At 64.5% G+C, this 56189-nt stretch carries 52 protein-coding genes (1 of these 52 running past the window's edge); 18 read left to right on the top strand and 34 right to left on the bottom strand.

Annotated features, from left to right (window positions below; all coding sequences use genetic code 11):
- The 3 genes in view from ACCD03_RS18980 to ACCD03_RS18970 are tightly spaced (at most 36 nt apart) and all read right to left on the bottom strand, a layout consistent with a single transcriptional unit that may run on beyond the window.
- Window positions 1–1789, bottom strand: partial view of a phosphocholine-specific phospholipase C gene (locus tag ACCD03_RS18980; RefSeq protein ID WP_325649170.1) — the 5' portion only. Its footprint begins 371 nt before the window's first position; the window shows 1789 of its 2160 coding nt (coding positions 1–1789); its start codon is at window positions 1787–1789; the stop codon falls past the left edge of the window.
- A gap of 36 nt (window positions 1790–1825) precedes the next feature.
- The gene (locus tag ACCD03_RS18975; protein ID WP_316671643.1) at window positions 1826–2020 is read right to left on the bottom strand and encodes a hypothetical protein; all 195 of its coding nucleotides are present in this window, start codon (window positions 2018–2020) and stop codon (window positions 1826–1828) included.
- 30 nt (window positions 2021–2050) lie between these two features.
- Window positions 2051–4081, bottom strand: coding sequence for an alkaline phosphatase family protein (locus ACCD03_RS18970; protein ID WP_325649174.1), 2031 nt, complete (start codon window positions 4079–4081; stop codon window positions 2051–2053).
- Between the two features lie 650 nt (window positions 4082–4731).
- On the opposite strand from ACCD03_RS18970, the gene ACCD03_RS18965 reads away from it, so the two are divergent.
- The 3 genes from ACCD03_RS18965 (at window position 4732) to ACCD03_RS18955 (ending at window position 10271) form a co-directional block, all read left to right on the top strand.
- Entirely contained in the window at window positions 4732–7704 is a 2973-nt protein-coding gene (locus tag ACCD03_RS18965; protein ID WP_325649176.1) for a ribonucleoside-diphosphate reductase subunit alpha, read from the top strand.
- A 116-nt stretch (window positions 7705–7820) separates the two neighbouring features.
- Window positions 7821–9032, top strand: coding sequence for a ribonucleotide-diphosphate reductase subunit beta (locus ACCD03_RS18960; protein ID WP_045204795.1), 1212 nt, complete (start codon window positions 7821–7823; stop codon window positions 9030–9032).
- A gap of 156 nt (window positions 9033–9188) precedes the next feature.
- Window positions 9189–10271 carry a M14 family metallopeptidase gene (locus ACCD03_RS18955; RefSeq protein WP_413412542.1) on the top strand — a complete coding sequence of 361 codons (1083 nt, stop codon included), beginning with the start codon at window positions 9189–9191 and terminating at the stop codon, window positions 10269–10271.
- 4 nt (window positions 10272–10275) lie between these two features.
- Here the strand turns inward: ACCD03_RS18955 and ACCD03_RS18950 are convergent, their stop codons facing one another.
- From ACCD03_RS18950 to ACCD03_RS18920, 7 genes are all read right to left on the bottom strand, one after another.
- The gene (locus ACCD03_RS18950; protein WP_413412541.1) at window positions 10276–11187 is read right to left on the bottom strand and encodes an EamA family transporter; all 912 of its coding nucleotides are present in this window, start codon (window positions 11185–11187) and stop codon (window positions 10276–10278) included.
- Window positions 11188–11307: 120 nt separating this feature from the next.
- On the bottom strand, window positions 11308–12651 hold the full coding sequence (locus ACCD03_RS18945; RefSeq protein WP_045204798.1) for a hypothetical protein: 1344 nt from the start codon (window positions 12649–12651) through the stop codon (window positions 11308–11310).
- Between the two features lie 118 nt (window positions 12652–12769).
- Window positions 12770–14317 carry a methyl-accepting chemotaxis protein gene (locus tag ACCD03_RS18940; protein ID WP_045204799.1) on the bottom strand — a complete coding sequence of 516 codons (1548 nt, stop codon included), beginning with the start codon at window positions 14315–14317 and terminating at the stop codon, window positions 12770–12772.
- A 216-nt stretch (window positions 14318–14533) separates the two neighbouring features.
- On the bottom strand, window positions 14534–14989 hold the full coding sequence (locus tag ACCD03_RS18935) for a DUF2147 domain-containing protein (protein WP_413412540.1): 456 nt from the start codon (window positions 14987–14989) through the stop codon (window positions 14534–14536).
- A 66-nt stretch (window positions 14990–15055) separates the two neighbouring features.
- Window positions 15056–16168, bottom strand: coding sequence for a collagen-like triple helix repeat-containing protein (locus ACCD03_RS18930; RefSeq protein WP_413412539.1), 1113 nt, complete (start codon window positions 16166–16168; stop codon window positions 15056–15058).
- A 132-nt stretch (window positions 16169–16300) separates the two neighbouring features.
- Window positions 16301–17080: a collagen-like triple helix repeat-containing protein gene (locus tag ACCD03_RS18925; protein ID WP_413412538.1), complete on the bottom strand. Its 780-nt coding sequence runs from the start codon at window positions 17078–17080 to the stop codon at window positions 16301–16303.
- A gap of 495 nt (window positions 17081–17575) precedes the next feature.
- The gene (locus ACCD03_RS18920) at window positions 17576–17827 is read right to left on the bottom strand and encodes a hypothetical protein (RefSeq protein WP_253543033.1); all 252 of its coding nucleotides are present in this window, start codon (window positions 17825–17827) and stop codon (window positions 17576–17578) included.
- Between the two features lie 992 nt (window positions 17828–18819).
- Here ACCD03_RS18920 and ACCD03_RS18915 point away from each other — a divergent pair.
- Entirely contained in the window at window positions 18820–19395 is a 576-nt protein-coding gene (locus ACCD03_RS18915; RefSeq protein WP_045204803.1) for a histone H1-like DNA-binding protein, read from the top strand.
- Between the two features lie 251 nt (window positions 19396–19646).
- Here ACCD03_RS18915 and ACCD03_RS18910 read toward each other — a convergent pair whose 3' ends face one another.
- The 10 genes from ACCD03_RS18910 to ACCD03_RS18865 all read right to left on the bottom strand — a co-directional run bounded on the left by ACCD03_RS18910 (window position 19647) and on the right by ACCD03_RS18865 (window position 28234).
- Complete coding sequence (locus ACCD03_RS18910; protein WP_004632964.1) at window positions 19647–20114, bottom strand: hypothetical protein; 468 nt, start codon at window positions 20112–20114, stop codon at window positions 19647–19649.
- Between the two features lie 9 nt (window positions 20115–20123).
- Complete coding sequence (locus ACCD03_RS18905) at window positions 20124–21059, bottom strand: carbohydrate kinase family protein (RefSeq protein WP_413412537.1); 936 nt, start codon at window positions 21057–21059, stop codon at window positions 20124–20126.
- A gap of 92 nt (window positions 21060–21151) precedes the next feature.
- The gene (tpx, locus tag ACCD03_RS18900) at window positions 21152–21652 is read right to left on the bottom strand and encodes a thiol peroxidase (protein WP_024979133.1); all 501 of its coding nucleotides are present in this window, start codon (window positions 21650–21652) and stop codon (window positions 21152–21154) included.
- 121 nt (window positions 21653–21773) lie between these two features.
- Window positions 21774–23216 (bottom strand): DUF3426 domain-containing protein, encoded by a 1443-nt coding sequence (locus ACCD03_RS18895; protein WP_413412536.1) that lies wholly within the window; start codon window positions 23214–23216, stop codon window positions 21774–21776.
- A 96-nt stretch (window positions 23217–23312) separates the two neighbouring features.
- Entirely contained in the window at window positions 23313–24209 is an 897-nt protein-coding gene (prmA, locus tag ACCD03_RS18890) for a 50S ribosomal protein L11 methyltransferase (protein WP_413412535.1), read from the bottom strand.
- Window positions 24206–25573 (bottom strand): acetyl-CoA carboxylase biotin carboxylase subunit, encoded by a 1368-nt coding sequence (accC, locus tag ACCD03_RS18885; RefSeq protein ID WP_325651442.1) that lies wholly within the window; start codon window positions 25571–25573, stop codon window positions 24206–24208. The genes prmA and accC overlap by 4 nt, the downstream gene beginning before the upstream one ends.
- Window positions 25574–25703: 130 nt before the next feature.
- The gene (gene accB, locus ACCD03_RS18880; RefSeq protein WP_413412534.1) at window positions 25704–26177 is read right to left on the bottom strand and encodes an acetyl-CoA carboxylase biotin carboxyl carrier protein; all 474 of its coding nucleotides are present in this window, start codon (window positions 26175–26177) and stop codon (window positions 25704–25706) included.
- Between the two features lie 142 nt (window positions 26178–26319).
- Window positions 26320–26787, bottom strand: coding sequence for a type II 3-dehydroquinate dehydratase (gene aroQ, locus ACCD03_RS18875; protein WP_024979128.1), 468 nt, complete (start codon window positions 26785–26787; stop codon window positions 26320–26322).
- A 183-nt stretch (window positions 26788–26970) separates the two neighbouring features.
- A complete protein-coding gene (locus ACCD03_RS18870) occupies window positions 26971–27495 on the bottom strand; it encodes a TlpA family protein disulfide reductase (protein WP_413412533.1) in 525 nt (174 codons plus the stop codon).
- Between the two features lie 64 nt (window positions 27496–27559).
- On the bottom strand, window positions 27560–28234 hold the full coding sequence (locus ACCD03_RS18865; RefSeq protein WP_325651438.1) for a UDP-N-acetylmuramate--alanine ligase: 675 nt from the start codon (window positions 28232–28234) through the stop codon (window positions 27560–27562).
- A 79-nt stretch (window positions 28235–28313) separates the two neighbouring features.
- On the opposite strand from ACCD03_RS18865, the gene mpl reads away from it, so the two are divergent.
- The 7 genes from mpl to mtgA all read left to right on the top strand — a co-directional run bounded on the left by mpl (window position 28314) and on the right by mtgA (window position 35775).
- A complete protein-coding gene (mpl, locus tag ACCD03_RS18860) occupies window positions 28314–29699 on the top strand; it encodes a UDP-N-acetylmuramate:L-alanyl-gamma-D-glutamyl-meso-diaminopimelate ligase (RefSeq protein ID WP_325651436.1) in 1386 nt (461 codons plus the stop codon).
- 7 nt (window positions 29700–29706) lie between these two features.
- Window positions 29707–30330 carry a YqiA/YcfP family alpha/beta fold hydrolase gene (locus ACCD03_RS18855; RefSeq protein WP_325651434.1) on the top strand — a complete coding sequence of 208 codons (624 nt, stop codon included), beginning with the start codon at window positions 29707–29709 and terminating at the stop codon, window positions 30328–30330.
- Window positions 30327–30905 (top strand): chorismate--pyruvate lyase family protein, encoded by a 579-nt coding sequence (locus ACCD03_RS18850; RefSeq protein WP_325651432.1) that lies wholly within the window; start codon window positions 30327–30329, stop codon window positions 30903–30905. The genes ACCD03_RS18855 and ACCD03_RS18850 overlap by 4 nt, the downstream gene beginning before the upstream one ends.
- Before the next feature lie 153 nt (window positions 30906–31058).
- Entirely contained in the window at window positions 31059–33155 is a 2097-nt protein-coding gene (locus ACCD03_RS18845; protein WP_325651430.1) for a ribonuclease catalytic domain-containing protein, read from the top strand.
- A gap of 52 nt (window positions 33156–33207) precedes the next feature.
- Window positions 33208–34122: an energy transducer TonB gene (locus ACCD03_RS18840; RefSeq protein WP_045204815.1), complete on the top strand. Its 915-nt coding sequence runs from the start codon at window positions 33208–33210 to the stop codon at window positions 34120–34122.
- 11 nt (window positions 34123–34133) lie between these two features.
- The gene (gene aroE / locus ACCD03_RS18835) at window positions 34134–35051 is read left to right on the top strand and encodes a shikimate dehydrogenase (RefSeq protein WP_045204816.1); all 918 of its coding nucleotides are present in this window, start codon (window positions 34134–34136) and stop codon (window positions 35049–35051) included.
- Between the two features lie 19 nt (window positions 35052–35070).
- Entirely contained in the window at window positions 35071–35775 is a 705-nt protein-coding gene (gene mtgA, locus ACCD03_RS18830; RefSeq protein ID WP_012436427.1) for a monofunctional biosynthetic peptidoglycan transglycosylase, read from the top strand.
- Between the two features lie 12 nt (window positions 35776–35787).
- On the opposite strand, the gene corA is transcribed toward mtgA, so the two are convergent.
- A complete protein-coding gene (gene corA, locus ACCD03_RS18825; RefSeq protein WP_045204817.1) occupies window positions 35788–36750 on the bottom strand; it encodes a magnesium/cobalt transporter CorA in 963 nt (320 codons plus the stop codon).
- Window positions 36751–36960: 210 nt separating this feature from the next.
- On the opposite strand from corA, the gene pyrF reads away from it, so the two are divergent.
- Together pyrF and ACCD03_RS18815 are read left to right on the top strand one after the other, a co-directional pair.
- Complete coding sequence (gene pyrF, locus ACCD03_RS18820) at window positions 36961–37776, top strand: orotidine-5'-phosphate decarboxylase (protein WP_253543066.1); 816 nt, start codon at window positions 36961–36963, stop codon at window positions 37774–37776.
- A gap of 40 nt (window positions 37777–37816) precedes the next feature.
- A complete protein-coding gene (locus ACCD03_RS18815) occupies window positions 37817–38035 on the top strand; it encodes a metal transporter (RefSeq protein ID WP_082076083.1) in 219 nt (72 codons plus the stop codon).
- A 1-nt stretch (window position 38036) separates the two neighbouring features.
- Here the strand turns inward: ACCD03_RS18815 and ACCD03_RS18810 are convergent, their stop codons facing one another.
- The 3 genes from ACCD03_RS18810 to thiL are packed head-to-tail and all read right to left on the bottom strand — an operon-like array spanning window position 38037 to window position 40230.
- On the bottom strand, window positions 38037–38537 hold the full coding sequence (locus ACCD03_RS18810; RefSeq protein ID WP_045204842.1) for a CinA family protein: 501 nt from the start codon (window positions 38535–38537) through the stop codon (window positions 38037–38039).
- A gap of 32 nt (window positions 38538–38569) precedes the next feature.
- The gene (locus ACCD03_RS18805) at window positions 38570–39148 is read right to left on the bottom strand and encodes a phosphatidylglycerophosphatase A (RefSeq protein WP_253543068.1); all 579 of its coding nucleotides are present in this window, start codon (window positions 39146–39148) and stop codon (window positions 38570–38572) included.
- Entirely contained in the window at window positions 39145–40230 is a 1086-nt protein-coding gene (gene thiL, locus ACCD03_RS18800) for a thiamine-phosphate kinase (protein ID WP_413412532.1), read from the bottom strand. Before thiL ends, ACCD03_RS18805 begins: the two co-directional genes overlap by 4 nt.
- A gap of 161 nt (window positions 40231–40391) precedes the next feature.
- Here thiL and ACCD03_RS18795 point away from each other — a divergent pair, with 161 nt between their 5' ends.
- The 3 genes from ACCD03_RS18795 to ACCD03_RS18785 all read left to right on the top strand — a co-directional run bounded on the left by ACCD03_RS18795 (window position 40392) and on the right by ACCD03_RS18785 (window position 44262).
- The gene (locus ACCD03_RS18795; protein WP_413412531.1) at window positions 40392–42737 is read left to right on the top strand and encodes an NADP-dependent malic enzyme; all 2346 of its coding nucleotides are present in this window, start codon (window positions 40392–40394) and stop codon (window positions 42735–42737) included.
- A 473-nt stretch (window positions 42738–43210) separates the two neighbouring features.
- Window positions 43211–43642 (top strand): ribonuclease domain-containing protein, encoded by a 432-nt coding sequence (locus ACCD03_RS18790; RefSeq protein ID WP_413412530.1) that lies wholly within the window; start codon window positions 43211–43213, stop codon window positions 43640–43642.
- Window positions 43639–44262, top strand: a complete 624-nt coding sequence (locus ACCD03_RS18785; RefSeq protein ID WP_413412529.1) for a barstar family protein — start codon at window positions 43639–43641, stop codon at window positions 44260–44262. Before ACCD03_RS18790 ends, ACCD03_RS18785 begins: the two co-directional genes overlap by 4 nt.
- A gap of 90 nt (window positions 44263–44352) precedes the next feature.
- Here the strand turns inward: ACCD03_RS18785 and araH are convergent, their stop codons facing one another.
- The 6 genes from araH to ACCD03_RS18755 are packed head-to-tail and all read right to left on the bottom strand — an operon-like array spanning window position 44353 to window position 51687.
- The gene (gene araH / locus ACCD03_RS18780) at window positions 44353–45363 is read right to left on the bottom strand and encodes an L-arabinose ABC transporter permease AraH (protein ID WP_413412528.1); all 1011 of its coding nucleotides are present in this window, start codon (window positions 45361–45363) and stop codon (window positions 44353–44355) included.
- A 33-nt stretch (window positions 45364–45396) separates the two neighbouring features.
- Window positions 45397–46926, bottom strand: coding sequence for an L-arabinose ABC transporter ATP-binding protein AraG (gene araG, locus ACCD03_RS18775; protein ID WP_413412527.1), 1530 nt, complete (start codon window positions 46924–46926; stop codon window positions 45397–45399).
- Between the two features lie 57 nt (window positions 46927–46983).
- Window positions 46984–47988 (bottom strand): arabinose ABC transporter substrate-binding protein, encoded by a 1005-nt coding sequence (locus tag ACCD03_RS18770; RefSeq protein ID WP_045204826.1) that lies wholly within the window; start codon window positions 47986–47988, stop codon window positions 46984–46986.
- Between the two features lie 53 nt (window positions 47989–48041).
- A complete protein-coding gene (locus ACCD03_RS18765; protein ID WP_413412526.1) occupies window positions 48042–48980 on the bottom strand; it encodes a Gfo/Idh/MocA family protein in 939 nt (312 codons plus the stop codon).
- A 2-nt stretch (window positions 48981–48982) separates the two neighbouring features.
- Complete coding sequence (locus ACCD03_RS18760; protein ID WP_413412525.1) at window positions 48983–49924, bottom strand: dihydrodipicolinate synthase family protein; 942 nt, start codon at window positions 49922–49924, stop codon at window positions 48983–48985.
- A gap of 26 nt (window positions 49925–49950) precedes the next feature.
- The gene (locus tag ACCD03_RS18755; RefSeq protein ID WP_413412524.1) at window positions 49951–51687 is read right to left on the bottom strand and encodes an IlvD/Edd family dehydratase; all 1737 of its coding nucleotides are present in this window, start codon (window positions 51685–51687) and stop codon (window positions 49951–49953) included.
- Window positions 51688–51889: 202 nt separating this feature from the next.
- Between ACCD03_RS18755 and ACCD03_RS18750 the strand changes: the two genes are divergently transcribed.
- Entirely contained in the window at window positions 51890–52834 is a 945-nt protein-coding gene (locus ACCD03_RS18750) for a LysR family transcriptional regulator (protein ID WP_045204830.1), read from the top strand.
- Window positions 52835–52890: 56 nt separating this feature from the next.
- Here the strand turns inward: ACCD03_RS18750 and ACCD03_RS18745 are convergent, their stop codons facing one another.
- The 4 genes from ACCD03_RS18745 to gcvA all read right to left on the bottom strand — a co-directional run bounded on the left by ACCD03_RS18745 (window position 52891) and on the right by gcvA (window position 55796).
- Window positions 52891–53490, bottom strand: coding sequence for a YidB family protein (locus ACCD03_RS18745; RefSeq protein ID WP_413412523.1), 600 nt, complete (start codon window positions 53488–53490; stop codon window positions 52891–52893).
- Window positions 53491–53572: 82 nt separating this feature from the next.
- Window positions 53573–54322 (bottom strand): 16S rRNA (uracil(1498)-N(3))-methyltransferase, encoded by a 750-nt coding sequence (locus tag ACCD03_RS18740; protein ID WP_413412522.1) that lies wholly within the window; start codon window positions 54320–54322, stop codon window positions 53573–53575.
- A gap of 50 nt (window positions 54323–54372) precedes the next feature.
- Entirely contained in the window at window positions 54373–54792 is a 420-nt protein-coding gene (locus ACCD03_RS18735; RefSeq protein WP_253543094.1) for a VOC family protein, read from the bottom strand.
- A 77-nt stretch (window positions 54793–54869) separates the two neighbouring features.
- Complete coding sequence (gcvA, locus tag ACCD03_RS18730; RefSeq protein ID WP_045204834.1) at window positions 54870–55796, bottom strand: transcriptional regulator GcvA; 927 nt, start codon at window positions 55794–55796, stop codon at window positions 54870–54872.
- A gap of 175 nt (window positions 55797–55971) precedes the next feature.
- Between gcvA and ACCD03_RS18725 the strand changes: the two genes are divergently transcribed.
- A partial coding sequence (locus ACCD03_RS18725; protein WP_413412521.1) for a porin occupies window positions 55972–56189 on the top strand: 218 nt, incomplete at its 3' end.

Raw genomic sequence — 56189 nt, 5'->3', positions numbered from 1 at the left:
ACAGGTCGTACTTGCCCTTGTCTGCCGTGAAGACGTCCCACGCATCGTCGAGCATCTTGCCGGGCTCGACCGCATAGCGGCGCGGCACGCGGTCCAGATGCAGGCGGTCGTACACGTGGAAGACGGCGGCGGCCGTGCCGGTGTTGCTGAAGATGAGACGCAGCGCGCGGTTGGTGGCGTCTTCGCGCGCGCTGACATGCAGCTCGTACGGCAGGGCGCGCGAGGGGCGGGTGCCGGTGGCTTGTGTCGGCATCTGCTGCGCCGTCACCGAGGGCAGCGGCACTTGCGGCTGCAACCCTTGCGCGGTGCGGATGGAGTCGGCGGTTGCCTTGTCGCGGCTGGGCAGCGTCGGCAGCGTTTCGTTGTTCGGGTTGACGAAGTTGAAGGCGCTGGTCAGGTCGCCCAGCACGGCGCGACGGTATGCGCTGATGTTCGTCTCCTTGACGTTGAAGCGCAGTTCCAGGAAACGCAGCACCGAGGTGTGATCGAACGCCTGCGAGTTGACCCAGCCGCCGCGGCTCCACGGCGAGACGATGTACATCGGCACGCGCGGTCCGGGGCCATACGGGTGTTGGTCCGTGTGGTATTCGCCGGCCGTGCTGACCGTCGATTTGCCGGCCAGCACGCCGTTGTCATAGGCGGGGGCTGCGGGCGGCGGTACGTGGTCGAAGAAGCCGTCGTTTTCATCGAAGTTGATGAACAGCACGGTCTTGCTCCACACGGCCGGGTTGGCGGTGAGCGCGTTGAGCACTTCCTGCGTGTACCACGCGCCCTGCACGGGGCTCGACGGACCGGGGTGCTCGGAATACGTGGCCGGTGCCACGATCCACGACACCTGCGGCAGAAGGCCTGCGGCGATGTCGTCCTTCAAGGCCTGCAGGAAGCCGCCGTCGGGCATGGTGTTGCCGACGCCCTTGATGAGCGGGCTGACGGTTTCGTCGGCCGGCGTGTACGGTGGGAACGGGCTGCCGTCGGCCAGGTTGCCACGCGCGGTGTTGGCATCGCGGTAGGCCTTGAAGCCCGCGAGCGGGTTGTCGGTGAAGTTGTCCGGCATGTTCTGGTAGACCTTCCACGACACACCGGCAGCCTGCAGGCGTTCCGGGTAGGTCTTCCAGTTGTACGTGACGCCGGCGTCGAGGTGGTCGCCGCTGTTGTCGATGACCGGGCCGCCTGCAGCGCCCGTCGGGTCGTTCGTGCCCGTCCAGTGGAACAGGCGGTTGGTGTTGGTGCCGCCGTGGAACGAGCAGTGGTACGCATCGCACAGCGTGAAGGCGTTGGCCAGCGCGAACTGGAAGTCCAGCTCGGCCTGCTTGTAATAGCCCATCGACTGCGTCTGCTTGTAGGTCGGCCACTTGCTCATGCGGCCGAGGTCCCATGCGTTTTGGGCATCGGGGTAGCTGTGCGGCGTGCCCGAGACGCGCTGCGCGTTGCCGGCGCTGCTGTCGAGGTAATACGGCAACACTGTGCGGCTCGGCCCGCTGCTTGGCACGTAGGTCTGCTGCCAGACGTTCAGCCCGCCGGCCAGCGGGATGGGGAAGCGGTCGCCGAAGCCGCGCACACCTTGCAGCGTGCCGAAGTAGTTGTCGAACGAGCGGTTCTCCTGCATCAGGATCACCACGTGTTCAATGTCGCGCATCGTGCCGGTGGCGTTGTTGGCGGGAATCGCCAGCGCACGGCGGATCGACGGCGGGAAGGCGGCGAGCGCGGCGGCGGAAATCGCGCCCGTGCTGGCCATCTTGAGGAAGTTGCGGCGGCTGCCGTTGTTGGCGTGGTTCGTGTCGGAAGTCATGTCGGTCTCAAACGCAAGTCGATGGGAAGCCGCGCGTTACGGAGCGCAGTGCAGGGTCGGCTTGTTGGCCGGCGGCTGGCCGGGTTGATCCGGCTGGGCGGCGCCAGGGCCCGTGCTCGGCGCGCCGTCGTTCGAATCGCCGCCGCAGGCTGTCAACGACAAGGTGGCGGCGCACAGCAGCACGGCGGCCAGCCAGTGCGGCCGCGCGAGAGGGTTGATGAAGGGCTTCATGAGCGATCTCGTTCGGGTTGGGGGAGGGGATCAGGGGTTCAGCGACGACAGCGGCTGGTGCGAGCCGTTGATCGTCTTGAGTTCGTCCAGCGTCAGCCGGCGCGTCCACATGGCGAGGTCGTCGTAGGCCATCACGCCCTTGAGCGAGCCCGGGTTGTTGGGCACGTAGTTGTGCGTGGCGTCGTCGTTCAGGCCCCAGACCTTGGTGGCCAGGCCATTGAGCTTGGTGACGTCGGTATTGGCGATGGCCTTGTCTTCCACCTTCTGCACGCCGAGTACCGGGTCAAGGATGTAAGCGCTGAAAAGCTTGGCCTGCGCGTCGACCGACAGGGCGAGATAGGCCCACTGGTTGGCGCTGAACTTCATGCCCTGGATGTCGTCGCGCTTGCCGCCGCTGCCCAGGTTGAAGCGCACTTCGCAGCCGCCCCACAATCCGATGGCGATGCCCGCATTGGAGCCGGAGTAGTAGTCCTTGTTGGCGAGGATCGGCTCGCCGGTGCCGTTGCCCTGCGTGCAATCCGACTTGAACCAGAAGCCAATCGTGAACTGCGGGCTCAGCGCGATGTCGGCGCCGTTCTGCGTGAGCTTGTAGGCGTCGATGCGCGAGTCGACCGAAAGCGCCGTGCCGCCAAACGGGTCGGTTACCGCAGAACCGCCGTCGGCGCCTGCCACCCACGGGCCGATCGTCGAACTGGCTTTACGGTCAGTTGGCGGCAGCGGATCGAAGCTGTAATACGTGGCCAGGCCGTTGGTGAGCGACGTCGCCAGCGGCGTCGGCGCAACGTAGGCGATCTGCGCAAGCATCGACACCGGCACGTTGTTGCGCACCAGCGTGTAGTTGATGCGGTAGATGCCACTTGCGGTGGCGATGTTGCTGTCGGTGTACTGCGTGGCCGTGGCGGGCAGCGTGGCAACCGGCTTGCCGTCGCGCAGCACGGTGATGGGGCCGCTCGCTGCTGTCGGGTTCTGCCAGTTCAGCACCAGCGATGCGCTGTACGCGCCCACAGTGCTCTGGAGGTTGCGCACGCCGATCGCGTTGGCGGTGAGCGCCGCGCCATCCAGCTTGTGGGCGGTAGCCGGCACGGCGGCGTTCAATTGCGCCAGCACGGTCGGCACGATGTCAGCCTCGCTCGGCAGGGCCGCCAGCGTGGCTTCCGACGTGGGCGCGGCCATGCCGTTCTTGCCGAGCACCGGATTGACGCTCTTGTTCAGTGCAATGAACGCGGTGCGGTTTTCCAGCGTCGGCGCCGACGTGGTGGCACCCGTGGTGTCCAGGCCGTGGCTCGTGGTGACGACAACGAGCCAGTCTTCGTTCGGGTTGGCGGTGCGGCGCTGGGCGATGGCGGCTTGCAACGTGCCCAGCGCCTGATCGACGTTGGCCAGCGCAGCCGCGTACGCATCGCTTTGCAGGCCCGAGGCCAGCGCAGCGGCGGCCGGCGCGGTGAATTGCGCGAAGACGACGTCGTAGCCGGACTGCACCAGCTTCACGCTGTTCTGCGTCACGCAGGTGTCCACCTGGGCGCAGTCGACGAGCGTGTCGAGATTGCCGGCTTGCTGATCCGCCTTGAGCAGCGCGGGCAGTACGGCCGAACTGACGGCGGCGCCCAGGCGTTGCGTGGTGCCGGCCGCCTTGGCGGCGCTGCGCGCATAGCTGAAGACGCTCGGGGCGGCCAGGGTGGTGACGGTGTCGTCCGTCACGCTGTGGCGGTTCTGCCAGGTGCCGGTCAGCACGGTGGCCCAGCTGGGTGTGTCCAGCGGCGGCTGGGCGGTGGTGGTGCCCAGCGTGCCACCCGTCGAAGCCGGCACCACCGACAGGGCGCCCAGATTCGGCAAGCTGCGCTGCAGGAGCGCGCTCTGCACCTGCGCATAGGTGGCACCGTCCACCCCGACCACCAGCACTTTCTTGCTGGCGCCGGTGGTCGGCGCATCCGTGTTGCCCTGGTTGGCGATGGGGCTGCCGTCGCCGCCGCCGCATGCGGTCAAGGTGGTCGCCAGCGTAGCGGCCACCGTCGTGCCCAGCGCAGCCGTCAGCAGGCGGCGGGCGGGTTGATTCCAAGCCATGTCGATTTCCTCGGTCGTTGTGTGCGGCGCTCCGTGTCCCGCCGCTGTGATTGCGCTCCCTGCAATGCGACCGAAGCGTAGGGTTGGGGCCTGTCGCTCAAGTGACAGCCGCGGCAAGAATGCTGATGCGGCTATTCGGATTTCTTGAGCGGGGGAATGTCGAGGAATGCCCCGGGGCGCGGCACGCGTGCACCGGTGCAGTGCGCGGCACACGTGCCCCTACCGTAGATGAGGTGACGTCTATTGAGCTTGCGACGTCGATAGAAAGAATTATTCTGAAGAGGCGGTCATTGCGACGCCGCACGCCAGCCCCGCCGACCCGTTGTGCTGCCTGGGGTGGCGGGTTTGCGGCACTGCATATGCGGGTGAAAAATAGTCCTCTGCCCCCACCTGTCAAGTCTAGGCAAATTCGATTGGGCCACTATACTTAGCGTCAATCCCGGAGTTGGACACTAGATGTAGTGGTCGCTTTCCGGGATTCTTATTTCAGCGCCACGCGGGGGCGAGCGTACGGCAGGTCGAGCCGGCGCTTGGGGGCTGAGGAAAGGCAGGGGTCTTTTCCGTCTCATTTCTCCGCGTAGCGCAAGGATTCGCCCAGGGTGCTTCACCCCCGGCGCGCCAATAAAACGAACGGTTCAACAGGAGTCCACATGCAGACGGCCCAACCAGAAATCCACTCCGGCACCGCCCACCCCTCCCAATTTGCGCAAAGCGCTGGCGGCACGGCCGCTGCCCCCAGCACTGGCTACGCGGACTACAAGATCATCCGCCGCAACGGCGCCGTGGTCAGCTTCGAGCCTTCGAAGATTGCCGTGGCCATGACCAAGGCCTTCCTCGCCGTGAATGGCGGGCAAGGTGCTGCTTCCGCGCGTGTGCGCGAGCTGGTCGACCAACAAACGCAGAACGTGGTGCGCGCACTGCTGCGCAGCCGCCCGAACGGCGGCACGTTCCATATCGAAGACGTGCAGGACCAGGTGGAACTGGCCCTGATGCGCTCGGGCGAGCACGACGTGGCCCGCGCCTACGTGCTGTACCGCGAGCGTCGCGCCCAGGAGCGCGCGCAAGCCGGCGAAACCCAGCAGCAACCGGCCTTCATCGGCCTGAACGTGACCGACGGCGGCATCACCCGCCCGCTGGACATGGCAGCGCTGCGCAACGTGATCGTCTCGGCCTGCGAAGGTCTGGGCGAAGCGGTGGACCCGGAGCCGATCCTCAAGGAAACGGTCAAGAACCTGTATGAAGGCGTGCCGATGACGCAGGTGTACGACTCGGCCATCCTGGCCTCGCGTACCCTGATCGAAAAGGACCCGGCATATAGCCAGGTCACGGCGCGCATCCTGATGCACACGATCCGCCGCGAGATCCTCGGCGAAGAAGTCACGCAAGCCGAAATGGGCGCGCGTTACATCGACTACTTCCCGCAGTTCATCAAGCGCGGCATCAACGCCGAGCTGCTCGACGACAAGCTGGCGCAGTTCGACCTGGCTCGCCTGGGTGCGGCGCTGGACGCCTCGCGCGACTTCCAGTTCAACTACCTCGGCCTGCAGACGCTGTACGACCGCTACTTCCTGCACATCAACGAAACCCGCATCGAGATGCCGCAGGCGTTCTTCATGCGCGTGGCGATGGGCCTGGCGCTGAACGAAATCGACCGCGAAGCCCGCGCCATCGAGTTCTACCAGCTGCTGTCGTCGTTCGACTTCATGTCGAGCACGCCGACGCTGTTCAACTCGGGCACGCGCCGCTCGCAGCTCTCGTCGTGCTACCTGACCACCGTGTCGGATGATCTGGACGGCATTTACGAGGCGCTGAAGGAAAACGCGCTGCTCTCCAAGTTTGCTGGCGGCCTGGGCAACGACTGGACCAACGTGCGCGCACTCGGCTCGCACATCAAGGGCACCAACGGCAAGAGCCAAGGCGTTGTGCCGTTCCTGAAGGTGGTCAACGACACGGCTGTGGCCGTGAACCAGGGCGGCAAGCGCAAGGGCGCTGTCTGCGCGTACCTGGAAACGTGGCACCTGGACATCGAAGAATTCCTGGAACTGCGCAAGAACACCGGCGACGACCGCCGCCGCACGCACGACATGAACACGGCGAACTGGATTCCCGACCTGTTCATGAAGCGCGTGATGGAAGGTGGCGAGTGGACGCTGTTCTCGCCGTCCACCTGCCCGGACCTGCACGACAAGGTTGGCAAGGCATTCGAGCAGGCCTACCTGGCTTATGAAGACAAGGTCGCGCGCGGCGAGATCAAGCTCTTCAAGAAGATGCCGGCGCTGCAACTGTGGCGCAAGATGCTGGGCATGCTGTTCGAAACCGGCCACCCGTGGATCACGTTCAAGGATCCGTGCAACATCCGCAGCCCGCAGCAGCACGTGGGCGTGGTGCACAGCTCCAACCTGTGCACGGAAATCACGCTGAACACCAACGACAGCGAAATCGCCGTGTGCAACCTGGGTTCGGTCAACCTGGTCGCTCACCTGATCAAGCAGGCGGACGGCAGCGTGGTGCTCGATCACGAGAAACTGAAGAAGACCGTGCGCACGGCTATGCGCATGCTCGACAACGTGATCGACATCAACTACTACGCGGTCAAGAAGGCACGTGACTCCAACCTGCGCCACCGTCCGGTCGGCATGGGCATCATGGGCTTCCAGGACGCGCTGCACGTGCTGCGTGTGCCGTACGCCAGCGATGCTGCGGTGCAGTTTGCCGACACTTCGATGGAAGCCGTGTGCTACTACGCCTACCTGGCGTCGACCGAGCTGGCTGAAGAGCGTGGCCGCTACAGCAGCTACAAGGGCTCGCTGTGGGATCGCGGCATCCTGCCGCAAGACTCGCTCAAGCTGCTGGCCGAAGAGCGCGGCGGCTATCTGGAAACGGATATGTCGTCGACGATGGACTGGGACAGCCTGCGCGGCCGCATCAAGCAGTTCGGCATGCGCAACTCGAACTGCGTGGCGATTGCCCCGACGGCGACGATCTCCAACATCATCGGCGTGTCGGCCTGTATCGAGCCGACGTACCAGAACCTGTACGTTAAGTCGAACCTGTCGGGCGAGTTCACGGTGGTCAACGACTACCTGGTGCGCGACCTGAAGGCACGCGGCCTGTGGGACGAAGTGATGGTCGCCGACCTGAAGTACTTCGACGGCTCGCTGGCCCGCATCGACCGCATCCCGCAAGACCTGCGCGACCTGTACGCAACGGCTTTCGAAGTGGAGCCGCAATGGCTGGTGGAAGCTGCCTCGCGTCGCCAGAAGTGGATCGACCAGGCGCAGTCGCTGAACATCTACATGGCCGGCGCGTCGGGCAAGAAGCTGGACGACACGTACAAGCTGGCGTGGCTGCGTGGCCTGAAGACCACGTATTACCTGCGCACGATCGGCGCCACGCACGTCGAGAAGTCGACCGTGTCGCGCGGCACGCTGAATGCGGTGTCGTCGGGTAGCGATACGGGCGGTGTGTCGGCTGCAGGTGTATCCGGCGTGACTTCGGCCGCACCGACCAGCGCGCTGGATGCCGCTGCCGCCACCGCGCAGGCCATGCCGGAAGCTGAAGGCGCCGTGTGCACGATGCGCCCGGGCGACCCCGGTTTCGAGGAATGCGAAGCCTGCCAATAAGTCAAAACAGTGTCTGAGGTTGCTCCCGCGCAAGCGGGGGCGCCGTGACCTGAACGACACTGGACTCGCGCTCCAAAAGAGCGGGAGCGACGAGCAAAGAATTAGGAGAAACACATATGCTGAGCTGGGACGACGACGTCAAGCCTGCCGCACAACCTTCGGCTGCACCGCAGCCGGTGTATCAACCGCAGCCGCAACTGCAAACGGCCACCGCTGACCAGGGCGGCGTGCTGCCTCCGTCGGCCACGGCCGCCGCCGTCGGCACTGGCATTCTCGGCAATAACCCGAACGCCGCGGCCGCACAGAGCAACCGCCGCGTGAACGCCGCCGACAAGCGCGTCATCAACGGTGCCACCGACGTCAACCAGCTGGTGCCGTTCAAGTACAAGTGGGCCTGGGAAAAGTACCTCGCCGGTTGTGCGAACCACTGGATGCCGCAGGAAATCAACATGTCGCGCGACATCGCGACGTGGAAAGACCCGAACGGCCTGACCGAAGACGAGCGCCGCATCATCAAGCGCAACCTGGGCTTCTTCGTGACGGCCGATTCGCTGGCTGCCAACAACATCGTGCTGGGCACGTACCGCCAGATCACCGCGCCGGAATGCCGCCAATACCTGCTGCGCCAGGCGTTTGAAGAGGCGATCCACACGCACGCGTATCAGTACATCGTTGAGTCGCTGGGCCTGAACGAGGCCGAGATCTTCAACGCGTACCACGAAGTGCAGTCGATCCGCGACAAGGACGAGTTCCTGATCCCGTTCATCGACACGCTGACCGATCCGTCGTTCAAGACCGGCACGCCCGAGAACGATCAGAAGCTGCTGAAGTCGCTCATCGTCTTCGCCTGCATCATGGAAGGCCTGTTCTTCTACGTCGGCTTCACGCAGATCCTGGCGATGGGCCGTCAGAACAAGATGACCGGTGCCGCCGAGCAGTACCAGTACATCCTGCGCGACGAGTCGCTGCACTGCAATTTCGGTATCGACCTGATCAACCAGATCAAGCTGGAGAACCCGCACCTGTGGACGGCCGAGTTCAAGGCTGAGATCACGGAGCTGTTCAAGAAGGCTGTCGACCTGGAATACCGCTACGCAGAAGACACCATGCCGCGCGGCGTGCTGGGCCTGAACGCGCCGATGTTCAAGGGCTACCTGCGTTTCATCTGCAACCGTCGCTGCCAGCAGATCGGCCTGGACGCGCTGTTCCCGAACGAAGAAAACCCGTTCCCGTGGATGAGCGAGATGATCGACCTGAAGAAGGAGCGCAACTTCTTCGAGACGCGCGTGATCGAGTACCAGACCGGCGGCGCGCTGTCCTGGGAGTGATCTGAGCCACCCGCTCGACCCGCATCAACGCAAACAGCAGGCGACGCACAAGCGTCGCCTGTTTGCATTTTGGGGTGGCCGATTCACGTTTGTGCGGTTGCGCCGCGCCTGTCGGGCATGGCACGCTGCGGCTACCACTGCCCTTGGATTCCCGCCATGACGGTCGAAGCTTTCTTCTCGCAGACCTACGATGAAGCGCGCGGCAAGTTCCTCGCCGCCGCTCAGACCCGCGGGCTCCGCATCGAGCGTCATCTGCATCCAGATGTGGTCGGGCCGTCCGACGAGCAGCTTTCCATCGACACCGCGCTGCTTGCGCCGGCGCAGGCCCAGACGCTGCTGATCGTCACCTCCGGCGTCCATGGTGTGGAGGGGTTCTGCGGCTCCGGTTGCCAGACCGGCCTGCTGCGAGACGACGAACTGTTCGCGCGGCTGGCGGCTGCCAACGTAGCGCTGCTGCTGGTGCACGCGGTCAATCCGTATGGGTTTGCGCACCTGCGGCGCGTGAATGAAGACAACGTTGACCTGAACCGCAACAGCGTCGACTTTGCCGAGGCCGCTTCCGCCAACCCGGCCTATCTTGAAGTCGATCCGCTTTTGCTGCCGCGCGTGTGGCCGCCCAGCCAAGCGGATCAGGCAGCGTTGCAGCACTACATGGTCACCCGCGGCGAGAAAGCCCTGCAGGACGCCGCCACGAGCGGCCAATACCGCGTGCCGGACGGCATGTTCTACGGCGGCAGCGCGCCGTGCTGGAGCACGCTGCAGATGCGCGGGATCGTGTCGCGGCATGCGGCCGGCATGTCGCGCCTCGTGTGGATCGACCTGCATACCGGGCTCGGCCACTACGGCCACGGTGAGAAGATCTTCAACAGCCCCGATCCAGCCGAACTGGAGCGCGCCGTGCGCACCTGGGGCGCCGATGTTCGGCCGATTGCGGCGGCAGGTTCGGTCTCGTCGGTCGTCAAGGGCGATCTGGTCGGCATCGCGTACGAACTGCTGCCAGGCATCGAGAAGACCTGCGTGACGCTGGAGTTCGGCACGCTCGCGCCGCTGGCGGTGCTGCAGGCGCTGCGCGCCGACCATTGGCTGCATCGCCATCCGGAGCAGGGCGCCGCGCAACGCGCCGGCATTCGCCAGGCGCTACGCGATGCGTTTTATTGCGACGTGCCGGAATGGAAGGGGATGGTCTACGCGCAGACGCGCATGGCTGTTCTGCAAGCGCTGGCGCGGTTTTCCGGCTAGGGCGTCAGGCGACGCCGGCAGGATCAGGTGAAGGCTTGGGCGCCCGCACCGTCAGCGCACAACCCGCCGACGCGGCGATGATGGCCAGAATTGCCACCCATTGGCGCCCGGTTAGCTGCTCGTGCAGCACGATGGCCCCGGCTAGCGCGCCGATGGCCGGTTCCAGGCTCAGCAGCACGGAAAACGTCTTGCCCGGCAGGTGCTTGAGCGCCACCATCTCCAGCGAATACGGGATCGCGCTGGACAGCAGCCCGATGCCCAGTCCAGCCAGAATGAGCGAGGGCGCAAGCAGTGCCGACCCCGCCTGCGCCACCCCAAACGGAATCGCAAACAGCGCACCGACCAGCATGCCGATCGACGTAGCCTGGCCCGCATGCAGGCCGCCGAGGTTCTTGCCGGTCAGGATGTAGAGCGCCCAGCACACGCCGGCGGCCAGCGCATACATCGCGCCCAGGTGGTCAACCTGACCGACCGACTTGTCGGCCACCGTCAGCATGAGCAAGCCGACCACCGCCAGCCCGATCCACACGAAATCCAGCGCGCGGCGCGACAGCAGCACGGCCAGCACCAGCGGCCCCGTGAATTCGATGGCGATCGCAATGCCGATCGGCAACCGCTGCAGCGACAGGTAGAACAGCAGGTTCATGCTCGCCAGCGTGACGCCATACAGGGCGATGCGGCCGGCATCTGCGCGGCTCAGGTGCAGGCGCCACGGCCGCCAGAACGCCAGCAGGATCACCGCGCCAATCGTCACGCGATACGTGACCGTGCCCGCTGCGCCCAGCACCGGAAACAGCGTCTTGGCAAACGAGTTACCAAGGCACACAGAGGCCATCGAACCCATCAGCGCGAGGATGGGCATCCAGGGGGAGGTTGTTGTTGTGGAAGCGGCGGAGGCGGGAGCAGCGGAAGACATGGGCGACAGCGGGGGGCGGCAGGAAGCGCAGCAGGGCAACGCCACAGCATAGCCGCGCACCGCTGAGAAATCGTTGCGTTCTCGGCGGCGCGGGCGTCGCTTTTTATCGAATTGGCGTGCTTACAGGGCAGCCGCGCTGGGGCGGATCACGTCGATCAGCAACACGCGCAGGCCTTCGCGCTCGCCATCGGGGCGCGGAGTTACGCCGCGCTGCGGGCGGGGGGCAGCGAGCGGTGCCGGGTCTTCGGCGCTCATGCCAAAGACGGCGAGTCTGGACGCCGCGATGCGCTGCAGCGTGCCGCGCACACCGGGCACGTCGAGGTCTTCAGGGTCGAAGCCGGTGGTGGCCGTCCAGTCGTCGCGGGCGATGTCCTGCAGGCCGTTGGCCATCTCGAACTGCAACGACGCCCCAAAACCCTTCTGCAACGAGTGCGAGCCCAGCAGGTATTCCGCCGTCAGGAAGCCGCGCAGCCGCGTCCAGAACGCCAGCGAGCTGATATTGCCGCTCTTGAGCGCGTGGCTCGGGGCGACTTCCCAGCTGTGGTCGAGCAGTCTGTTGATGAGGCGGCCCCAGGTCGGCACATCGGTGCCGGCGGAGCAATCTTCGCCGGGGCCTTCCGGGCGTGCGAGCTGGCGAAGCAGGCCGGTGAACGAACCGGAACTGGGTCGTGTGCCGCCGGCTTGCGCGCCCGACGGCCAGCGCCATTGCAGCGGCGAAGCCGGCCGTGCGCCAGGCCATTGCGCGTACTGCTGCAGGCCCGTGCAGGGCGTCAGGTAGCGCCATTGACGCTGGTCGCGGCCAACGCGGCGCAGCGGGTCCAGCTCGGCCGACAGGTCGAACTTGCCCAGGAAGGTTGCGTTGCGCGACTTGATCGGCGAACGCGCATAGACGTTGAAGTCGGGCCAGCCTTCGTACAGGTTGATCTGCGGTAGCGCGTGGTGCTTGTCGAGCGCATCGTCGGGCTGATCGATGCGGCGGCTGGTAAGAAACAGCGCGCGGCAATCGAGCGTCGGCACCGCGCCGCGCAGGCGCAGCAGCACGAGCAGATCGCCGAATTCCGCTGGGCGGGCTTCCGCGCGCGCCGGATAGGCGTGCGGCTGTTCTTCGGGCCAGAAGGTGGTCAGGCGCAGGGCCGAACCCGGGAACGCACTGCGCAATCCCTGCCGGAGCAGCCGTAGGCCATCAGCGTGGCGCAGGATGCGCAGGACGGAAAGATCGTCGCGCAAGGCGGCATCGGGGTGGGGCGCGCGGCCGCCGTGCTCTGCGGCCAGCGCAAAGCGCCACAGCGCGGTGTCGCTGGCCAGATCCTGTGCAGCGACATCGCGCACCGCACTGGAGCGGCCGCCGGACATCGGCTCATGGGCGTCGCCGGCGGTGTCTCCTGCTGCGGCGTAGACGCTGGTGGTCGACCCGGCAATCGCGCCAAAAGGGCCCCTGAATGGCGGCCGGTTGCGCTCGGGCATGGCTATTCCAACATTGTTTTATCGATTCTCTGGCGCGCAGCATAGCACCATGCGACACGCCAGAGAACGGCGCGGCGTCCCTCCCCTCGTTGGGGAATAGGACGTGAAATCGCACCGATCAGGCGGTGCGGAACGACGCCACCGCGTCCCGCAGCACCTGTGCCTGTTCTTCCAGCGACAGCGCAGCGGCCGCAGCCTGCTCCACCAGCGCGGCGTTCTGCTGCGTCACCTCGTCCATCTGGTTCACGGCCTGGTTCACCTGCTCGATGCCGGAGCTTTGTTCTTCCGAGGCCGAGCTGATCTCGCCCATGATGTCGGTCACGCGCTTGACGGCGATCACCACCTCGTCGATCACGCTGCCGGCTTCGGCTACCAGCGTGGTGCCGTTTTCTACGCGGCCAACCGAATCGCCGATGAGTTCCTTGATCTCCTTGGCGGCCCCCGCCGAGCGCTGCGCCAGGTTGCGCACCTCGCCGGCCACCACGGCAAAGCCGCGGCCCTGTTCGCCGGCGCGCGCGGCCTCGACCGCGGCATTGAGCGCCAGGATGTTCGTCTGGAACGCGATGCCTTCGATCACGCCGATGATGTCGGCAATCTTCTTGCTGCTTTCGTTGATGCCGGCCATGGTGTCGATCACACGGCCGACCACCTCGCCGCCCTTGGTCGCGATGTCCGACGCGTTGACGGCCAACGTGCTCGCCTGGCGCGCGTTGTCGGCGTTCTGACGCACGATGCTCGTCAGCTCTTCCATGCTCGACGCGGTTTCCTCCAGCGACGAAGCCTGCTCTTCCGTGCGTTGCGACAGATCGGCATTGCCAGCGGCGATCTGCTTGGTGGCACTCGCAATCGAATCCGCCGACGTCTTGATATGGCCGATGGTGCCGGTCAGTTGCTGTTGCATCTGCGCCATGGCGACCAGCATGCTGTCGCGGTCGCCGGCGCGGGTTTGCACGTGCACGGCGAGGTCACCGCCGGCAATGCGGCGTGCCATCTCGGCGGCGTAGCTCGGTTCGCCGCCCAGCCCGCGCTGCACGTTGCGAATGATGAGCGACATCGCCAGCGACACCGCGCCGCCCACCAGCAGAATGACGATCAGATTGGCGATGAGCGAATGGCGGTACGCCGCATCCACTTCCTGCAGAAAGACGGCGCTGGAGATGTTCCAGTCCCACGGCACAAAGTGCTTCACGTAGCCGATCTTCGGCAATGCGGTCTCGCTGCCGGGCAGGCGGCCCTGGTATTCGGCAAAGCCGAACCCCTTGTCTTTGGCGGCGTTGACGATGGTCGGGTAGACCGGTTTGCCGGTCGGGTCCTTGAAGCCCGCGGTGCTCTTGCCGACCATGTCCGCCAGCGTCGGGTGCATCAGCAGGATGAACTGCGAATCGACCACGAATAGATAGCCGGTGGAGCCGAAGCGCATCGAGGCCAGCGTCGACAGCGCGGCTTTCTTGGCGTCGGCTTCGCTCATGGCGCCCGATTGCGCGCGGCCGTGATACAGCTTGGCGATGCCCTCGGCGGCGTCCACCAGGTTTTGCAGGCCGACTTTGCGCTCGTCAAGCATGGTCGCGCGGGTCTCCATCGCGCTCCAGATGCCGACGCCGATCAGCCCCAGCCACATCAGGCCCAACGCAAGACGCAGCTTTGCTTTGAGTGTCCACTGTCGCATGTCGCGTTTTCTCCACTTATTGTTTGACGTCTCCCCAACGGTGTAACGGCGGTGGAGTGGTCTTCTTTAATGGAGACACCGTGCGCGCAGTGTGCGGATTTCCGCAAAAAGAAGGCGCCGGCTTGCACCGGCGCCCGAAGAGACGGCACCCACCCACAAGGAGGGGGCGCCGCCGCGCGTTGGGATATTTCGCTAGGTTTTGCTATCAGCTGGCGATCATTGCTCTCGAACCCACGTTTGCGTGCGGCCCAGCAGGCTGATGCCCAGGAAGCCGCGCACATTCAGTTTCTGACCGTCTTCCGACAGCGACATCTTGGCGCTGTAGACCTTGCCGTTTTCCGGGTCCAGGATCTGACCGCCATCCCAGTTGTTGTTGCCGTCCGCCTTCAGACCCGTGAGGATCGTCAGGCCCTTGATCGGCTGGTCTTTGCGGTCGTCCGTGCACTTGGTGCAGGTCTTGTTCTCGTCGCCGGGTACCAGGATCTTGCTGACCTTGCCCGAGAACGTGCCGCCGTTATCGACGATCGTCACTTCGCCTTTCTGTTTGCCTGTGTTGTCATCGATGGTCTTCCAGATGCCGGCGGGGCTGACTTGCGCGAAAGCGCTGCCGGCGGCCAGTGCGAGTGCCAGTGCGCCAGCCAGGCGCGCGAGAGCGTGGGGGGTATGTTTCATTGTGGAGTCTCCTTGTTGTCAGTCAAAAAAATCGGTGAGGGCTGATCGATGATGTCGGCGCAGGGATCAATGCGCGCTCAACGCACCGGTCAGGGGTGACAGCGGATTGCTGCCAGAGGTGCCGGCGGCGTTCGTGACGCCACCCAGCGCATTCGTGATCGGAGCGAGCGGGTTGCCGCTGCCGGCTGCGCCGCTCAGTGCGCTCGTTACCGGTGCCAGCGGATTGCTTCCGCCGCCGAGGCCACCACCGAGCGCGCCCGTGATCGGCGCCAGCGGATTCGCCGAGCCGCCGCTACCGCCATTGACCAGGCCCCCGGTGCTGGCCACCGTGCCCCCGACGGCGCCGACCACACCGCCAACGTCTGCCGTGAGCGGGTTGCCGCCGGCCGCGCCGACTTGCGCCCCCGCGCTCTGCAGGCCGCCGCCAACCGTGTTGAGTGCACCGGCCAGCGGGCCACCGAGCATGGTCGTGCTGCCGACCGTCTGCGTGCCCTTCACCACTTGCGACGACAGCGGCACGATCGCGTTGCTGGTCTGCTGCGTGATCTGCTGGACGGGGCCGCTCGACGTGCCAATCGTGACGAGCCCGCCAGCACCCTGCATCACCTGACCCAGCGCAGACACACCGCTGCCCACCGGCGACGTCACCGGATTCAACGGCGCCAGCGGGCTACCAGCGGCACCCAGATCCGAGACGGTCTGGCCCGCGTTGCCCACCGTCACCCCGGCGGAGCGGATCACGTCACCCGAGCTCTGCACCGTGGTGCCGACCGGGTCGGGCGTCGAGCCGATCTTGCCGAGCCCGTTGCTGATGCCGCCGCCCAATGTTTGGACCGTATTGCCGGCGGACGTGACCGTCGCACCCAGATCCTTCTGCGCCGCCGTGCCGCCGATGACGGGCACCGACGCCGTGCCAATCGTCGTGCCAAGGTCGCTGACGGTCTTGCCCGTCTGCGTGACGACGTTGCCGCCGCCACCGGCGACGTTGCCGACCGGCACAGCGCCTGGATCGTTGTTGGCCGACGACGAGGGCGTCGTATCACCGTTCGGGTTGCCGCCCGAAGCGCAACCGGCCAGCGTTAGCACGGCTACTGCAGCTGCTGCCAGCAGGGTGCGCGACGCCGAAGCGGCGGACAACGAAGCGGAAGAAGAAGTGTGGAGCGGGTTCTGAATTTTCATGGTGAGTCTCCTTGTAAGCGCGGCCCGTACCGCGTGTCACCGCCGGGTCAGAAGAACGCGCATCTGGCGTCCAGCGGGTAGCATCCGCCTGCGTTTGCTGTCGAATGCAAAGAAAGTTCTACAGAGCAGTGGCTAGTGATGCACGCCGGATGTCACACCCGACAGCACACCGCCAACCAACCCGCCCACCGTTGTACCGACGCTGCCCAATCCGCCGGTACCACCACCGCCGGCTACGCCAACGGAACCAAGCGCACCGACACCAGGCAGCCCCGCCGTCAGCGAACCGACTGCCGTCGTGACCGGCGCCAGCGCACCACCGAGCGCACCGGTCAGCGCGCTACCCGGCGCACTGCCTGCGGTAGACGGCGCCGCCGGCGAGACCATCGTCGACAACCCGGTGGTGAGCGAACCGAGCGCACCGACCGTGTTGCCCAACGTCGACACCAGCGCATCACCCTTGCCGGCCGTCGTGATCGTGCTGCCCGCGCCGCCAAGCGCGCCGCCCAGCGTCGCCAGCACGTTGCTCACCGGCGCACCAAGGCCCGTCGCCGCGCCCAGCGTTTGTGTGGTCGAAGTCAGCGTGCTGGTGAGCGGCACGATGGCGGTGATGGTGGTGGTCGTCACCTGCTCGACGGGGCCGGTCAGCGTCGCGATGGGCGTGCCGCCGGTCGAGCCTGTGCCACCCGTTGCATTGCTGCCGTTGTCGTTCGACCACGTGGGCGAGCTCGATGCCGCGATCGCCGGCTTGGATTGCGAATCGCTGCCGCCGCCAAGCGACGTACCCATGTCGCCGCTGCCCGAATTCGCGCAGCCCGCCAGCATGGCGAGCGATGCCGTCGCCAGCACGCACTGCAGGAACACTCCGCGCTTCGGCGGATTCGATTTCGACAAGAACGCTAGATCGCGCATCTTGTGCCTCCACTACTCAGAACAGAACGCTTGTGTTGGACCCCTTCTGTCTTGCGCTCTTTGCTCGTCGGGTTTGTCGTCGCCAGGCTGTGGGGTTGGCGACGACCTCCCTGTCTTGTCACGGGCCACGCGCAGGTCCGTGCCACACCGCGCGATCGATGCCGTGCTCATGTGGTGAGCGGATCGTGAAGTGAAACCGAATGGCATGACAATCAGCGTCAACCTGACACCCAGATATGCGGTTGCAGCAATTCACGAACTTGATTCCGAATAAAACGACACTGGAAGCCAATCTTTGGGCAGAAAAGCCGCAGCAAAAATGGCCGATGGATCGCCGTAGAACAATCCTTCTATCGTCGTAAAACAGCCTCGTTTCAAACGCGGTTGCGTGAAGTTTTCAGCGGTTGCTGAGCAGGGTTTTCCCGCGATTGGCGATCCGTTTCGCACAGCGCATGTCGCGATCGCACGGTCGTGCTCACCCGCAGTTCGGCATCGTCACGCCCGGGGGGCGGTGTCGCATGCATCGACACCAACATCGCGCGCGTCGATGCGATTCGCGCGCGCATGCATCGATGCGTCGACTCTCTCGCTAACACGTCGCGCATCGGATGCGCGGCACGCGACTTGCGGTACCTGCATGCACGCTGTTGACCATCGCAATCGCATCGACTTCGCGCGGTGCGCATCGACGGTGTTCGAGATGCGTGTCAGCAGCGTCATCGACACGTTCAACATGTCGATGCGCATGTGTCGAGCGCATCGATTGCGTGCGTATCGACGTGTTGAGCGCGAAAAATTCGCGCGCGTTGTCGCATCTACGCATCGTTTTTTTCGACATGCATCGCGCAGCTCGCACGTCGGTGCGCACGACGATGCCGAATGCGCGCGAGGCGCGTGCGTGTGTTCACGATGCACACGCGCACAACATCGCGTGTTGCTGTAAACCGGCATGACCACTGGGTTTGCGGGGCGCGTGTGTCAACGTGGAGCAACGCCGTAACGTGATGTCACGACGCAAGAAAATGCGCATTCGCGAGATCGATCTGCGTGCATGCGCGATTCGAATCGCAGCGACGCACAGACGCAGCGCAATCCTTCACCAAAACTCACCGCGCTTTTTGCATAAATCTCTTAACATCACCGCGCAAACGAATTATGATTCGCCTTGACAAGACGTTGACTTCGATGCAAGGAAGCTTCGCGCGATCAACGACGATGAAGTTCCAAGCGGCAAGTGAAAGGTAGTCGAGGAGCGTAACCACTTTGATGCACGCCACGCCGACAAGGCTGTTCGAACTCGGTGCCGTCTCTGCGATCCCCCCGTCGGGATGGGCGTACTACCCCCAAAAGAAAACGCGCGCTCTCCAGTTTCTCGCTGTCTGTAAAGTCACGCTGCACGCGGCTTTGCGGTCCACGCAGCGATTCGCGCAAGATCAGATTTCGACCGGTGTGGCCACGATGCCCCGGTCCTCTCAATTGATGAAGACTCGCCGGATGCAATCTGTCTGGCCGACTGCGGTTACGCCTGTGTGCGCAACCGAGGCGTGTAACTTGCTGCGTGTTTCCGCCGCGCAAGTCGCAGATCTTCCTACCGAATTCATTAGCGTGCGACTGCCGTTGGGTGGTGCGCCGATGAATCGCTCGCTCGGTTGGTCTGGCGGTGCCAATGCATCGTGGGATCGGGCCGGTCGGGTTGCTCAATCTCGATAGTTCGATACCCAATCTTGAAGGAGTTTCCCATGGCAACTGCTGCTAAGAAGAAACCGGCCGCCAAGGCCCCGGCCAAGAAGGCCGCTGTGAAGAAGGCTCCGGCCGCCAAGAAGGCTGCTGCAAAGAAGGCTGCTCCGGCCGCTAAGAAGGCACCTGCCAAGAAGGTCGCAGCTAAGAAAGTTGCAGCCAAGAAGGCACCTGCCAAGAAGGCCGCAGTGAAGAAGGTTGCAGCCAAGAAGGCTCCGGCCAAGAAAGCTGCAGTGAAGAAGGTTGCAGCCAAGAAGGCCCCGGCCAAGAAAGCCGCAGTGAAGAAGGTTGCAGCCAAGAAGGCCCCGGCCAAGAAAGCTGCAGTGAAGAAGGTTGCAGCCAAGAAGGCTCCGGCTGCGAAGAAGGCTGCTGCTAAGCCTGCTGCGAAGAAGGCTGCCGCCAAAAAGGCCCCGGCTGCGAAGAAGGCTGCTGCCAAGCCTGCTGCGAAGAAGGCCCCCGCGAAGAAGGCTGTTGCCAAGCCCGCTGCTGCTCCGGCCGCTGCACCTGCTGCACCTGCTGCCAAGACCGCGCTGAACCCGGCTGCGGCATGGCCGTTCCCGACCGGCAACCGTCCGTAAGTCATTCTTACGACGGTAATCCTCCGGGACCACAGCGGCGCGCAAGTCGCGCCCACCTGATCGGATACTGCGTATCCGGTCCGCAAGACCTCAGCGTCTTGCACCGCCCGCCGATCGGCTCACGCCCCGGCGGGCTTTTTCTTGCCCGAGCGTCGCGCATACGTTTCTCGCAGGCAAAAAAAAACCGCACCGGCACGATGCCGATGCGGTGTTTCCGATAACCCCCCGGCCTATCGGCCGAGCGTTGTCGATCAGTGCGTCACGCGCGTCACGCCGCCCGATGACAGCAGACGCACTCGCTCGCCAGGTCGGAAAGCCTCGTCCGCGTCTTGCGTGATCGCGCGGTACTCGCCGTTGTCGAGCTTGACCGTGATTTCCAGACCCGGACGCTTGTTCATCTGACCCTCGAGCGCGCTGCCTGCAACGCCACCGAGAATCGCACCGAGCACACCCGCCGCCACCGAGCCGTTGCCGCGCCCGATGGCTGCCGCCGAACCGATGCCGCCGATCGCGCCGCCAGCAATGGTGCCAACGCCGGTCTGCTCACGGTCGATCACGACATTGCGCACGGAATCCACCGTACCGAAGCGCACGGTCTGCTCGCGCTGCGCCTGTCCCGAGCTGTAAGCGCTGTTGGAGTTGGTGCCCATGGCGCAGCCTTGCAGGCCAAGGGCGGCGACCAGCAGAGTCGCGGCGCCGATGCGATAGATGGGTTTCATGTTGATTCCTTATTGATACCGGTACCCGAAAGCGGATTCAAAGCGCCGGGCAATCTCGTCGACGGGCAGGCCGTGATTCTGCGGGCCTTGGCAAGCGATCTTGAGTGAGCCCATCAGGCTGGCGAGGCGGCCGGTGGTGTCCCAGTCCAGGCCGTTCTCGATGCCGTAAAGCAGGCCGCCGCGGAACGCGTCGCCGCAGCCGGTCGGGTCGACCACGCGTTCGGCCGGCACGACCGGAATAGTGTACTGCTTGCCGCCGGCGTAAATCTCCGCCCCTTCTTCCCCGCGCGTGACGATGTAAGCCTCGACGCGCTGCGCAAGTTCTGCCGCACTGTAGCCCGTGCGTGACAGCATGACCTGCGCTTCGTAGTCATTGACCACCACGTAGCTGGCGAGTTCAACGAAGTGGCGGAGGTCGGCGCCGTCAAACAGCGGCATTGCCTGGCCCAGATCAAAGATAAAAGGCACGCCGGATTCGGCAAATTGCGTCGCGTGGTGCAGCATGCCTTCGCGGCTGTCGGGGCCAACGAGGCCGAGCCTGGCCGGCAGCGCATTCTTGACCGAATTGATGCTCGAATGGCTCATCGCACCTGGGTGAAACGCGGTGATCTGGTTGTTGTCTCGGTCGGTCGTGATCATCGCTTGCGCGGTGAACGTGTCCGGAACCTCCGTGACATGCGTTGTCGAGATACCGAGCTTCTTCAGGTAGTCCAGGTACGGACCCGCATCCTGGCCGACTGTGCCCATGATGATGGGTTCGCCGCCGAGCAGCTTCAGCGTGTAGGCGATGTTGCCTGCGCAGCCACCGAACTCCCGGCGCATGGTTGGCACCAGAAAGGAAACGTTCAGGATGTGGATCTTGTCGGGCAGGATGTGTTCGCGGAAGTGTCCGTCGAACGTCATGATGGTGTCGTAGGCAACCGAGCCGCAGATCACGCTGGCCATATTGAAGCACTCCAGATATGACACGGCCGCCCAGTGGACGGCCGTGTGATGAACGAGAGACCGAAAGCCGGTCTCGATGCAATCAGTTCAGCTTACTTCAGCGCAGCCAGGGCGGCGTCGTAGTTCGGCTCGTCCTTGATTTCCGGCACGAGTTGCGAATACAGAACGTTGTCGTTGGCGTCGAGCACAACTACGGCACGCGCGGTCACGCCAGCCAGCGGGCCCGACGTGATGTCGACGCCGTAGGCTTGCTTGAAACCCTTGTCGCGGAAGGTCGACAGCGGCTTCACATTCGCGATGCCTTCGGTGGTGCAGAAGCGGCCGGCCGCGAACGGCAGGTCAGCGGAGATGGAGAGGACGACGGTGTTGTCCAGCTTGGCAGCGGCTTCGTTGAACTTGCGCGTCGAGGTGGCGCACACCGGGGTGTCCAGGCTCGGCACGATGTTCAGGACCTTGCGCTTGCCGGCGAAGTCAGCGAGCGAGACGTCTTTCAGGTCTGCGCCGACCAGCGTGAATGCCGGGGCCTTCGAGCCTGCGGTCGGGAATTGGCCGCCGACTTCGATCGGGTTGCCGCCAAGGGTCACGTTTGCCATGGTGTTACTCCTTCCTTTGATACGTGTTGGGGAAAAGCCGCTAACAGGACCCTCCTGGCATCTGCGTCGGCACGCTTGGCCGGCAGGGTCTTGTTAGCGGCTCTAAGCCAGGGGTGAAGATTCAGGGGTAAAAAATCAGGACCCGGTAATTGGCCGTCGGGCGCTGGGACTGGAATCGTACCCGAATCGGTAGTTCGGCGCGGGCGGGCAGCCCTGACTTGCCGTATGCACTGTCGCTCGGGTTCAGGTAGTCGGCAGGTAGCAGCGCACGGCGCGAGAGCAGTTGGTCTTGCAGGTCGGTCGTGATCAGCTCGATGGCCGGCAGGGCGATGGGGCCGCCGGCGCGGTTGCGCAACGTAGCCGTCAGCACGTACTGGTCGGATGCATCGCCTTCTTGCCGCTGCAGTTGCGACGATTCGATCTGCAATGCATCGAGATCACGCGGCGGCGCGATCGTGCAGTGCAGTGGCTGGCACAGAGCCTCCAACATCGGGCGTGTGGAGGGCGCGCGGCGAGCGATTTCGGCGCGCGCAAGGAAGAGCAACTGCGCCACCGCCAGCATCGTCAGCAAGCCGATCGCGATGCGCGCGAGGGCACGGCGTCCGGTCGTTTTACGCGCCTGCTCGCGAGCTTGCGCGGCACGCAGGAAATCCAGCGTCGCGGCAGAGACACCATGATTCGGCCCACGCACCTTGCGCGGGGCGCCGGTCAGCGTGCGTTGCGGCGTCGGGCCGGTCGGCTCGGCTTGCGAGCGACGTCCGTGACCATGGCGGCGCGGCACCGGCGCAAAAAGCGTGTGCGGATCGGTTTCGTGGCGCATCCAGACCGAATCGTGCTTCTCGGCCTCGGGCTTCAGGGGTGCGACAGCTGCCGGCGCAGACGCGGTCACCACCGGAGCCGCCGTGGGCGCGATGGCCGGCTCTACCGGCAGGTCTGCCGACGGCTGCTTGGGCACGGCGGCGGCGAATGCGTCTTCCTCGTCATCAAGGTCGCGGATGGGCGGCAGACCGTGAAACGGATCGGCGGGAGCGACGGACGCGGCGGGCGGTTCGGGTTGCGGTGCCTGCTGCGCGGGCTCGGTGGCAGGCTCGGCAGCGTGCTCGATCGGCGCCTCGTCCGGTAGCGGGCGCGTGTCCGGCGCGGTTGAGTGCACGTCGGGCACGGGTGTTGCGCCTTCAACTTCCCCCAGATGCACTTCCGCGACGCCTTCTTCCGGAACGTCTTCTTCCCAGATCAGCGTCATGCCGAAGCCGTGATCGTCCTCTTGGGCAGGTGATGTCGCGGGCGTTTCCGGTTCAGGGGTGACGAGCGTTGAGAGCGGCGCTACGCGAGCGGTGTGTTCGGGCGATTGCTGTGGCTGCGGTGCTTCGGCGAGTGGCGCCGCAGGCGTGGGCGCCACGCCAAGCTCGATCAGATGATCGCGGCCATCGAATACGTGATTGCAGCGGCCGCAACGGACGAGCCCGCCGCGCAGCCGAAGCTGATCGGCGACAACGCGGAATGCGGTTTGGCAGTTGGGACAGCGAGCAGCCAAACGTGGTGCAGCTTGTGGCGCAGTTGCCATGCGGGACGAGGAGAAAAAAGCCGACCGCGCGAGTATTGCAGACAGCGGCGCCAGCGTCGACCTTTGCAGGCGACACTGGCGCGCAATACCTTGAATTTACGCGGGTTTCACACCGTGCAGGCAGACCCAGCCGTCACGTGAACGCCAGACGGTAAGCGGAATGGCCGAGGCATACGCGGCAGCCACTTCTTCGGCTTGGCGCTCGAGCACGCCCGACAGAATCAGCCGGCCGCCCGGGCGCACGCGCGCGCACAACATCGCTGCCATCAGCTTGAGCGGGTTCGACAGAATGTTGGCGACGACCAGATCGAACGTACCTTCCGGTGCGTCGTCGGGCAGAGCGAAGGTGGCTTCGACGTGGTTGCGCTCGGCGTTGTAGCGCGAGGCTTCCACCGCGTTCGGATCGATATCGACACCGACGGTTTCACCGGCGCCGAGCTTCTTGGCGACGATGGCCAGGATGCCCGAGCCGCAGCCGTAGTCGAGCGTGCGTTCGCCGGGTTGCACGTGCTGCTCCAGCCATTCCATGCACAGGCGCGTGGTCGGGTGGCTGCCCGTGCCGAAGGCGAGGCCCGGGTCGAGCTCGAGCACCACGGCGTCGGGCTCCGGTGCGTCGTGCCACGACGGCACGACCCAGATGTGCTCACCAATATGAATGGGCTCGAACTGCGATTGCGTGACGCGAACCCAGTCCTGCTCTTCGACTTCGCGCACGGTGTACGCAGGCAGCGGCGTCAGGTTGATCTCGTTGGCCGCGGCCGCCACCAGCAGTGCCGGGTCGGCATCGTCAGCGAGGAGCGCAACCACGCGCGAGCGATTCCACGCCAGGCGTGTTGGCTCGTGACCGGGCTCGCCAAAGAGCGGCTGCTCTTCGGGCGTGTCGGCATCGGCGTCTTCCACCGAAACCGACAGCGCGCCGAGATCAAACAGTGCTTCGGACAACGCTTCGGCGTCGTCCCGCGACACTTCGAGCACGCATTCGCGGTACGTCACTTGCCGCCACCCTTGGCTACTTCCTGTTGCGCCAGACGGTGCTCCAGGTAGTGGATGTCGGTGCCGCCTTCAACGAAGTTGGCGTCGAGCATCAGGTCGCGGTGCAGCGGCACGTTGGTCTGGATACCTTCCACCACCATTTCCGACAGGGCGATACGCATGCGGGCGATGGCCTGCTCGCGTGTAGCGCCGTACGTGATGACCTTGCCGATCATCGAGTCGTAGTTAGGCGGCACGAAGTAACCGTTGTAAGCATGCGAGTCCACGCGGACGCCCGGACCGCCCGGCACGTGCCAAGACGTGATGCGACCCGGCGACGGCGTGAACTTGAACGGATCTTCTGCGTTGATGCGGCACTCGATGGCGTGGCCCTTGAGCACGATGTCCTTCTGGCGGAAGCGCAGCTTTTCGCCGGCCGCCACACGGATCTGCTCCTGCACGATGTCGACGCCCGTGATCATTTCCGTGACCGGATGTTCGACCTGCACGCGCGTGTTCATTTCGATGAAATAGAACTCGCCGTTTTCGTACAGGAATTCGAACGTGCCGGCGCCACGGTAGCCGATCTTCTTGCAGGCCTCGGCGCAGCGGTCACCAATGCGCTCGATCAGGCGGCGCGGAATGTGCGGTGCCGGCGCTTCTTCGATCACCTTCTGGTGGCGGCGCTGCATGGAGCAATCACGCTCGCCCAGCCAGACGGCGTTGCGGTGCTGGTCGGCCAGGATCTGGATCTCCACGTGGCGCGGATGCTCCAGGAACTTCTCCATATAGACTTCCGGATTGCCGAAGGCACGGCCGGCTTCTTCGCGCGTCATGTTGACGGCGTTAATCAGCGCAGCCTCGGTGTGAACCACGCGCATGCCGCGGCCACCGCCGCCGCCAGCCGCCTTGATGATCACCGGATAGCCGACCTTCTTGGCCGTTGCCAGAATTTCCTTCGGATCTTCCGACAGGGCACCTTCCGAGCCCGGCACGCACGGTACGCCGGACTTGATCATCGCCTGCTTGGCCGACACCTTGTCGCCCATCAGGCGGATCGATTCGGGCGCCGGGCCGATGAAGGTGAAGCCTGATTGCTCCACGCGCTCGGCAAAGTCGGCGTTTTCCGACAGGAAGCCGTAGCCAGGGTGGATTGCCTGGGCGTCGGTAACTTCGGCGGCCGAGATGATGGCCGGCATGTTCAGGTACGACAGCGGCGACGGTGCCGGGCCGATACACACCGCTTCGTCGGCCAGCTTGACGTATTTGGCTTCCTTGTCCGCCTCGGAATAGACCACCACGGTCTTGATGCCGAGTTCGCGGCAGGCGCGCTGGATGCGAAGAGCGATCTCGCCGCGATTCGCGATCAGGATCTTGTCGAACATCGTGTTCTCGCTACAAAAAGGAGAGGCGAGGGCGCTGTGGCTGGGCTGCGCTCAGGCAGCCCTTGTGCGCCGGCTCGCGCTCGGATGCGGCACGCTGCGTGCCGCACGATGAGGGTCGGATGCCGGAAGATCAGCCGATCACGAACAGCGGTTGGCCGTATTCCACAGCCTGGCCGTTCTCGATCAGGATTTCCTTGATAACGCCGGCCTTGTCCGCTTCGATCTCGTTGAGCAGCTTCATCGCTTCGATGATGCAGATCGTCTGACCTTCCTTGACGGTGTCGCCCACCTTGACGAACTCGGCCGCGCCCGGCGACGGCGAGCGATAGAACGTGCCGACCATCGGCGACGTCACGATGTGGCCAGCCGGCAGGGCCGGGGCAGCAGCTTCGGCGCCAACGGCGGCCGGAGCCACTGCGGCGGGTGCGCCCATAGCCGGTGCTGCCTGCATCGGCATCGGCATCGGCGCATATTGCATCGGGGCCACCACTTGCGGCGCCGACTTGACGATGCGGACCTTGCCTTCGCCTTCGGTCACTTCGAGTTCCGAAATGCCCGATTCGGCCACCAGGTCGATCAGCGTTTTCAGCTTGCGCAAATCCATGAACGTTCTCCTGCAGCGTCGGCGGTCTGGGGCAGTGGATGCGCGCGAATGGCTCTTCAGCCGCACATCGGTCAAAAGCGCTCCAGGCGCTGGCGTCGTTGCGTTGGTTAAGTGGTTGAAATAAAAGGAAGAAGACGGCTGATCAGCCGCCGTGTTGGTCTATTGCGAAGTCCAGCGCCGCCAGATAGCCGCGCCAGCCCAATCCGCAAATCACGCCCACCGCCTGGTCCGCCAGATAAGAATGGTGGCGGAACGGCTCACGACGATGCACGTTGGACAGATGCACTTCGATATACGGGATCACCACGCCGGCCAGCGCGTCGCGCAGAGCCACGCTCGTATGCGTGTAGGCGGCCGGATTGATGATGATGAATTCAATGCCTTCGCTTTTGGCAGCGTGGATGCGGTCCACCAGCGCACCTTCATGGTTCGACTGGAAGTGCGCAAGCGTCACGCCGCGCGCCGTGGCGCGTTCGACCAGGGCGGCGTTGATGTCGGCAAGGGTGGTTGCACCATAGACTTCCGGCTCGCGCGTCCCCAGTAAATTGAGGTTCGGGCCGTGCAGTACGAGCACGTTGCGAAGCGCTTTGGCGATGGGTTTATCAGCCACGGTTTTGACCGGTTGAGCGAAGTTGGACGCAATTTACAGCAACTTAGAATGCTTTGTCTAGTTTTTGCTGAAAAACTATCGAGAAATCGGTGTTTTCACCGATCTTGGGCATGCGGTCTACGCATTTGCCGAAGAAGAAGGGGAGTTGCGTGCACATGAACGTCATATGACGTTTTTGTACATTCACGTGCGCTGCAGGGCCTCACGCAATTCGTCAGCATGCACACGACCCATCTTCCGGAAAATGATCTCGCCTTGTGCGTTGAGAATCACAGTGAACGGAAGCCCCCCGACTTCGTTTCCGAACTGGCGGCCCAGCTCCGTGCCGCCAAAGCCCGCAACGGCAATGGGGTATGTGACGTGTACCTTACCCAGAAAAGTCTGGATATTGGACGCCGAGTCGATCCCGATGCCAACGAACTTTGCCTTGGCCTTTTGCTCCTGTGCCAGCGCAGACAGTTCTGGCATTTCCTCCACGCAAGGACCGCACCATGGTGCCCAGAAATTGATCACAACCGGCTGGCCACGAAACGCTGCCAGATCCAGGGGCGCGCCATTGGCGTCTGGAAGCTTGCTGCCGTAGAACGCGGCGACGGCATTGTCAGCCGGCGTTTTGGGCTCAGTGGCGCGATGTCCAAAATAGACGCCCGCCGCCGCGGCAAGCAGGCCGGCAATCCACAGGGCAATCAGTGCGGTACGGCGGGACATGGTTTTGCGGAGGTCTCTATATATACAGAGGCGGAGCGTGCGGGATTGTACTCCTGTCGGCCGATCACCCCTGCGACAGTAGGGCACGCACTGCCGCCGCGTCGCCGCGCTGGGTTTTGCCGGTGGCGTCGGCGCGTCGCGCGCCGCGCACATCGTTCATGTCATATAGGGCGATATGGACGCCGACGGGCGTGCCTGTTTCAGCGCGCAGCTCGCGCGCAAGCTCCCGGGATTCGGCCCCCGCGGGCCACTGGCCGCGCCATAGGAAGCTGAGCGTTTCCACCTCGTCTCGGCCGGCGAAGTGAGCGCTCTCTGTTGTGTCGAAATCCACGCCGGCGTTGAGCAGGAAGATCGCCACGTCCTTCGGGCTGTCGCAGAAGACCTGCAGGTGGATGTCGGAGTGCTCGCTGGCGGTCCCGTTGAAGACTGCGCCCGCCAGGTATGGGTTATGGACTGCCAGCCCTTCCATCAGCAGGAGTGCGATGCGGCGCAGCAACGCCAGCACGCGCGGTTGGGACTCGGCCTGGAACAGCGCCTGGTATTCGCGGACTTCCGTTTCGACCTGTTCGTTGTCCGGCAGCCATTCGCCGGGCGCGCGGGATTCCGTGCCGAGCACTTGGCGCGCGGCCTTGCGCTTGGCTGTAGCGTAGTCAGCGCCGTCTTCCGCGATCATGCGAGCGGCGGTGATGGCGATTTCTTCCCGCACGCGGGCGGGGTCGAGGCTGGGGCGTTTGGGCATGGCTCTATTTTACTGAAGCGCGCAGGCCGGGCCTGAAGCGGCAGGTACAATGCGGCGCAACGAAGTTGAGATGGCTCCCATGCATATCCACATCCTTGGAATCTGCGGCACCTTCATGGGCGGCATTGCCCTGATCGCCCGCCAGGCCGGTCACCGCGTCACCGGCTGCGACGCCAATGTCTACCCGCCGATGAGCACCCAGCTCGAAGCGCAAGGTATCGAGCTGATTGAGGGCTTCGACCCCGAACAGCTCTCCATCGGCGCCGATCTGTACGTCATCGGCAACGTGATTTCCCGCGGCAATCCGCTGATGGAAGCCATCCTGGATCGCAATCTGCCTTACATTTCCGGCCCGCAATGGCTGGGCGACAACGTACTGCGTCAGAAATGGGTGCTTGCTGTGGCAGGCACACATGGCAAAACGACCACCACGTCAATGCTCGCGTGGATTCTGCAGGACGCAGGCTACAACCCAGGGTTCCTTGTGGGCGGTGTGCCGCGCAACTTTGGGCTGTCGGCGCGGCTCACGGAATCCGACTTCTTCGTCATCGAGGCCGACGAGTACGACACGGCCTTCTTCGACAAGCGCAGCAAGTTCGTCCATTACCGTCCCCGTACGGCCATATTGAATAACCTGGAATTCGATCACGCCGACATCTTTCCTGATCTTGCGGCAATCGAAACCCAATTTCACCACCTGGTGCGCACCGTGCCCGGTCAAGGCCGCCTGCTCGTCAATGGTCGCGACGATAGCCTGAAGCGTGTACTTGAGCGCGGATGCTGGTCGGAAGTCGAGCCATTCGGCGCAGAAGACGGCCTCGGTTGGGAGATCGCGAACCTGGGTGAAGACGATAGCTTCGACGTGGTTTTCAACGGCCAACCGCAGGGTCGGGTCCGCTGGGCACTTCAGGGCGATCACAACCGCATGAATGCGCTGGCGGCGATTGCCGCCGCACGTCACGTCGGCGTGCCGCCGGCTCAAGCCATTGAAAGCCTGGCTCGTTTCGAAAATGTGAAACGCCGTATGGAAGTACGTGGCACCGTCAATGACGTGACCGTCTACGACGACTTTGCCCATCATCCCACCGCCATTCGCACGACGATCGAGGGCCTGCGCCGTCGCGTAGGGAAGGGGCGCATTCTCGCGGTACTGGAGCCACGTTCCAACACCATGAAGTTGGGTGTGATGAAACAGGCGCTTCCGGACAGCTTGTCTGGAGCAGATCAAGTCTTCGCTTACGGGGCTGCCGATGGCCGCGACGCAATCGGCTGGGATCTGGCTGGCGCGTTGGCGCCGCTGGGGGACCGCGCGAAAGCATTCTCTGATCTGGCCACTCTCGTCGCAGACGTCATTGCTGCCGCTCGCCCAGGCGACCATGTCCTTGTCATGAGCAACGGCGGATTCGGGGGCGTACATCAGAAGCTGCTGGACGCCTTGGCTGAACGCGTCGGCACAGTCAACTGATCTGTATATGCCGGCATCCATCGTCTATCTGCACGGATTCCGTTCGTCGCCGCGCTCGTTCAAAGCGCAGTTGTTGGGCAAACGCATGACTTCCGTGGGGCTGGCAGATCAATACGTTTGCCCGACATTGCCTGTATCACCGAGCGAGGCGATGGCCGAAACAGAGGCGCTGATCGCTGAGTTGGGTACGCGGGACGGCATCAAGCCTGTGCTTATCGGCTCCTCTCTGGGTGGTTTTTACGCCACTTGGCTGGCTGAGCGGCATGGGCTTCGCGCGGCAATGCTCAATCCCGCTACCCGCCCAGAGCGGGATCTCGCCAAATACGTCGGCGAACAGCCGTTATGGCATGGCGGCGGCACGATTCGTGTTGAGACGCATCACCTTGATGAGCTGCGCGCGCTCGCTGTGCCCGCCGTCACGCAACCAGAGCGCTATTACCTGCTGGCCGCGACCGGGGATGAGGTGCTCGACTATCGCGAAATGCTGGGCCACTTTCCTGGCGCGGTCACCCGCATCATTGAGGGTGGCGACCATGGCATCAGCGATTTCGCCCAGTACATGGACGAAGTGCTCGTCTTCTGCGGCGTTCCCGCCGACCTGTTGGCCGCGCATCCGTTTAGCGCCGCATGACCGATTCTCCGTCTTACCCGCGCAGCCTCTGGCGCAGCGCGTTGCCTCCGGCTGTCGTCTATGACCGGCATTGGGCACGCTGGGCAGTTGGCGCCGACTCGCTGACTGCGCGGCTTCGTGCGGCGTCATCGCGCTTCCGCGTTCAATTGCTGGGCCAGCGCCGCGCGATGCCGCTGCGTGACGAGTGGCGCTCCCTCGGCATGGCAGGCCCAGCTGACACGTTGGTCCGCGAGGTTTTGCTGATCTGCGACGACATCCCGGTGGTCTATGCCCACACCATCGTGCATCCGCGCAGCGTGGCGCTTGACTGGCCGTTCCTGAAAGCACTGGGGACGCAGCCGCTGGGGCACTCGCTGTTTGCCGATCCACGTGTCGAGCGCGGGGGTTTCGAATTCGCCTTGCTGGACGCGCGCCACCCGCTGGTGCGCCGGGCGCATGGGGCGCTAGGCGACGCGCCCGTTGCCGGCACCGCCCGGTTGCCGGCCCGTCGATCGGTGTTCCGGCGTAGAGCGAGCGCGATGCTGGTGACGGAGGTTTTCCTGCCTGCGCTGGCCAACTTCCACCCGCCGCGGTAGGCGTATTTCGCGGGCCGGGCGTTCAGCCAGTGCGGTATCATCGCCCCCAACTTTTTATCGCCGCGTATTACGTTGTGACGTCAGGGTGCGCGGCCATTCCACCTCATTCAAAGCGATGCTCGGTCGTGCGAGTGCCGCAATCCATACAAATCCATGCAGTTGCTGTTTGAAGAAGGCGGCGAGATCCGCGCAGGCACCGTCTTGTCCCAACAGGGCGAGGCCTATCAGGTCGAGTTGCCGAGCGCCAAGCGCACCAAGGTCAAATCGCGCGACGTGTTGCTGCAATTCGCGCAGCCGTCGGCCAGCGAGTTGTCGCAGGCCGCCCAGGCGCTGTCGGCAGAGATCGACCTGGATTTCCTCTGGGAATGCGCTTCGGCCGATGAATTCGGCTTTACCGATCTGGCAGGGGAATATTTTGGCGCCGGCGCCAATGCCACGCAGCAAGCCGCTTTGGCCATCGCGCTGCATGGCTCGCCGATCTACTTCCGCCGCAAGGGCCGCGGCCGCTATCAGCGCGCACCCGAAGATCAGCTGAAAGCCGCGCTCGCGGGCCTGGAGCGCAAGAAGCAGCAAGCCGCACTGCAGGCCGAATACGAGGCCGAGCTGAAGGCGATGCGCCTGCCCGAGGCCTTTCGCGGCAAGACGCTGCAACTGTTGTTCAAGCCCGACAAGAACAGTCTCGAATACAAGGCGCTCGACGCGGCGTGCACGGCACTGGGCCTGTCGCCGATGCGCCTGATGGTGGCGGTGGGCGGCATCGCCAATGCCCGCGCGCTGCACGAGGCGCGCTTTTTGTCGGAATGCTTCCCCAAGGGCACCGGCTTCCCCGACGTGACCGTGCCGGAACCGGCGATGGAGCTGCCGGCCGCCGACGTGCGCGCCTTCTCGATCGACGACGTGACCACCACGGAAATCGACGACGCCATCTCCGTGACCCCGATTGATGACGCCACCGTGCGCATCGGCATCCATATTGCCGCGCCGGGCTTTGGCATCCAGCGCGGCGAACCGTTGGACGTGATTGCACGCCAGCGTTTGTCGACTGTGTATTTCCCCGGTGACAAGATCACGATGCTGCCGGAGTCGGTGGTTGATCGCTACACGCTGCAGGAAGGGCGCGCGTGCCCGGCGCTGTCGCTGTATGCGACGGTCGACCGCGCCACCTGGGCAGTCACCGCCAGCGAAACGCGCTGCGAATCCGTGACCGTGGCCGCCAACCTGCGCCATAACCTGCTCGACGACGTGATCACCGCCGACGCGTTGGCCGATGGCTCGGGCGACTACCCGTTCAAGGCCGAACTGGCGGTGCTGTGGCCGTTTGTGTGCGCCTTGTACGACGGCCGCCAGCAGGCACGCATCGCCAGTGGCTTGAAGCCCGAGGGCGCGCAGAAGGGCGATTATTCGTTCTACATCGATGCGATTCCGGAAGCGGAAGGCGGTGGCGAGCGCGTGCGGATCGAACAGCGCAAGCGAGGCTCGCCGCTAGACAAGATCGTTGCCGAGCTGATGATCCTGGCCAACAGCACGTGGGGCCGCATGCTGGCCGACGCCGGGGTGCCCGGCATCTATCGCACGCAGAAGGCGTGGGGCATGCACCGCACGCGCATGCAGACGTATCCAGCGCCACATGAAGGTCTGGGCGTGGCGCAGTACGCGTGGAGCACCTCGCCGTTGCGCCGCTATGTCGATCTGGTCAACCAGTGGCAGATCGCAGCGGTGGCGCAGCACGGCGTGACGGCCAAGCTGATCGCGCCGTTCAAGCCGAAAGATGCCGACCTGCTGGCAGCCGTGGCCGACTTCGAAGCCACCTACGCTGCCTACGCCGACCACCAGTCGACCATGGAGCGCTACTGGTGCCTGCGCTGGCTCAAGCAGGAAAATCGCACGCGTATGCAGGCAGTGGTGCTCAAGGAAGGCGCCGTGCGCTTCGCCGACATTCCGCTCGTGACGAAGGTGCCGGAACTGGCGCAAACGCCGCGCGGCACGCATGTCGTGCTCGATATCCTGGACACCGACGAGATCAGCCTGGAAGTATCGTGCCGCGTGGTCGAAATCCTTACACCCGCAGCGGACGCACAAGCTGAGGCCGAAGCCATCGAAGAAGAACTGGCCGAGGCAGAGACTGAAGCCGATGTGCCGGCTGAACCACAACCGGCGGCCGATGAGGAAGAGGCTCGCGCAGAAGCCGACGCCGCTGTGGCGCCGCCGCCGCAAGACGGCGAGAGCGGTGGAACGCCTGGCGCTGCATAACTACAATCGCAGTCTGACCTTCATTCTTCGCGCATCGACCAGGAATCGCCCCATGGCCGCCCTTGCAAACCGTCCGGACTGGTCCGGCAGCAGCACGCTCACCAAGGCATTGGTGGTGTCGCTGGCCGTGCATGTTCTGCTGCTGTTCGTGCGTGTGGTGGCCCCCGAAGCGTTCGATATCAAGCGCGAAGATCCGGGCCTGGATGTGGTGCTGGTGAATGCCAAGTCGTCGACGGCGCCGTCCAAGGCGACGGCCGTGGCCCAGGTCAACCTGAACGGAGGTGGCGAATACGATCAACAACGCGCCACCACGCCGCTGCCTGCCGACACCAACGAGCAGACCGGCGATGCCATCAAGCTCACGCAGCGACGCGTTGAATATCTTGAGCAAGAGCAGCGCCGCCTGCTCACGCAATCGACTGACCGCGCACCGCTGGTCAACGATCGTCAGGTCAAGCCCGGCGAGCGTCCGCAGCCATCGCCCACCAATGGCACCGACGACCGCACCACGCAAGATGAAATCGCCCGCCTGCAGGCCGAGATCGACCGCAACCTCGAGAACTACGCCAAGCGCCCGCGCCGCAATGTGCTGACGGCCGCCAGCGCGCGTCAGGTGGATTACGCCCGCTACTACGATTCGGTGCGCCGCAAGATCGAAGCGCGCGGCACCGCCAACTTTCCCAGCCAGAACGGCCGCCCGCTGTACGGCGAGCTGATCGTCGTGATCAGCATCAACCGCGAAGGCCAGCTCGGCTACAACCAAGACGGCTACAAGATCGAAGGCATCGAGATCGCCAAAAGCTCGGGTAACCCCGCGCTGGATCGCCAAGCCGTGGCCATCGTGCGTTCGTCTTCACCGTTTGGCGGCTTCCCGGCCGAGATGCGCAAGCGCGTCGACATTCAGGATGTCGTTGCTACGTTCAAGTTCACCCGCGCAGGCCTGGAAACCCACCTGCAGACCCGCTGATTTCGTCGTCCATGCCGTCGTCGTTTCAAGAGGCCATCCTCGCAGCTGCGAGCGCCCCGCCCACAGATCGTTATGGCGTGATCGGCAACCCGATCTCGCACAGCAAGTCGCCCATCATCCATGCCGCGTTTGCGCAGCAGACGGGGCAGCTCATCCGCTACGACCGCATCTACGCCGAACTGATCGCGTTCGACGAAACGGTGATGAACTTCGTGCGCGAAGGCGGGCGCGGGCTCAACGTGACTGTGCCGTTCAAGCTCGATGCGTATGCCATGTCGACGTCGCTGTCGCTGCGGGCGGAATCGGCCGGTGCGGTCAACACGCTCAAGTTCGATGGCGAAGAGATCTTTGGCGACAACACCGACGGCGTCGGCCTGATGCGCGACATCACCCATAACATCGGGAACTCGTTCGAAGGCGAACGCGTGCTGCTGCTGGGCGCCGGCGGTGCGGCGCGTGGCGTGCTGCTGCCGCTGCTGGAGCACAAGCCCGCGCGCGTGTTCATTGCCAACCGCACGGCGGATCGCGCCAACAAGCTGGTCGAGCGCTTCGAAGTTTCGGCCAAGCTGCACGAGGTCGAGCTCGTGGGCGGCGGCTATGACGAACTTGCTGCGGACGACGTTTTCGACGTCATCATCAACGCTACGGCGAGCAGCCTCCAGGCCGAAGTGCCGCCGATCCCGACCACCGTGTTCGGTCCCAACGCGCTGGCCTACGACATGATGTACGGCCCGCGGCCGACGGTGTTCATGGAGTTCGCCCGGCGCAACGGCGCCCGCGCATGGGACGGTTTGGGCATGCTGGTGGAGCAGGCGGCGGAATCGTTCTTCGTCTGGCGCAACGTGCGTCCGGACACCGCTCCGGTGCTGCTCGCCATGCGCGAGGGGCTGCAAGGCGAAGCCGCCGTCGCGGCGCGCGCGCCTCGCTGAACCGGAGCGAAGCCCCGCGATGATGCGTTGGTTCGGCTATGTGATCGGCTGCTTCGTTGCGGGCGTGGTCGCCCTCAACCTGTACTTCTTTGCCGCCATCGCGAGTTGGCAGGTGTTCGATCCGTCGTCTACCAGCTTCATGCGCGCCGAGCGCATGCGCCTATGCGGCGCCAATGTCTTCACCTGCAAGGTCGACCACCGCTGGGTCAATTACGACCAGATATCACGCAACCTCAAGCGCGCGGTCATCGCCAGTGAAGACGCGGATTTTGTCTCGCACAGCGGCTGGGAAGTCGACGCCATGCTCGACGCGTGGGAGAAGAACAAGCGGCGCGGCCACGTGGTCGCAGGCGGTTCGACCATCACGCAGCAACTGGCCAAGAACCTATTCCTCTCAGGCGAGCGCCACTACCTGCGCAAGGGTGAAGAACTCGTCATCACGTGGATGCTTGAGTTCTGGCTCGACAAGGAACGCATTCTCGAGATCTATCTGAACTCGGTGGAATGGGGCGAGGGCGTCTTCGGTGCGGAAGCGGCAGCGCAGCATTACTTCAAGCGCCCGGCTTCGCAGCTTACGGTGGGTCAGGCGGCCCGCTTGGCTGCGGCGCTGCCCGCGCCGAAGTGCTTCGATAAGAAGAGCTACTGCGCCAACGTGCACGTCAACTTCACGCGCAAGGCCACCGTGATCGCCAACCGCATGGGTTCGGCCACGCTGCCGGATTAATCCGGCGCAGGCCTACTTCAGCCAGCCCTTGCGGCGGAAGTACACCAGCGGAATCGCCGCCGACACCACCATCATCAGGATCGCGTACGGGTAGCCTTCTGCCCAGTCCAGCTCCGGCATCACCTTGAAGTTCATGCCGTAGATCGAGGCGATCAGCGTGGGTGGCATCAGCGCCACCGATACCACCGAGAACAGCTTGATGATCTTGTTCTGGTTGATGTTGATGAAGCCGACCGTGGCGTCCATCAGGAAGTTGACCTTGTCGGACAGGAACGCCGTGTGGTTCTCGATGGAATCGATGTCGCGCAACACCTGGCGCGCTTCGTCTTGCTGGTCGGCCGAGAGCAACTGGCTGCGCAGCAGGAACGACACCGCGCGGCGCGTATCCATCACGTTGCGGCGGATCCGGCCATTCAAGTCTTCCACGCGGGCGATGATCTCCAGCACATCGGCGGCGGCGGCGTCGGTCACCTCATCGGCCAGCACACGTTTGCTGGCATCTTCGAGGCGTTCATAGACTTCCTCGATGGAGTCGGCCGAGTATTCCGCGTCGGTAGCGTACAGATCCATCAGCACATCTTTGGCGTTGCGCACCGAGCCCGGGCGAAGCCGCGCACGCATGCGCACCAGCCGGAATGCGGGCAAATCCTCGTCGTGGATGGAGAAGAGCACATCCTTGGTCAAGACGAAGGCCACGCGCACGTTACGGGAAGCGGTTTCTTCGTCGAGCAGGAAATCGGTGCGGATATGGATGTGGCCGTCTTCGCCTTCAAAGTAGCGGGCGGAGGCTTCCAGGTCCCCCAATTGCTCCAGTTCGGGCAGGACCACGCCGTGGGCTTCCTTGATCCACGCCAGCTCTTCGTCGTCGGGGTCGATCACGTCGATCCAGATCGGCTTGTGCTGCAGCAGTTCGCTGCGTTCTTCGACCTGTTCCTGCGCGAGACGGCCTTTTTGCACGACGAACAGGTTGATCATGGATGTTTCCTTGAAGCAGGCGTTGAGCGGGCGGCGAAAAAATCGCGCCGAGTGTAGCGTAAAGAGACGGCAGGTTCAGCCACAAACGGTGGCTTGGCGCGCACGCGTGGGGCAGGCGCCACGCCCGGAAGATGCCGCCACCGGGCCGCCCGACGAGTAAAATGCACACAAGTCATGCGGCCGGCCGGCCGCTCTCACATTCCCGACACCATGCGATTTACCGAACAACTGGCTGCCGCCTGGCAGCGCAACAATTCCCTGCTGTGCGTTGGGCTCGATCCTGACCCGTCGCGCCTGCCGGCGTCGCTGACGGGCACGGGCGGGGCGATCTTCTCGTTCTGCCGCGCCATTGTGGACGCGACCGCCGATCTGGTCTGCGCATTCAAGCCGCAGATCGCCTACTTCGCCTCACAGCGCGCCGAAGACCAGCTCGAGCAGCTCATCAACTACATCCACGAGGCCTACCCCGGTATCCCCGTCATTCTTGATGCCAAGCGCGGCGATATCGGCTCGACCGCCGAGCACTACGCCAAGGAAGCCTTCGAGCGCTATCAGGCCGACGCCATCACCGTCAGCCCATACATGGGTTTTGATTCGATGCAGCCGTACCTCGCGCATGCCGACAAGGGCGTGATCGTGCTGTGCCGCACGTCTAACGCCGGCGGCAGCGATGTGCAGTTTCTGGAAACCGCCGGCCGCCCTGTCTATCAGGTCGTGGCAGAACGTGCGCGCGACGTGTGGAATACCAGCGGCCAGATGGGCCTGGTGGTGGGCGCGACGTTCCCGGAAGAAATTGCCAAGGTGCGAGAGATTGTCGGCGACATGCCGCTTCTGATTCCGGGTGTTGGTGCCCAGGGCGGTGACATCGAAGCCACGGTGCGCGCTGGCCGCACGGCCGACGGCACCGGCATGATGATCAACTCGTCGCGGGCCATTCTCTATGCCAGCACCGACAGCGATTTCGCCGATGCCGCCCGCCGCGTGGCGCTTGCCACTCGGGACCAGATCAACCAGTTCCGCAACTGATCTGCCTTGTCGGTCCGGTTGCGGTGAGAGCGAGGACGCCATGACCACGCATCCGCACCGCCCCGTTGCCGGTACGCACCGAGAAGAGACCGGTAAGGACCCGGACCGCAAGCTCGAGAAAGAGCGCGACGACACCCACGAGCATGAGACGACGCGTCGCGATCATGATCGCGACCGTCGCCACGAGCACGATCACGAGCACCAGCCGGAACACGATCACGGAGATCGTCGCCGGCCGGATCATCCCAGCGAGATCTAGATCAGGACTCCGCCGAGTCGAGGAAGTCGAGCAGGCCACGCAGTGCGTGCTCCGCTGCCTGCAGGCGGACCTGCTTGCGGTCGCCCTTGAAGTGGCGCGTTTCTACGCGCGTCTGCAGGCGGTTGCTCCAACCGAAACACACCATGCCGACAGGCTTGTCGGCCGTGCCGCCCGTCGGGCCCGCCACACCGGTAATCGAGACGGCCACCTGCGCGCGGCTGTTGAGCACTGCACCCTCGGCCATGGCATGCGCCACGGGCTCGCTCACGGCGCCATGTTCGCGGATTAGCGCCGCCGGAACGCCCAACATCTGCGATTTTGCTTCGTTGGAGTAGACGACGAAGCCGCGCTCGAACCACGCGGACGAGCCTGATACATCGGTGATGGCGGCAGACACCAGCCCGCCGGTGCACGACTCGGCGGATGCCATCATCAGGCTGCGCTTGTTCAGCGTGTCAGCCACCAGTTCGGCCAGTTGGGCCAGGGCGCGGGATTCAGCCATTGCAATACCTTCGAAGCTTCTGACGTCAGACGTCAAAACGAGCGCCACAGCGCAAACACGAGCAGCGTGTAGAACGCCGCGAGAATGTCATCGACCATCACGCCATATCCGCCGCGCACGCCAAAACCCTTGAGCGAGCGGTCGTAATAGCGGATGGGCGCGGGCTTCACCATGTCGAAAAAGCGGAACCACAGGAACGCGGCGAACTGCCCCCCCAGCGTGGTGGGCGTGACGAAGGCCAGCACGAGCCAGAACGCGACTATCTCGTCCCACACCATGGCGCCATGATCGGCCACGCCCAGATCGCGCGCGGTGCGGGCGCATGCCCAGATGCCGATCACGAAGCCAACCGCCGCGATCAGCAGCCAAGTCGGCCCGGAAATCCAGCGTGCAAACACCACGTAGACCAGCCACGCGTACAGCGTACCGACCGTGCCCGGGAGGATGGGCGACAGACCCGAACCAAAGCCAAGCGCGAGGATGCGTGCCGGATGGCCGAACATGAAGCGCGCCGTCGGGCGCCGCACCTGCACGGTCTGGCCCGCCTCGAGGACGACGCTTTCAGGCTGGCCCGGCGGATTGGAGGGCGGGAAGGGAGCGGAAGACATCATGAGGCGGAAGAGAAATGGTCGAAACTGCCGTGCGTGAAGAGGACTGGCGCGCCGTGGGCATCAACGAGCCGCAAGCCGGTTTCGGCGTCGATGCGGCCGATGCGGGTGACGGCCACACCCGCGCGCTGCCCCGCCGCGACCACGGCGTCGCGCGCATCGGCAGGAGCAGTGAAGCAAAGTTCGTAGTCGTCGCCGCCGGCCAGCGTGCATTGCAACTGCAGCGCCAGAGGCTGCGCCGCGAGCGTCGCCGAGCGCGGTACATCGTCGACCGTGATCGTCGCTCCGACGCGGGATTGCGTGAGGATGTGGCCAAGATCGCCCAACAAACCGTCCGATATGTCGAGCGCTGCCCGGGCGACACCGCGCAATGCCAGGCCGAGCGCGACGCGCGGCGTGGGCATGTCCATGCGCGGCTGCACTTGTGCGAGCGCGTCAGGCGTAAGCGCCCATTCGTTGCGCAGGGCGCCGAGGGCCAGCCGCGCGTCGCCTACGGTGCCCGAGACCCAGAGGTCATCGCCGGGCCGGGCAGCGTCGCGGCGTAGTGCCGCAGCGGTGGGAACGTCGCCAAAGACCGTCAGGCTCAGCGTGAGCGGTCCGCGCGTGGTGTCGCCGCCGATGAGTTCACAGTGAAAGGCATCCGCCAGGGCGAGCAGGCCTTCCGAAAACGGTTTAAGCCAGGCAGGATTGGCCTCAGGCAGCGCTACGGCCAGCGTAAAAGCGCGCGGCTCCGCACCCATCGCGGCCAAATCCGACAGATTGACAGCCAGCGCTTTATGCCCAAGTGCGCGCGGCTCCGCATGTGGAAAAAAGTGACGGCCGGCGACCAGCATGTCGGTGGAAATCGCCAATTCGTGCCCGGGGCGAGGCGCCAGCAAGGCGCAGTCGTCGCCTACGCCTAAGGTTGCTTTTGGCGTGGGTCGAGTGAAGTAGCGCCGAATTAGCTCAAATTCGGACAAATTTGCCGAAGAATGAGCGGAGTTGCGTGAATTCGCGGGCTTGGACACGGCAGCGGCAATGGAAGAATATGGGGCAAGCCCGATGGTGCCGTGACAGGACGGTGGAATATTGTAGCGAATACGCATGTCACCCCCACCCAAAATCCCGTTGTGAGATCGCTTTTCACTATATAAAATGACGGGCCCAAGGAGGCGGACCGTATTCCCGTGGCGCTCGTGAGGGTATCCCGGTGGCCCGCTAGATGCGACGGCCGGCGCGCGCGCTGGCCACCCGATACGAGAGACCCATGACCACGGTGGATTCCCAGCCTCAGCAGCCCGCCCGCACGGATGAAGAACTCAAGGCGCAGCAGCGCGCCGCCTTGCGCAAGGCCGCGCTGGAGTACCACGAGTTTCCGACCCCGGGCAAGATTTCCGTCACGCCGACCAAGCCGCTGTCGAACCAGCGCGACCTCGCCCTGGCGTACTCGCCGGGTGTTGCCGCAGCCTGTGAAGAGATCGTCGAAGACGTCGCCAACTCGTTCCGCTACACCGCCCGCGGCAACCTTGTCGGCGTGGTGACCAACGGCACGGCTGTGCTCGGCCTGGGCGATATCGGCCCGGAGGCCTCGAAGCCGGTCATGGAAGGCAAGGCCGGCCTGTTCAAGAAATTTGCTGGCATCGATGTGTTTGACATCGAGATCAACGAAAAAGACCCGCAGAAGCTGGTCGATATCATCGCCTCGCTGGAGCCTACCTTCGGCGGGATCAACCTGGAAGACATCAAGGCCCCGGAGTGCTTCTTCGTCGAGCGCGAACTGCGCAAGCGCATGAAGATCCCCGTCTTCCATGATGACCAGCACGGCACCGCCATCGTGGTGGGTGCTGGCATTACCAACGCGCTGAAGGTCGTCGGCAAGGACATCAAGAAGGTGAAGCTGGTGGCTTCGGGCGCGGGCGCTGCGGCGCTGGCGTGCCTTGACCTGCTGGTTGACCTGGGCCTGCCGCGCGAAAACGTCTGGGTGACGGACCTGGCGGGTGTGGTCTACGAAGGCCGCACCGAACTGATGGACCCGGACAAGGCGCTCTTCGCACAGAAGACCGGCCTGCGCACGCTGGCAGAAGTTATCGACGGCGCCGACATTTTCCTGGGCCTGTCCGCCGCTGGCGTGCTCAAGCAGGACATGGTCAAGCGCATGGCCGACAAGCCGATCATCTTCGCGCTGGCCAACCCGAACCCGGAAATCCTGCCGGAGCTGGCCAAGGAAGTGCGCCCCGACGTCATCATGGGCACCGGCCGCACGGACTACCCGAACCAGGTCAACAACGTCCTGTGCTTCCCGTTCATCTTCCGCGGCGCGCTGGATGTGGGCGCAACCACCATCACGCGTGAGATGGAAGTTGCCGCCGTGCACGCCGTGGCTGAACTGGCCCGTCAGGAGCAAAGCGACATCGTTGCTTCCGCTTACGGCATCCAGGACTTGTCGTTCGGCCCCGAATACCTGATCCCGAAGCCCTTCGACCCGCGCCTGATCGTCAAGATCGCGCCGGCTGTGGCGCAGGCCGCCATGCTGTCGGGCGTGGCCCAGCGTCCGATCGAAGACATGGACGCTTACCGCCAGCATCTGCAGCAGTTCGTCTACCACTCGGGCACGCTGATGAAGCCGATCTTCTCGGCCGCTCGCAAGGTGCCGATGGAGAACAAGCGCATCGTCTTTGCCGAGGGCGAAGAAGAGCGCGTGCTGCGCGCCGTGCAGATCGTCGTGGACGAAAAGCTCGCCAGCCCGATCCTGATCGGCCGCCCGAGCGTGATCGCCCACCGCATCGAGCGTTTCGGGCTGCGCCTGCGCGAAGGCGTGGACTTCGCCGTGGTCAACCCCGAGCACGACGAGCGCTTCCGCGATTACTGGGAGACGTATTACAAGCTGATGGCGCGCAAGGGCGTGACGCCGCAGTACGCCAAGCTGGAGATGCGTCGCCGCAATACGCTCATTGGCGCCGTCATGGTCCACAAGGGCGAAGCGGACGGCATGATCTGCGGCACGATCAGCAACACGGCCGCCCACTTGCGCTACATCGACCAGATCCTGGGCGGCACCAATTGCGTGTATGCGGCCATGAACGGCCTGGTTCTGCCGGGTCGCCAGGTGTTCCTGGCGGATACGCACGTGAACGTCGATCCGACGGCCGAGGAACTGGCCGAGATCACCATCATGGCCGCTGAGGAGCTGTGCCGCTTCGGCATCAAGCCGAAGGTCGCGCTGATGTCGCACTCGAACTTCGGATCATCGGAAGCGCCTTCGGCTATCAAGATGCGCGAAGCGCTGGCGATCCTGCGCGAACGTGCCCCGAACCTGGAAGTGGACGGTGAGATGCACGGTGATGCCGCGCTCGACGAGAAGCTGCGTAACTCGCTGGTGCCGGATTCGCCGCTCAAGGGCGAAGCCAACCTGTTGGTCATGCCGAATATCGACGCGGCCAACATCGCTTACAACCTGCTGAAGACGGCCGCCGGCAACAACATCGCCATCGGTCCGATCCTGCTGGGCGTGAAAAAACCGGTGCATATCCTCACGCCATCGGCTACGGTGCGACGCATCCTCAACATGACGGCCCTGACCGTTGTGGATGCCGCTGCACAAGCGCAACGCTGATCGCGACCGCACCAGAAAAGGGAGCGCACGATGCTGCGCTCCCTTTTTTTATTCACTAAGTTTGCGTGCGCTCACATTTCCGCAAACTAAATAGCCGTATCAAAAAACCCTTCAGACTTCCACCGTCGGTTGATTGTTGTCATTGATGAGCGTACCCTTACGGGCTGAAGGGGTGCTTCTGAGCACATGAGGTCCGAACCGGGCCGGACGGGTTTCAAAAAATGCGGCTTTCCGTACACACGTCTGACTGGTTGGCCTTATTCGGTGCGCGCAATGGGTGGTTTTTGCAGGCGGAAGGATTCCCCAAGTCTTCGGCAGTCGCCCGACTTGTCATTCCCTGCCAGGCCTCTCACGCATTGAGCCGCTTCGCTTTCAGCTGCAAACCGGCTGTCCGGATCGTTATTGGACGGCCACCTGCGCTTGTGACCTGCGCCGGGCTCCGGTCGGCGCGATTCTCCCGTTAGGGCCTGCTGATGACAAAGCGACTTGGAGCGTGGATCGGCCGCTCCGTATCTCAGGCGATGGCGCGTGGTGCGCTGATGGCAACGCTCGCGTTGTCGGTGGCCGGCCTGCCGGTCAATGCGGTTGCTCGGGACACCACCGGCATGGCCGCCGCCGTGGGAACCATTCGCCCGGTAGACCTGCCCAACGAGGCGCAGCGCACGCTGGCACTGATTGAGCAGGGCGGCCCGTTTCCGTATGCAAAAGATGGCACCACGTTCGGCAACTATGAACGACGTTTGCCTGCACAGCGGCGTGGCTATTACCACGAGTACACCGTGAAGGCGCGAGGGGCCCGCAGCCGTGGCGCCCGACGCATTATTTGCGGCGGCGATCAGCAAGCGGCCAACGACTGCTACTACACGGAAGATCACTACAACAGTTTTCAACGGATACAGCGATGACGACCAACATGTTTGGGCTGGACGACTCGCTCACCGCACGCGATGAGCGCGTGGCCCGCGAGGCGTGGCACAAGGCGCAAAATCTGTACGACGGTGTGGTCGGGATGCAAGCCCTGGGCGCACGCGTCGGGGGAGCGGCCAAGTCGCCTCAAAGCGCACCGCAGAACATCATGACGCAGGACAATACTCAGACGGACGACGACGGAGGTCGCGAAGACGCCATGAACCTGTTCAAGACGGTGCGTCCGAATATCGTGCAGTCGATCCGCGCGTTTCGCGTGGCGGATCTGGCCGAGTCGGCGGCCAGCCTTGGCCAGCATTTCCTGTACGCCAACTGCGCGGCCGCGACCACCAAGAGCGAAGTGCTCGACGTGATTGCGCGCGAGTTTCTGTTCCCGAAGCATTTCGGCAAGAACTTCGACGCCCTGGCTGACTGCCTGACCGACATGATCTACAAGGCCGGCCCGCAGCCGGGTTTTGTCATTGTGCTCGAGGGCCTGCCGTGCCAGCCTAAGTTCGACAAGGAAGCGCGTGAAGTGCTGCTGGACGTGTTCCGCGACGCGGCTGAGTTCTGGGGCGAGCGCAAGGTTCAGTTCCGCGTGTTCTATTCGTTCGCGTGAGCTAGGCCGCTCGGTCGGTTGATCGGCCCGGAAATGAAAAAGCCCGCAAATGCGGGCTTTTTTGTTGCCGTGTGAAGGCCGACCGGCGTGTCAGCCCACCCGCTTGTTGCGGCGAATGCGGTCGAACCACACCGCCAGCAGCAGAATGCCGCCGCGAATCAGGTACTGATAGAACGTCGGCACGTTCATCAGGCTCATCGCGTTCTGCACCGACCCCATGATCAGAACGCCGACCAGCACACCGGACACGGTTGCCACCCCGCCCGTGAGCGAAACCCCGCCCAGCACGCAGGCTGAGATCACGCCCAGCTCAAGCCCGACCGACGTTTTCGGATCGCCCAGGCTCATGCGCGAGGCGAGCATCACCCCGGCAAAGCCGGTCACCAGGCCTTGCAAAACGAACACAGCGACTTTGATGCGCGTCACGGGCAAGCCGGCGAGCAGCGCTGCTTCTTCATTGCCGCCGACGGCGAGCACGTTCTTTCCGAACACCGTCTTCTTGAGCAGGAAACCGAACAGCGCGAAGCCGACGATATTGCTCCAGATGGGGTACGAGATGCCGAGGAATGACCCGCCGCCCAGGTCGAAGAAGCTCTCTTCGGAAATCATCACCGCGTCGCCGTTGGAGGTGATGAAGGCGAGGCCGCGCACGACTTCCATCATGGCCAGCGTGACGATCAGTGAGTTGATCTGGTAGCGCGCCACCAGCACGCCATTGACGAGCCCGACCAGGCCGCCCGCCAGCACGCCGGCCCCGACGCCAAGCACCACGCTATGGGTTGCGGTGATGAGCGTGGAGGCCACCACGCCCGCGAACGCCACGATGGAGGCGACGGAGAGGTCGACCTCTCCGAGGGCGAGGACAAACATCATCGTGACCGAGATGGAGCCGATCAAGGTGACGGAGAGCAGCAGGCCCTGGATGTTGCGGCTGCTGATGAAGCCCGGCACCGTGAACGCCAGCGCGGTGAACAGCAGGAGGAACACCACGACGATGCCCGATCGGTTGACCAGCTCCCACGTGAGGGCTGCGCGGCTGGGGATGCCAGGGGCGGCCAATGGCGGGCCGCCCGGCACGGATTCGGTGGATGGCGTTTGCATAGGATCGGTTTCCATGAGGGCGTAATTCGCGCGCTAACGTGGCAGCGCGAGTTTGATGAGGGTGTCAGGCGAGGCGTGCTCTCTGGGCAGATCGCCGACGATGCGGCCCTGCTTCATGACGAGCACGCGGTCGGCAACGCCGATGACTTCCGCCAGGTCGCTCGACACGACGATGACAGTGCGGCCCGCCTCGGCGAGGCCGTAGAGCAGGCTGTAGATTTCGCTGCGGGCGCCGACGTCGATGCCGCGCGTGGGCTCGTCCATCAGGAAGACGTCGATGTCTTCCGCCAGCCAGCGCGAGAGGATCACCTTCTGCTGATTGCCGCCCGACAGCTTGCCGATGGGCGTTTCACCGTTGCGTGTCTTGATGGCAAGCTTGTCGATGAACGACTTGGTGGTCCGCGCTTCCTGCCGGTTGTTCAGCACGCTGAAGCGGCTAAAGTGGCGCCGGCAACTGATGTTCAGGTTATCCGACACCGAGGCGATCGCGACGATGCCTTCCTGCTTGCGGTCTTCAGGGCAGAGCGCGACACCCGCGCGCACCGCATCGCGCGGCGTGGTGAATTGGACGCGCTTGCCTTTGAGGTGAACCTCGCCCGCTGTGGGTTTGACCGCGCCGTAGAGCAGCTTCATCAGCTCCGAGCGCCCCGCGCCGACCAGCCCGAAGAAGCCGACGATTTCCCCTGCATGCGCGCGAAACGATGCGGGTTCGGTCAAGCCGGGCCCCATCAGGCCGCGCACGTCGACCTTCACCTCGCCGAGCGGGCGCGGCTTGTAGCCATACACGTCCTGGATCGAGCGCCCGACCATGCAGCGGATCAGCCGTTCGCGGTCGAGGCTCGCGCCGGCGTTGAACGTGTCGATATGCCGGCCGTCACGGAACACGGTCACGCGATCGCACAGTTCATACACCTCTTCCATGCGATGGGTGACATAGATGATCGCGCGGCCCTCGGCCTTGAGCGCGCGAATGATGCGGAACAACTGCGTCGTCTCGCGCGAGGAGAGCGAACTCGTTGGTTCGTCGAACGCGATCACGCGCGCGTCGCGCATCAGCGCCTTGCCGATCTCGATCATCTGGCGCTGGCCGATCGACAGATGCTTGACGGGCTGGGCCGGATCGAGCCTCTCGCCCAGCCGTTCGAGTTCGCGCAGCGCGCGGGCGATCAACGTTTTCTCGTCGAGCACGCCAAAGCGGTTGGGCAGCGCGCCGAGCATCAGGTTTTCTGCCACCGTCAGCTCAGGCACGAGGTGCAGTTCCTGATAGATGATCGCGATGCCCGCCGCAATGGCTGCGCGCGTGTTTGTGAACTGCTGCGGCACGCCGTCGAGCGACAGCGTGCCGTCCTCCGGCTGGTTGACGCCTGAGAGCACTTTGAGCAGCGTCGACTTGCCCGCGCCGTTCTCGCCCATCAGGCCGTGCACCTCGCCGCGGCGGATGTCGAGCGAGACGTGGTCGAGCGCCAGCACGCCAGGAAAGCGCACGGTGATGCCGTCGAGCTTCAGGTATGCGCCAGCGGAAGCGTCGGGTGGGCCGCTCTCATCAAGTGATTGGACTGTCATCGGTTGCTCTCTGCGGATGCAAGTGGGGCGCGGGACCGGCCCGCGCCGCGTGTTGCATCAAATGCCCAGTTCCTTGCGGACTTCTTGCCAATTGCTGCGCACCATCAGCTTGCCGGTGGTTTGCGTATCGGCCGGCGGCTGTTTGCCGGTCTTGATCCAATCGACGAGGTTTGCGGCGCTATCCTTGCCGTGGTTGGTCGAGCTGACGGCAATCGTGCCGAAGAAGCCCGTCGGTTCCTTCTTCTGGAACTCGGCAAACGCCTCGCCGGCGCCGTTGATGCCGACGCCGATCACATCGGCTGCCGGAATGTGCAGCTGCTCGGTTGCGCGCACGCCGCCCAGCACGCTCTCTTCATTGAGCGCGAAGATGACCCACTTCTTGATGCCCGCATGCTGGGCCAGCACCGGCGACGCGGCATTGAAGCCGCCGGCGTCGTCGGTGGTCTTTTGCGGCGCGTCGAAGATGTTCTCCTTCTTGAAGCCCCCGGCCAGTAGCGTCTGCGTGGCGCCGTCGGTGCGCAGCTTGGCGGTCGGCAGCTCGTAGTTGGTGATGCGCAGCGCGCCCACTTCCTCGGGCTTCCAGCCACGGCGCTTCATCTCGTCGGAGATGGCTTGGCCGACCTGGTTACCGATCTTGAATGCCGACATGCCCAGGTGCGGCACGTTGGCCAGCGGCTTGCCGGACGAGTCGACGAGTTGATCGTCAACCGTGACGAACTTCATGTTGTAGTGCTTGGCGCGTGCCGAGATAGCCGGCCCGAGGCGCACGTCCGGCGCGCAGATGACGAAGCCCTTGGCACCTTGCGCGCCCAGGTTGTCGATGGCGGACAGCACCTTTTCGCCATCGGGCGTGCCGATGTTCACCACTGAAAAGCCGTCCTTCTGGCCAAGCGCGGTGGCAGCTTTCTGTTCGTTGATGAACCACGCCTGCTCGGGCATCTTGACCAGGAAGCCGATCTTGAGCGGCTCGTCGGCGTGGGCGGGCAGGGCGGCGGCCAGCGGCCCCAGGCACAGGGTGGCTGCCAGGGCGGATAGCGTCAGGCGGCGAAGTTTGCGTTGCATGGTTGTCTCCTCGTTGGAATGGCTCTTATGGCACTACGTGAGTCGGGCGTGCTTCACGGCACGAACGGATCAATCAGATGGCGCCGACCGAGCAGCATGGCGTCGGCCACGTGCTGAAGCGGGCGGACATCGACATCGCTTTCGCCGCTGGCGATCAATTCGAGAAAGCGTGTGTACAGGCTTGGGTATTCGCGTTCGGGGCCGACGTCGATCTCAACGCCGTCGATGATCAATTGCTTGCCGCCTTGTGCCAGCCGCAAGGTGCCGTCGCGTGTGGTCACGTCGATCTGCCATAGCTCACCTGCGTCATGGCGCCAGTCGAATTCCGCCCGGATTGCCGTGCCGCGCGCATCGGTGAATGCCAGGTGGGCAGCAATCGGCGTCTGCTGATTGGCGGGCACCCAAAGATCGGCCGCCGTGAGAAAGAACGCATGCGGCAACACGCGGGTCAGGATCGAAAGCGCGTTGATGCCAGGGTCAAACACGCCCAGGCCGCCGGGTTCCCAGATCCATGCCTGGTTCGGGTGCCAGCGGCGCACATCTTCTTTCCACTGCACGTCGACCGAGACGATGGCGCGGCTTGCAAGCCAGTCGCGGGCCGCCTCGACACCAGGCGCATGGCGCGAGTGCCACGAGGCAAACAACGTGCAGCCACGTTCCCGCGCCAGTTCAGCCAGGATCGCAACTTCCGACACGCTGGCGCCCGGGGGCTTCTCCAGCATCACGTGCTTGCCGGCGGCGAGCGCCGCGCGGGCCTGTGCAAATCGCACCTGCGGCGGTGTGCACAACGACACCGCCTGCAGCGCGGGTTCGTCTGCGAGCATGGCGTCGAGCGTCGTGTAGTGCGGCAGGCCGTCAATGCGCGAATGCGGGCTCGCACAGGCCGCGAGCTTGAATCCGGGCTCTGCGGCAAGCGCCGGCAGATGCTGATCGCGCGCGATCTTGCCGACGCCGACAATGCCGATCGAAACGGGGGTGCGTTCACCGTGCATGGCTATCGTCCCCAGCGCAGGACCAGCGGATCGAGCCGCCGGGCAATGTCGATCAGGCCCCGGCGGGTGTCTGGATGCATCGGCGGCAACGGATGGCGCGACGCCTCGCAGGCAATCACACCGCCTTCCTTCATGAGCGCTTTGGCGGCCAGGATGCCGGCCTGCCGGTTCTCGTGATTGATGAGCGGCAACCAGCGTTGATACAGATCGAAGGCGAGATCGTGCTGCCCCTTCGCGTGCGCTTCGATGATTGGCCGGATGCCGTCGGGATATGCGCCGCCTGTCATGCTGCCCGTGGCGCCTGCATCCAGATCGGCCAGCAGCGTGATGGCTTCTTCGCCGTCCCACGGGCCTTCGATGGCATCGCCACCCAGGCGGATCAACTCGCGCAGCTTGGCCGCCGCACCGGGTGTTTCGATCTTGAAGTAGGCCACTTGCTCGATCTCGCGGGCCACGCGCGCGAGGAACGCCGCAGACAGCACCGTGCCGCTGGCCGGCGCATCCTGAATCATGATCGGAATGCCCACCGCGTCCGACACGCGCGCAAAGAATTCGTAGATCTGCGCTTCCGGCACGCGGAAGGTGGCGCCGTGGTAGGGCGGCATCACCATCAGCATGGCGGCGCCCATGTCCTGCGCGCGGCGGCTGCGTTGCGCGCAGACCTGGGTGCTGTAGTGCGAGGTGGTGACGATCACGGGCACGCGGCCGGCTACGTGTTCCAGCGCGGTGCGGGTGAGCACTTCGCGCTCGTCATCGGACAGCGAGAACTGCTCCGAAAAATTGGCCAGGATGCACAGGCCATCCGAGCCGGCATCGATCATGAAATCGATCGCGCGCTTCTGGCTCGGCAAATCGAGTTCGCCGGTTTCGGTGAAGGTGGTGGGCACCACCGGAAAGATGCCGCGATAGCGTGGTGCGTGCGCGGCGGGTTGAGCAATTGGCAAAGCCAGTCTCCTACGCGTGTGTCGATTCAGTGCGAGTGACGCGGTACCGCGGCGCCACGGCAGCCGACCAGGAAATCGAGATCGCAGCCTTCGTCCGCCTGCAGCACGTGGTTGACGTACAGGCGCTGGTAGCCGCCGGCCTCGCCATGCGAACGCTGGGGCTCGTAGGCCGCCAACCTGCGCGCGAGCTCTTCGGGGGAGATGTCCAGGTGAAGCGTGCCCGCCTCGCAATCGAGTTCGATCCAGTCGCCGTCCTGCACCGCGGCCAGCGGGCCGCCCGCCGCAGCTTCGGGCGCCACGTGCAGTACCACCGTCCCATAGGCGGTGCCGCTCATGCGTGCGTCGGAAATGCGCACCATATCCTTCACACCCTGGCGCAGCAGCTTGGGCGGCAGGCCCATGTTGCCAACCTCTGCCATGCCCGGATATCCCTTCGGCCCGCAGTTCTTCATCACCAGCACGGAGCTGGCATCTACCTCCAGGGACTCGTCGACGATGCGTTCCTTGTAGTGCTCCAGGTTTTCGAACACGACGGCGCGGCCGCGATGCTTGAGCAGCTCCGGGCTCGCCGCAGATGGCTTGAGCACCGCGCCACGCGGCGCCAGATTGCCGCGCAGCACGCGAATGCCGCCATCGTCGATCAGCGGGTTGGTGAGCGGGCGGATGACTTCATCATCGGTAATGGGCGCGTCTTTTACGTTGCTCCACAGCGTCTTGCCGTTGACGGTCAGCGCATCGGGATGCGGCAGCAGGTTCGCCTCGCCGAGTCGGCGCAGCACCGCAGGCAGGCCGCCCGCGTAATAGAACTCCTCCATCAGGAAGCGGCCCGAGGGCATCAGGTCGACGATGGTCGGCGTGTCGCGGCCGATGCGCGACCAGTCTTCCAGCTCAAGCGGCACGCCAATGCGCCCGGCAATCGCCTTCAGGTGGATCACGGCGTTGGTCGAACCACCAATGGCTGCGTTGGCGCGGATGGCGTTTTCGAACGCGGCGCGCGTGAGGATCTTAGACAGCGTCAGCCCCTGCAGCGCCATCTCGACGATGCGAATGCCCGACATATGCGCCAGCACGTAGCGCCGCGCATCCACCGCCGGGATGGCCGCGTTGTGCGGCAGCGATGTGCCGAGCGCTTCAGCCATGCATGCCATGGTGGACGCCGTGCCCATCGTGTTGCACGTGCCGGCCGAGCGCGACATCCCCGCTTCCGCCGACAGGAAGCGATGCAGGTCGATCTCACCTGCCTTGAGCGATTCGTGCAGCTGCCACACCGCCGTGCCGGAGCCGATGTTCTTGCCGTCGAGCTTGCCGTTGAGCATCGGCCCGCCCGTTACGACGATGGCCGGTACGTCGCAGCTTGCCGCGCCCATCAGCAGGGCGGGCGTCGTCTTGTCGCAGCCGGTGAGCAGCACCACCGCGTCGATCGGGTTGCCGCGAATCGCCTCTTCAACATCCATGGCCGCGAGGTTGCGCGTGAGCATGGCGGTCGGGCGCAGGTTCGATTCGCCGTTGGAGAACACCGGAAACTCCACCGGAAATCCGCCCGCCTCGTAAATGCCGCGCTTGACGTGCTCGGCGAGCTTGCGGAAATGCGCGTTGCACGGCGTCAGTTCCGACCAGGTATTGCAGATGCCGATGATCGGGCGGCCGTCGAATTCGTGATCGGGGATGCCCTGGTTCTTCATCCAGCTTCGGTACATGAAGCCGTTCTTATCGGCGGTGCCGAACCATTGGGCCGAGCGCAGCTTGGGTTTCGATTCCGACATGGGTGCGTGTGTCACGGACGTGGTAGTCGAGGCGCGCGCGCATCGATCGGCTGCGTGGCACTTGCGGGCCGCGCGGCACGTCCGTTGTCTCCGGTGTGGTTGTGGTTTTTTGATCGGACCGAGTGTACGGAGCGCCCTGATATCCTTCCAATGAAATATTGGCCGTGACCGATATCCGATTTGATATCTCGAGGAAGACCCGATGTCGAACAGCCCCTGGTACGTCCGTGCGCGCCTGAAGACGCGACAGCTGCTGCTGCTGATTGCCCTGGCCGAGGAGGGCAACATCCACCGGGCGGCCGCCGCGCTCAACATGACGCAGCCCGCCGCCTCCAAGCTGCTGCGCGAGCTGGAAGCCATGCTGGATGTGCAGTTGTTCGAGCGCATGCCGCGCGGCATGCGGCCCACGCGCTATGGCGATGCGCTGATTCGCCATGCGCGCGCGGTGGTCGGCAGCCTGGACCAGGCCCAGGAGGAAGTGCTCGGGCTCAAGGCAGGACACCTCGGGCATGTGGCGGTGGGCACCATCACGTCGCCGGGCGTGCGGCTGCTGCCGCCGGTGGTGGCACAGATCACACGCGAGCATCCGGGGCTGCGGGTGTCGCTGGAAATCGAAAGCAGCAACGTGTTGCTGGAACGCCTGGCGCAGGACAAGCTCGATCTGGTGGTCGGCCGCCTGTTTGCCGAGCACGACAAGCTGCACCTGCGCTACGAGCCGCTGGCCGACGAGCCGGTGGTTGCGGTGGCGCGGCCGGGGCATCCGCTGCTGGCGGAACCGTCGCTGACGCTCGCGGACGTGCAGCCGGCCACCTGGGTGGTGCCGCCCATCGGCAGCGTGCTGCGTCACCGGTTCGACCTGATGTTCCAGCGGGAGAGCCTGACAGCGCCGTCCAGCGTGGTGGAAACCTCAGCGCTGCTATTCCTGACGCGCATCCTGGAGCAGAGCGACATGCTGGCCGTGATCGGCGCCGACGTCGCGCAGTACTACGCGACGTATCAGATGCTCGCGATTCTTCCGTTGCCGATGCCGTGCCAGATGGATGACTTCGGCATCATCACGCGCACGGACCGGTTGTTGTCTCCGGCGGCGCTGCATGTGGTGCAGGCACTGCGCGACGCGGGCCGAACGGCCTACGGTGCGGGTTGACTGCCGGCGCAAAAAAGCCCGCAATTGCGGGCTTTTCTCCTGTGCGGCGATGACGTTCAGGCCGCCGGCACTGCGCCCTGCGGCGTGAGGTGGTTGACCGCTTCGGGCAGGCCTTCGGCGAGCTGGTTGGCGAGATCGCCCTCGTTGATGCCGAAGTGGGCGGCCAGTTTTGACACCTCCTCCAGCGCACCCGTGCCGCTCAGTGCTTGGGTAATCTGCTCGCCCGACACCGGCAGGTTCTGGCCATTGCCGATCCACGATTTGACTTGTTCGCCCAGGCCGGCTTGCTCCAGGATCTGCTGCAACGGCCCGAGGCCTCCGACGGCCGCCTGGTCCGCATTGCCGCTGCCGCCGCCCAACAAACCGCCGAGCAGACCACCAAGGCCACCCGCTCCGCCCGCGCCGCCGAGCAGGCTGCCCAGCGCGCCGGCTCCGCCTGCCGCACCCAGCAAACCACCCAGCGAACCGAACAGGCCGCCGCCCTGATCTTCCTGCCCTTGCGGTGCGGCTGCATCGCCTGCGCCTTGCGACTTGTGCTTCATCGCGAGGTAAGCCAGCACGCCCACGGCAAGCAACACCTTTTTGTTGCCCAGCAAGGACGATTGCGCGCCGCTGGCGTCATTGCCGCCGCCGAGAATCGAATCGAGTAGACCCATGATGAAGCTCCTTTGGTCAGTGGCGGGCATGGGGGAAAGGCCCGCCGGTGGGATCAAACGGTCAGTGTTTCGTCGTTAGAACTTAGAACTCGCCGAGCACGGCGTGCAGCGCGGACACGGCAACGAGCGCCGCCGATTCCGTTCTCAGAATACGTCGCCCGAGTGTCAGCGGTAAGAAACCGGCGGCCTCGGCCAGCGCTTCTTCGTCGGGCGAAAGACCGCCTTCGGGGCCGATCAGCAGGACGATGCCGCCGCCTTCGATGCGCGTGCGCGATTGCACCGCCCATTGGGTGAGCGATTGCGTGCCGCGCGGTGACAGCAGCACGCGCGGCGCGTCGGTCGATTTGACGGCGGCAAGCCAGTCACGCAGCGTGGCGACCGGTGCAACCACCGGCACGCGTGCTCGGCCGCATTGCTCGCAGGCGGCCTGCACCAGTGCCTGCCAATGCTGCACGCGCTTGGCGGCACGCTCGCCGGAGAGGCGTACCACGGCGCGTTCGGTCTGTAGCGGAGCCACCGCATTCACACCCAGTTCGACGGCCTTCTCGATCAGCCAATCCATCTTGTCGCCACCGGCAATGCCTTGCGCGAGGGTGATGGCGTAGCGGGCCTCCGTGTCGGGCTGTGTGGCATCCGTAAGGCTGGCGGCGGCGTCGCGCTTGTTGATGGCGTCGAGCCGAGCACGGAATTCGTTGCCGGAGCCATCGAACAGGCAGACGTCATCGCCGACGGCCAGCCGCAGCACGTGGACGTGGCGCGTGACGGCCTCTGGCAGCGTGACGGTGGTGTTGGGGGCAAGCGGCGTATCGACGAAAAAACGGGGAAGCCCCATTACAGCAATCCTTTTGGTGAATCGGGTCAGGCAATCAAGCGATGGAGCGATCAGGCTGTCGCTGGGCGGCAGGCGAGGCCCCAGCGATAACCGTCCGGGTCGCGCACAGCGGCGTAGCGCTCGCCCCAGAAGGCATCGTGCGGCGCCATGATGGACGTGGCGCCCTGGTCGAGCGCGTTCTGATACGCGGTGTCGACGTCGCTGCAATACAGGTGGAAGCTCTGCGGGCATTCAAAGCCCGCGCCGGCCGGGGCTTTCGCGGTGGAGCCGAAGACGCCCTCAGGCGCAAACATCAGCATGAGCTGGCCTTGGTAGGTCATCTCGACGTGGATCGGGCGGCCATGGTCGTGCATTTCATCCTGCACATCAAAACCGAACGCGTTGCGGTAGAAGGCGATGGCGGCCGATGCGTCGCGCACGGTCAGGTACGGGACAAGCCACGGGGTGTTGGCGGGGCGGGGGAAGCTCATGGCGGGCTCCTTCTTCGGCGCAATGCAGCCAGGGACGAGTAGTGTAGAGCGCCCGCCACGCCACAATCAAAAAGAAATCAAAACACCTCGCTTGCCGGGGGCTGGTTGCGCGCGCGGCCGCCGCTGCGCGCAACTTCATCGACGAGCCACTGGCGGAACAATGCAAAGCCCGCGTGCTCGGCCGCCTGGTGTGGATGGATCAGGTAGTACGACAGGCGCAGCGAGGCTTCGGTCGCCAGCGGTCGCATCAGACGGCCGGCGGCGATGTCGTATTCGACGAGGATGCCCTGGCCGAGCGCCACGCCCTGGCCGTCAATGGCTGCCTGCAGCGCCATCAGGGCTTCGGAAAACGCCGGCCCGCGCGTGGCATCGATGTGGGGCACACCGACCTCGTCGAGCCATTGCCGCCAAGTGGGATGGTGCGCCAGATGGCGGCCGCCGCGTTCATGCAGCAGCGTGTGTGTGGCGAGGTCTTGCGGCATGCGGATGGCAGCCTGCAGCGTAGCGTTGCAAACCGGAAAGAAATCGGTGGAGGTGAACCACTCGACGCGCAGGTTGGGCGCGTTGACTTGCCGGTCGTCGATGCACAGATCGAACTGGCCGTGGTCTTGCACGTCGGCGGTCGAGACTTCGACGCGCACGTGCGGATGCTGGTTGAAGAAGCGGTACAGCCGCGGCACCAGCCATTTGGCGCCAAAGGTTGGCGGCACAGCCACGCGCAGCGGCGCGTCGGCGGTGTCCATCAACAGGTCGGTGGCTTGTTCGAGCGCACGCAGCGCGTCGCGCACGCGAGGCAGGTAGTTGTCGCCGGCGTCTGTCAACGTGAGCTGGTTGTTGCGGCGTGCGAAGAGCTTTTTGCCCAGATGATCTTCGAGCTGCTTGATCTGGTGGCTGACAGCGGCGTTGGTCACGCAAAGCTCGTCCGCAGCCCGGCTGAAGCTCAAGTGGCGGCCCGCAACTTCAAAGACGCGCAATGCATTAAGGGGAGGGAGGCGGCGGGGCATGCGTTCTCGTTAAGAAAAATTTAACGTCCAACGAAGAATTTGTAGTTTGCCACGTTAAGGCCGCCCCGACTACAAATGCGCCTGGGGCCGGTGACGATGCTTGGTGTGTGCCTCCAGCGATCTCAAACCGCGCGCCGCACCGGACCCCGCCTACAAAAACATTTCAGGAGACGTCATGAATCGAACCACCGCTGTTCGCGGGTTGCTGGCGTGCGGCCTTGCGCTCGCTGGCTGGACCGCTCCCGCCCTTGCACAAACCAACGTCACGCTGTACGGCCGCGTTGCCAGCGGCATCGACTACCAGAACAACGTCGCTCCCACCGCGACCTCGCCGGGCGGCAGCCTCTGGCGCGCCGCCGACAACCAGTGGGGCACGAGCATGTTCGGGTTCAT

This window comes from Ralstonia sp. Ralssp135, assembly GCF_047304345.1.
GTDB lineage: Bacteria > Pseudomonadota > Gammaproteobacteria > Burkholderiales > Burkholderiaceae > Ralstonia > Ralstonia chuxiongensis.
The sequence above is the reverse complement of the archived record's forward strand: the minus strand, read 5'-3'. Positions and strand labels throughout refer to the sequence as shown.

What these genes read in the sequence shown, in the direction of transcription:
- ACCD03_RS18975 (WP_316671643.1), bottom strand. Translation starts at nt 2,020, where the DNA reads ATGAAGCCCTTCATCAACCCTCTCGCGCGGCCGCACTGGCTGGCCGCC.
- ACCD03_RS18970 (WP_325649174.1), bottom strand. Translation starts at nt 4,081, where the DNA reads ATGGCTTGGAATCAACCCGCCCGCCGCCTGCTGACGGCTGCGCTGGGC.
- ACCD03_RS18965 (WP_325649176.1), top strand. Translation starts at nt 4,732, where the DNA reads ATGCAGACGGCCCAACCAGAAATCCACTCCGGCACCGCCCACCCCTCC.
- ACCD03_RS18960 (WP_045204795.1), top strand. Translation starts at nt 7,821, where the DNA reads ATGCTGAGCTGGGACGACGACGTCAAGCCTGCCGCACAACCTTCGGCT.
- ACCD03_RS18955 (WP_413412542.1), top strand. Translation starts at nt 9,189, where the DNA reads ATGACGGTCGAAGCTTTCTTCTCGCAGACCTACGATGAAGCGCGCGGC.
- ACCD03_RS18950 (WP_413412541.1), bottom strand. Translation starts at nt 11,187, where the DNA reads ATGTCTTCCGCTGCTCCCGCCTCCGCCGCTTCCACAACAACAACCTCC.
- ACCD03_RS18945 (WP_045204798.1), bottom strand. Translation starts at nt 12,651, where the DNA reads ATGCCCGAGCGCAACCGGCCGCCATTCAGGGGCCCTTTTGGCGCGATT.
- ACCD03_RS18940 (WP_045204799.1), bottom strand. Translation starts at nt 14,317, where the DNA reads ATGCGACAGTGGACACTCAAAGCAAAGCTGCGTCTTGCGTTGGGCCTG.
- ACCD03_RS18935 (WP_413412540.1), bottom strand. Translation starts at nt 14,989, where the DNA reads ATGAAACATACCCCCCACGCTCTCGCGCGCCTGGCTGGCGCACTGGCA.
- ACCD03_RS18930 (WP_413412539.1), bottom strand. Translation starts at nt 16,168, where the DNA reads ATGAAAATTCAGAACCCGCTCCACACTTCTTCTTCCGCTTCGTTGTCC.
- ACCD03_RS18925 (WP_413412538.1), bottom strand. Translation starts at nt 17,080, where the DNA reads ATGCGCGATCTAGCGTTCTTGTCGAAATCGAATCCGCCGAAGCGCGGA.
- ACCD03_RS18920 (WP_253543033.1), bottom strand. Translation starts at nt 17,827, where the DNA reads ATGCGCATCGACATGTTGAACGTGTCGATGACGCTGCTGACACGCATC.
- ACCD03_RS18915 (WP_045204803.1), top strand. Translation starts at nt 18,820, where the DNA reads ATGGCAACTGCTGCTAAGAAGAAACCGGCCGCCAAGGCCCCGGCCAAG.
- ACCD03_RS18910 (WP_004632964.1), bottom strand. Translation starts at nt 20,114, where the DNA reads ATGAAACCCATCTATCGCATCGGCGCCGCGACTCTGCTGGTCGCCGCC.
- ACCD03_RS18905 (WP_413412537.1), bottom strand. Translation starts at nt 21,059, where the DNA reads ATGGCCAGCGTGATCTGCGGCTCGGTTGCCTACGACACCATCATGACG.
- tpx (WP_024979133.1), bottom strand. Translation starts at nt 21,652, where the DNA reads ATGGCAAACGTGACCCTTGGCGGCAACCCGATCGAAGTCGGCGGCCAA.
- ACCD03_RS18895 (WP_413412536.1), bottom strand. Translation starts at nt 23,216, where the DNA reads ATGGCAACTGCGCCACAAGCTGCACCACGTTTGGCTGCTCGCTGTCCC.
- accC (WP_325651442.1), bottom strand. Translation starts at nt 25,573, where the DNA reads ATGTTCGACAAGATCCTGATCGCGAATCGCGGCGAGATCGCTCTTCGC.
- accB (WP_413412534.1), bottom strand. Translation starts at nt 26,177, where the DNA reads ATGGATTTGCGCAAGCTGAAAACGCTGATCGACCTGGTGGCCGAATCG.
- ACCD03_RS18870 (WP_413412533.1), bottom strand. Translation starts at nt 27,495, where the DNA reads ATGTCCCGCCGTACCGCACTGATTGCCCTGTGGATTGCCGGCCTGCTT.
- ACCD03_RS18865 (WP_325651438.1), bottom strand. Translation starts at nt 28,234, where the DNA reads ATGCCCAAACGCCCCAGCCTCGACCCCGCCCGCGTGCGGGAAGAAATC.
- mpl (WP_325651436.1), top strand. Translation starts at nt 28,314, where the DNA reads ATGCATATCCACATCCTTGGAATCTGCGGCACCTTCATGGGCGGCATT.
- ACCD03_RS18855 (WP_325651434.1), top strand. Translation starts at nt 29,707, where the DNA reads ATGCCGGCATCCATCGTCTATCTGCACGGATTCCGTTCGTCGCCGCGC.
- ACCD03_RS18850 (WP_325651432.1), top strand. Translation starts at nt 30,327, where the DNA reads ATGACCGATTCTCCGTCTTACCCGCGCAGCCTCTGGCGCAGCGCGTTG.
- ACCD03_RS18845 (WP_325651430.1), top strand. Translation starts at nt 31,059, where the DNA reads ATGCAGTTGCTGTTTGAAGAAGGCGGCGAGATCCGCGCAGGCACCGTC.
- ACCD03_RS18840 (WP_045204815.1), top strand. Translation starts at nt 33,208, where the DNA reads ATGGCCGCCCTTGCAAACCGTCCGGACTGGTCCGGCAGCAGCACGCTC.
- aroE (WP_045204816.1), top strand. Translation starts at nt 34,134, where the DNA reads ATGCCGTCGTCGTTTCAAGAGGCCATCCTCGCAGCTGCGAGCGCCCCG.
- mtgA (WP_012436427.1), top strand. Translation starts at nt 35,071, where the DNA reads ATGATGCGTTGGTTCGGCTATGTGATCGGCTGCTTCGTTGCGGGCGTG.
- corA (WP_045204817.1), bottom strand. Translation starts at nt 36,750, where the DNA reads ATGATCAACCTGTTCGTCGTGCAAAAAGGCCGTCTCGCGCAGGAACAG.
- pyrF (WP_253543066.1), top strand. Translation starts at nt 36,961, where the DNA reads ATGCGATTTACCGAACAACTGGCTGCCGCCTGGCAGCGCAACAATTCC.
- ACCD03_RS18815 (WP_082076083.1), top strand. Translation starts at nt 37,817, where the DNA reads ATGACCACGCATCCGCACCGCCCCGTTGCCGGTACGCACCGAGAAGAG.
- ACCD03_RS18810 (WP_045204842.1), bottom strand. Translation starts at nt 38,537, where the DNA reads ATGGCTGAATCCCGCGCCCTGGCCCAACTGGCCGAACTGGTGGCTGAC.
- ACCD03_RS18805 (WP_253543068.1), bottom strand. Translation starts at nt 39,148, where the DNA reads ATGATGTCTTCCGCTCCCTTCCCGCCCTCCAATCCGCCGGGCCAGCCT.
- thiL (WP_413412532.1), bottom strand. Translation starts at nt 40,230, where the DNA reads ATGCGTATTCGCTACAATATTCCACCGTCCTGTCACGGCACCATCGGG.
- ACCD03_RS18795 (WP_413412531.1), top strand. Translation starts at nt 40,392, where the DNA reads ATGACCACGGTGGATTCCCAGCCTCAGCAGCCCGCCCGCACGGATGAA.
- ACCD03_RS18790 (WP_413412530.1), top strand. Translation starts at nt 43,211, where the DNA reads ATGACAAAGCGACTTGGAGCGTGGATCGGCCGCTCCGTATCTCAGGCG.
- ACCD03_RS18785 (WP_413412529.1), top strand. Translation starts at nt 43,639, where the DNA reads ATGACGACCAACATGTTTGGGCTGGACGACTCGCTCACCGCACGCGAT.
- araH (WP_413412528.1), bottom strand. Translation starts at nt 45,363, where the DNA reads ATGCAAACGCCATCCACCGAATCCGTGCCGGGCGGCCCGCCATTGGCC.
- araG (WP_413412527.1), bottom strand. Translation starts at nt 46,926, where the DNA reads ATGACAGTCCAATCACTTGATGAGAGCGGCCCACCCGACGCTTCCGCT.
- ACCD03_RS18770 (WP_045204826.1), bottom strand. Translation starts at nt 47,988, where the DNA reads ATGCAACGCAAACTTCGCCGCCTGACGCTATCCGCCCTGGCAGCCACC.
- ACCD03_RS18765 (WP_413412526.1), bottom strand. Translation starts at nt 48,980, where the DNA reads ATGCACGGTGAACGCACCCCCGTTTCGATCGGCATTGTCGGCGTCGGC.
- ACCD03_RS18755 (WP_413412524.1), bottom strand. Translation starts at nt 51,687, where the DNA reads ATGTCGGAATCGAAACCCAAGCTGCGCTCGGCCCAATGGTTCGGCACC.
- ACCD03_RS18750 (WP_045204830.1), top strand. Translation starts at nt 51,890, where the DNA reads ATGTCGAACAGCCCCTGGTACGTCCGTGCGCGCCTGAAGACGCGACAG.
- ACCD03_RS18745 (WP_413412523.1), bottom strand. Translation starts at nt 53,490, where the DNA reads ATGGGTCTACTCGATTCGATTCTCGGCGGCGGCAATGACGCCAGCGGC.
- ACCD03_RS18740 (WP_413412522.1), bottom strand. Translation starts at nt 54,322, where the DNA reads ATGGGGCTTCCCCGTTTTTTCGTCGATACGCCGCTTGCCCCCAACACC.
- ACCD03_RS18735 (WP_253543094.1), bottom strand. Translation starts at nt 54,792, where the DNA reads ATGAGCTTCCCCCGCCCCGCCAACACCCCGTGGCTTGTCCCGTACCTG.
- gcvA (WP_045204834.1), bottom strand. Translation starts at nt 55,796, where the DNA reads ATGCCCCGCCGCCTCCCTCCCCTTAATGCATTGCGCGTCTTTGAAGTT.